Source organism: Nonomuraea sp. NPDC052265 (assembly GCF_044547985.1).
In the GTDB taxonomy this organism is placed as follows: Bacteria; Actinomycetota; Actinomycetes; order Streptosporangiales; family Streptosporangiaceae; genus Nonomuraea.
In genome coordinates this window covers 113,270-170,940 of record NZ_JBIUBJ010000009.1, presented here as the reverse complement: position 1 = coordinate 170,940, position 57,671 = coordinate 113,270, and the positions used below count along the sequence as shown (strand labels likewise).

Annotated in this window: 37 protein-coding genes (2 of these 37 running past the window's edge); 19 read left to right on the top strand and 18 right to left on the bottom strand. The window is 71.9% G+C overall.

Annotation, left to right across the window (positions count from 1 at the left end):
• On the top strand, window positions 1-42 hold the end of the coding sequence (locus ACIHAD_RS26380; protein WP_397357302.1) for an alpha-L-fucosidase. It extends 2,148 nt beyond the left edge of the window; 42 of the gene's 2,190 nt are visible here — the last part of the coding sequence; its start codon lies beyond the left edge, outside the window; it ends in the stop codon at window positions 40-42.
• A 28-nt stretch (window positions 43-70) separates the two neighbouring features.
• On the opposite strand, the gene ACIHAD_RS26375 is transcribed toward ACIHAD_RS26380, so the two are convergent.
• Together ACIHAD_RS26375 and ACIHAD_RS26370 are read right to left on the bottom strand one after the other, a co-directional pair.
• Complete coding sequence (locus ACIHAD_RS26375; RefSeq protein ID WP_397357301.1) at window positions 71-472, bottom strand: hypothetical protein; 402 nt, start codon at window positions 470-472, stop codon at window positions 71-73.
• Between the two features lie 54 nt (window positions 473-526).
• Window positions 527-1,234 (bottom strand): alpha/beta fold hydrolase, encoded by a 708-nt coding sequence (locus ACIHAD_RS26370; RefSeq protein ID WP_397357300.1) that lies wholly within the window; start codon window positions 1,232-1,234, stop codon window positions 527-529.
• Between the two features lie 84 nt (window positions 1,235-1,318).
• Between ACIHAD_RS26370 and ACIHAD_RS26365 the strand changes: the two genes are divergently transcribed.
• Window positions 1,319-2,266 carry a helix-turn-helix transcriptional regulator gene (locus tag ACIHAD_RS26365; protein ID WP_397357299.1) on the top strand — a complete coding sequence of 316 codons (948 nt, stop codon included), beginning with the start codon at window positions 1,319-1,321 and terminating at the stop codon, window positions 2,264-2,266.
• Window positions 2,267-2,551: 285 nt separating this feature from the next.
• On the opposite strand, the gene ACIHAD_RS26360 is transcribed toward ACIHAD_RS26365, so the two are convergent.
• From ACIHAD_RS26360 to ACIHAD_RS26340, 5 genes are all read right to left on the bottom strand, one after another.
• Window positions 2,552-3,523 (bottom strand): hypothetical protein, encoded by a 972-nt coding sequence (locus ACIHAD_RS26360; RefSeq protein WP_397357298.1) that lies wholly within the window; start codon window positions 3,521-3,523, stop codon window positions 2,552-2,554.
• A gap of 142 nt (window positions 3,524-3,665) precedes the next feature.
• Window positions 3,666-4,079, bottom strand: coding sequence for a pyridoxamine 5'-phosphate oxidase family protein (locus ACIHAD_RS26355; RefSeq protein WP_397357297.1), 414 nt, complete (start codon window positions 4,077-4,079; stop codon window positions 3,666-3,668).
• 107 nt (window positions 4,080-4,186) lie between these two features.
• Window positions 4,187-5,881, bottom strand: a complete 1,695-nt coding sequence (locus tag ACIHAD_RS26350; protein WP_397357296.1) for a SulP family inorganic anion transporter — start codon at window positions 5,879-5,881, stop codon at window positions 4,187-4,189.
• A complete protein-coding gene (locus ACIHAD_RS26345) occupies window positions 5,878-6,219 on the bottom strand; it encodes an ArsR/SmtB family transcription factor (protein WP_397357295.1) in 342 nt (113 codons plus the stop codon). The genes ACIHAD_RS26350 and ACIHAD_RS26345 overlap by 4 nt, the downstream gene beginning before the upstream one ends.
• Window positions 6,219-6,440: a hypothetical protein gene (locus ACIHAD_RS26340; protein WP_397357294.1), complete on the bottom strand. Its 222-nt coding sequence runs from the start codon at window positions 6,438-6,440 to the stop codon at window positions 6,219-6,221. Before ACIHAD_RS26340 ends, ACIHAD_RS26345 begins: the two co-directional genes overlap by 1 nt.
• Window positions 6,441-6,802: 362 nt before the next feature.
• Between ACIHAD_RS26340 and ACIHAD_RS26335 the strand changes: the two genes are divergently transcribed.
• The 3 genes from ACIHAD_RS26335 (at window position 6,803) to mgtA (ending at window position 9,914) form a co-directional block, all read left to right on the top strand.
• A complete protein-coding gene (locus ACIHAD_RS26335) occupies window positions 6,803-7,033 on the top strand; it encodes a twin-arginine translocase TatA/TatE family subunit (RefSeq protein WP_397357293.1) in 231 nt (76 codons plus the stop codon).
• Window positions 7,034-7,114: 81 nt separating this feature from the next.
• Window positions 7,115-7,462: a metalloregulator ArsR/SmtB family transcription factor gene (locus tag ACIHAD_RS26330; RefSeq protein WP_364335329.1), complete on the top strand. Its 348-nt coding sequence runs from the start codon at window positions 7,115-7,117 to the stop codon at window positions 7,460-7,462.
• Window positions 7,446-9,914 carry a magnesium-translocating P-type ATPase gene (gene mgtA, locus ACIHAD_RS26325; RefSeq protein ID WP_397357292.1) on the top strand — a complete coding sequence of 823 codons (2,469 nt, stop codon included), beginning with the start codon at window positions 7,446-7,448 and terminating at the stop codon, window positions 9,912-9,914. The genes ACIHAD_RS26330 and mgtA overlap by 17 nt, the downstream gene beginning before the upstream one ends.
• A gap of 141 nt (window positions 9,915-10,055) precedes the next feature.
• Here mgtA and ACIHAD_RS26320 read toward each other — a convergent pair whose 3' ends face one another.
• Window positions 10,056-11,471, bottom strand: coding sequence for an LCP family protein (locus tag ACIHAD_RS26320; RefSeq protein ID WP_397357291.1), 1,416 nt, complete (start codon window positions 11,469-11,471; stop codon window positions 10,056-10,058).
• Between the two features lie 177 nt (window positions 11,472-11,648).
• Window positions 11,649-11,879 carry a hypothetical protein gene (locus tag ACIHAD_RS26315; protein ID WP_397357290.1) on the bottom strand — a complete coding sequence of 77 codons (231 nt, stop codon included), beginning with the start codon at window positions 11,877-11,879 and terminating at the stop codon, window positions 11,649-11,651.
• A 452-nt stretch (window positions 11,880-12,331) separates the two neighbouring features.
• Between ACIHAD_RS26315 and ACIHAD_RS26310 the strand changes: the two genes are divergently transcribed.
• The 10 genes from ACIHAD_RS26310 (at window position 12,332) to ACIHAD_RS26265 (ending at window position 25,415) form a co-directional block, all read left to right on the top strand.
• The gene (locus tag ACIHAD_RS26310) at window positions 12,332-13,096 is read left to right on the top strand and encodes an ABC transporter ATP-binding protein (protein WP_397357289.1); all 765 of its coding nucleotides are present in this window, start codon (window positions 12,332-12,334) and stop codon (window positions 13,094-13,096) included.
• A gap of 11 nt (window positions 13,097-13,107) precedes the next feature.
• Window positions 13,108-13,869 (top strand): ABC transporter permease, encoded by a 762-nt coding sequence (locus ACIHAD_RS26305; RefSeq protein ID WP_397357288.1) that lies wholly within the window; start codon window positions 13,108-13,110, stop codon window positions 13,867-13,869.
• A gap of 17 nt (window positions 13,870-13,886) precedes the next feature.
• Window positions 13,887-15,095: a cytochrome P450 gene (locus tag ACIHAD_RS26300; protein WP_397357287.1), complete on the top strand. Its 1,209-nt coding sequence runs from the start codon at window positions 13,887-13,889 to the stop codon at window positions 15,093-15,095.
• Between the two features lie 271 nt (window positions 15,096-15,366).
• A complete protein-coding gene (locus tag ACIHAD_RS26295) occupies window positions 15,367-17,277 on the top strand; it encodes an amino acid transporter (protein WP_397357286.1) in 1,911 nt (636 codons plus the stop codon).
• Between the two features lie 242 nt (window positions 17,278-17,519).
• Window positions 17,520-17,609 (top strand): K(+)-transporting ATPase subunit F, encoded by a 90-nt coding sequence (kdpF, locus tag ACIHAD_RS26290; RefSeq protein WP_125636045.1) that lies wholly within the window; start codon window positions 17,520-17,522, stop codon window positions 17,607-17,609.
• Window positions 17,609-19,270, top strand: a complete 1,662-nt coding sequence (gene kdpA, locus ACIHAD_RS26285; RefSeq protein WP_397357285.1) for a potassium-transporting ATPase subunit KdpA — start codon at window positions 17,609-17,611, stop codon at window positions 19,268-19,270. The genes kdpF and kdpA overlap by 1 nt, the downstream gene beginning before the upstream one ends.
• Before the next feature lies 1 nt (window position 19,271).
• The gene (gene kdpB, locus ACIHAD_RS26280; RefSeq protein WP_397357284.1) at window positions 19,272-21,377 is read left to right on the top strand and encodes a potassium-transporting ATPase subunit KdpB; all 2,106 of its coding nucleotides are present in this window, start codon (window positions 19,272-19,274) and stop codon (window positions 21,375-21,377) included.
• The gene (locus ACIHAD_RS26275; protein ID WP_397357283.1) at window positions 21,378-22,205 is read left to right on the top strand and encodes a potassium-transporting ATPase subunit C; all 828 of its coding nucleotides are present in this window, start codon (window positions 21,378-21,380) and stop codon (window positions 22,203-22,205) included.
• Between the two features lies 1 nt (window position 22,206).
• Entirely contained in the window at window positions 22,207-24,750 is a 2,544-nt protein-coding gene (locus ACIHAD_RS26270) for an ATP-binding protein (protein ID WP_397357282.1), read from the top strand.
• A complete protein-coding gene (locus ACIHAD_RS26265; protein WP_397357281.1) occupies window positions 24,747-25,415 on the top strand; it encodes a response regulator in 669 nt (222 codons plus the stop codon). Before ACIHAD_RS26270 ends, ACIHAD_RS26265 begins: the two co-directional genes overlap by 4 nt.
• Window positions 25,416-25,436: 21 nt before the next feature.
• Here the strand turns inward: ACIHAD_RS26265 and ACIHAD_RS26260 are convergent, their stop codons facing one another.
• The 5 genes from ACIHAD_RS26260 to rox form a co-directional block, all read right to left on the bottom strand.
• Window positions 25,437-25,685, bottom strand: coding sequence for a hypothetical protein (locus tag ACIHAD_RS26260; RefSeq protein WP_397357280.1), 249 nt, complete (start codon window positions 25,683-25,685; stop codon window positions 25,437-25,439).
• Between the two features lie 2 nt (window positions 25,686-25,687).
• Window positions 25,688-26,185 (bottom strand): hypothetical protein, encoded by a 498-nt coding sequence (locus ACIHAD_RS26255; RefSeq protein ID WP_397357279.1) that lies wholly within the window; start codon window positions 26,183-26,185, stop codon window positions 25,688-25,690.
• Window positions 26,179-26,520, bottom strand: coding sequence for a hypothetical protein (locus ACIHAD_RS26250; protein ID WP_397357278.1), 342 nt, complete (start codon window positions 26,518-26,520; stop codon window positions 26,179-26,181). The genes ACIHAD_RS26255 and ACIHAD_RS26250 overlap by 7 nt, the downstream gene beginning before the upstream one ends.
• A gap of 220 nt (window positions 26,521-26,740) precedes the next feature.
• Window positions 26,741-28,207 carry a hypothetical protein gene (locus tag ACIHAD_RS26245; RefSeq protein WP_397357277.1) on the bottom strand — a complete coding sequence of 489 codons (1,467 nt, stop codon included), beginning with the start codon at window positions 28,205-28,207 and terminating at the stop codon, window positions 26,741-26,743.
• A 132-nt stretch (window positions 28,208-28,339) separates the two neighbouring features.
• On the bottom strand, window positions 28,340-29,815 hold the full coding sequence (gene rox, locus ACIHAD_RS26240) for a rifampin monooxygenase (protein ID WP_397357276.1): 1,476 nt from the start codon (window positions 29,813-29,815) through the stop codon (window positions 28,340-28,342).
• 625 nt (window positions 29,816-30,440) lie between these two features.
• On the opposite strand from rox, the gene ACIHAD_RS26235 reads away from it, so the two are divergent.
• Genes ACIHAD_RS26235 through ACIHAD_RS26225 form a run of 3 tightly spaced genes read left to right on the top strand, consistent with a single transcriptional unit; the run spans window position 30,441 to window position 44,409 of the window.
• Entirely contained in the window at window positions 30,441-35,249 is a 4,809-nt protein-coding gene (locus ACIHAD_RS26235) for an amino acid adenylation domain-containing protein (RefSeq protein WP_397357275.1), read from the top strand.
• On the top strand, window positions 35,246-43,426 hold the full coding sequence (locus ACIHAD_RS26230) for an amino acid adenylation domain-containing protein (RefSeq protein ID WP_397357274.1): 8,181 nt from the start codon (window positions 35,246-35,248) through the stop codon (window positions 43,424-43,426). The genes ACIHAD_RS26235 and ACIHAD_RS26230 overlap by 4 nt, the downstream gene beginning before the upstream one ends.
• Window positions 43,423-44,409 (top strand): threonine/serine dehydratase, encoded by a 987-nt coding sequence (locus ACIHAD_RS26225; protein WP_397357273.1) that lies wholly within the window; start codon window positions 43,423-43,425, stop codon window positions 44,407-44,409. The genes ACIHAD_RS26230 and ACIHAD_RS26225 overlap by 4 nt, the downstream gene beginning before the upstream one ends.
• A gap of 110 nt (window positions 44,410-44,519) precedes the next feature.
• Here the strand turns inward: ACIHAD_RS26225 and ACIHAD_RS26220 are convergent, their stop codons facing one another.
• Both ACIHAD_RS26220 and ACIHAD_RS26215 read right to left on the bottom strand, forming a co-directional pair.
• On the bottom strand, window positions 44,520-45,155 hold the full coding sequence (locus tag ACIHAD_RS26220) for a polyketide cyclase /reductase (protein ID WP_397357272.1): 636 nt from the start codon (window positions 45,153-45,155) through the stop codon (window positions 44,520-44,522).
• A gap of 158 nt (window positions 45,156-45,313) precedes the next feature.
• Window positions 45,314-46,399, bottom strand: a complete 1,086-nt coding sequence (locus ACIHAD_RS26215; protein WP_397357271.1) for a serine hydrolase domain-containing protein — start codon at window positions 46,397-46,399, stop codon at window positions 45,314-45,316.
• A 289-nt stretch (window positions 46,400-46,688) separates the two neighbouring features.
• On the opposite strand from ACIHAD_RS26215, the gene ACIHAD_RS26210 reads away from it, so the two are divergent.
• Entirely contained in the window at window positions 46,689-47,966 is a 1,278-nt protein-coding gene (locus ACIHAD_RS26210; RefSeq protein WP_397357270.1) for a serine hydrolase domain-containing protein, read from the top strand.
• Window positions 47,967-49,022: 1,056 nt separating this feature from the next.
• On the opposite strand, the gene ACIHAD_RS26205 is transcribed toward ACIHAD_RS26210, so the two are convergent.
• On the bottom strand, window positions 49,023-49,541 hold the full coding sequence (locus ACIHAD_RS26205; RefSeq protein WP_397357269.1) for a hypothetical protein: 519 nt from the start codon (window positions 49,539-49,541) through the stop codon (window positions 49,023-49,025).
• Between the two features lie 35 nt (window positions 49,542-49,576).
• A protein-coding gene (locus ACIHAD_RS26200) for an RHS repeat-associated core domain-containing protein (protein WP_397357268.1) crosses the window boundary here: on the bottom strand, window positions 49,577-57,671 show its 3' portion. The gene runs 3,767 nt beyond the window's last position; the window shows 8,095 of its 11,862 coding nt (coding positions 3,768-11,862); the start codon falls outside the window, past its right edge — the gene reads right to left on this strand; the stop codon is at window positions 49,577-49,579.

Here is a 57,671-nt window from a genome sequence, read left to right as displayed (position 1 = left end):
GACCCGCTGGCCCTGGCGGAGGTGCGGGTGAGAGGCCGCTAGCGGAGGGCGGCGAACCACAGGGCGCCGATCACCGTGCGTGCGCGCGGTGATCGGCGCCGACGCGTGTGAGGCGCTCGCGCGGCTGGGCCGGCCAGAAGGCGCAGGGCCAGATGTTGTTCTTGACCGGGCCGAAGAGGGGGTGGCGGGCGCGGCTGCGCTGGACGTCGTCCCAGTAGACGTCGGGGTCACGCGGCGCGGCGCGGTCGCCGCAGGTGATCGCGGCGGCCGGGCCGGCGAGTGGGGAGCCGGCGCTGGTCAGGATGAACGTGAGGAATCCGGCGAGTTCGGCGCCAAGCTCGGCCTGGCCCCGGACGACTCCGGCCACCGCCGCGTCCGCGCCGTGCTCACCTACCTGGACGGCACCTCCCGCCCGGCCGAGCCGGACCCCGTACGCGGGAAGCCGCGCTGATCCGCTCTCCCGGCGGGACACCCGCCGGTCCGGGCTGATCCGCTCTCCCGGCGGGACGCCCGCCGGTCCGGGGGGTCAGAGCAGCGCGGCGAGCTCGGCCGGCCGCGAGAACATCGGCCAGTGGCCGCTCGGCAGCTCGACGAAGGTCCATTCGGGGGTGCCGAGCGCCGCGAACGCCGGGTTCCCCGAGGCGATCAGCTCGCGGATCACCGCCACCGGCATCGTCGAGGCGACCATGGTCTTCGGCGTCGCCGGGATCTTCTCAGGTCGCTCGACCGGCTGGGTGACCGCGCCCCACGGGTGCGGCGTCGCCCTCGCGCGGATCCGCTCCCAATCGTCCTCGGTCAGTCCGGCGAACCTCCCCTCCTCCTGCTCGAAGGAGGGCACGTCGAGCGCGTAACCGTCCCCGACCTGGGCGCGCCAGGCTTTCTGGGTGTCCTCGTCGTTGAAGTCGATCACCGCGAGGCCGGAGGGCAGCGGCGCGGCGTCGACGTACACGACCCGGCCGATCCGCTCGGGATGCCGGTCGGCGACCGCGGTCACCAGGACGTTCGCCCCGCTGTGCCCGACCAGGACGACCTCGTCCCATCCGTCCATCGCGGCGAGGATGTCGGCGACATGCGTCTCCACGCCGACCTCCGGCGACAGCTCCGCGCCCCGTTCGGCCACCCCCGTCAGTGTGACCGCCCGCACCCGGTGCCCGGCGGCGCGCAGATTCGCCGCCACCTCGTCCCAGGCCCAGGCACCGAGCCAGAAGCCGGGCACCAGCACGTAATTCGCCATCTCGTCGTCCTTCCAGTGAGCGGATGATGTCGCTACGCTAAAGCCGAAAGCGGACAGAAACCGCCCGGATAAAGTGGGTGACCTGTGTCATATCCGGCGACCCGGATGCTGGCGATGCTCGAACTCCTCCAGGCCCACCACGGGCTGGGCGGCCGCGACCTGGCGCAGCGGCTCGGCGTGGACGAACGGACCGTCCGGCGGTACGCCGCCCGGCTCGCCGACCTGGGCATCCCGGTCGCCGCCGAGCGCGGCCGCTACGGCGGCTACCGGCTGATGCCCGGCTACAAGCTGCCACCGCTGATGCTCACCGACGACGAGGCCACCGCCGTGGTCCTCGGCCTGCTCGCCGGACGCCGCCTGGGCCTCGCCGCCGAGGCCACCGAAGCCGCCCTGGCCAAGATCCGGCGGGTGCTGCCCGCCACGCTGCGAGAACAGGTCGGCGCGCTGGAGGAGACCCTGGACTTCACGCTCGCCGAACGAGCGGCCTCGACGCCCGCGAGCCGGGCCGTGCTGACCCTGGCCGCCGCGATCCGCGACCGCCGCCGGGTCACACTGGACTACCGCTCCTGGAAGGGCTCGCGGACCGAACGCGAGCTGGACGGCCACGGCCTGGTCTTCCACTCCGGCCGCTGGTACGTGACCGGCCTCGACCACCTGTCCGGCGAGATCCGCACCTTCCGCCTCGACCGGATCTCCTCCGTCGTCCCGGGGACGGCGTCCTATGAGATCCCCGAGGAGTCCGACCCGGTGCGGCAGGTCACCGCGTCGCTGGCGCGGGTGCCCTACGCGCATGTCGTCGAGGTCGTGCTGCACGTCCCCTTGGCCGAGGCGGCCCGTCGCGTCCCGCCGTCGGTGGCCACGCTCACCGGGACCCCGGACGGGACCCTCCTGCGGATGCGTGCCGAGTCACTGGACGGCATGGCCGTCATGCTGGCCGGGCTGGGATTCCCGTTCACGATCCGGTCGCCGCGGGAGCTGCGCACCGCCGTCCGGCGACTGGCCCGGGGCCTGCTGGAACAGGCCCCGGAATGAGGCCGGGCGCTCAGCGCGGCGCCGGCGTCCCGGACGCCCTTCTCCCCCGTACGCCTGGCCGCTCCCAGCCACGGGCGGTGGGGGCAGACGAGTTCGTCCGGGTCCGTCCGACCTGCTGTTGGACACCCCGGCCTGACCGCTTCCGTGGTTCGCGAGGCAGCCGACCGGGCCGCCCGCACCGAAGGAGAACCATGGACGCATCCAGCGCACCGCGCGGCATGACCAGGACGATCACGGCGGCCCTCGCCACCACCGCGCTCACCGCCGGGCTCGGCCTCGCCGCTGCTACTGACCGGTTCCGCCCAACGCCGCCCCGCCTCGCGCCCCCAGGAAACCACCGGCGGCGCGGGCGGGTGCGCCACCGGGCCGCCGCAGGACCACGACCGCCACCGCCACCGCCACTGCCACCGCCGCGACGAGCCCACCGGCGACGAGCAGGGTCGTGCCGTCGGGGTGGACGAGCGCCTGGCCGCGCTGCGCCTGCCAGAGCAGCAGCCCGGTGAGCCCGGCGTAGCCGAACGCCGCCACGATCACCAGCGGGACCCGGCGTACCCACAACGCGATCAGCGGGAGCACCTGCAGCGCGTGCAGTCCGACGAAGTGCGCGACCCGCAGGTCGCCCGCGCCGCTCGACCAGCCGGTCAGCGGCATCCCGGCGCCGCCGTCGAGGGCGCCGACGGTGTGCGCGCCGATGGTGGCCAGCTTGATCCCGCTCGCCAGGGCGTGCGCCTGGTCGGGGGTCGGCGCGGTCATCAGGTAGCCGACCGACATGCCCGCCAGCGAGATCGCCACCCCCAGGGGGATCGCCCAGGCCATCGCCCGGTCCGTCCGCCGCTGGAAGACCAGGAAGACCCCCAGCGCGAGCGTCAGCGCCCAGCCCAGATAGGCGGCCCCGCCCATCACCATGAAGACGGACTTGTCCAGCGTGGTGGCGAGGTTGAAGTGGCTGCGCACGCCACGTACCGCCTGGAAGGTGATGGCCGAGATCTCCGGCAGGACGAACACGGCCACCGCCACCGTCCCCAGCCACCACAGCGTCCGCCGCCACCGCTCGACCGCGCTGATCATCCAGGCGAGGGTGATCGCGTACAGGGCGAAGGACGTGGCGAACTTGAGCGGCTTGAGCCACACCCCTTCGCCCAGCACGGTCCGTTCGTCGACCACCAGGCCGATCCCGCTCACCACCGCGAGAACCGCCATCGCCATCGCGCATGCGGTGAGCGGGCCGTGCCATGTCCTCCGAGGCGGGGCAACCATGATGTCTCCTTCAGTTCGACTGGAGACAACCCTGCTGGCCTGGCCTTCCGCGAACCAGAGACGTGATCATCGGCTCGGCGTGACTTCATCATGAATCGGACAGAAATGAACAATCAGGGCGGGCTTCCGCCGGGCCCGCCCGTCAGGCGGCGTAGCGGTTCACCACCTCCGGGTGGACGACGATGCGCACCACGCCGCCGCCGAGCCACTCGTCGACGAGCTTCCGTCGGCCCGGGTCGCTCATGTCCCAATAGCGTCCGGCGAGACGGGCGGCGAGCTCGGCGCCACCCTCATCGTGGAGCGTGACCGAGCCCTCCACCGCCACCCAGTGTTCGGGCTCACCTGGTGGAGCCGCGACGACGACGGAGGCGCGGGGCCGCTCCCGGAGACGGTCGAGCTTCGGCGCGCCGGGGAGGGAGAACATCTGCAGGTCGCCGTCGTCGGCCAGCTCGAACCACACCGGTCGCGGCGCGGGCCAGCGGTCACCGCGCGGCGCGACGGTGAGGAAGGCGTGGAGCGGCCGTGCGAGCAGGGCAAGATCCTCTTCGTGGAACACGAGAGCCACCCTACGTCCGGCCGATCGCCCGGGACGGGATCCCGCTCCGCGTGGCCGAGCTCCGGTTCTCCCTCGTTCCGTACGGCTGGTTCAGCCGTACGGCTGGTTCAGCCGACGGAGGAGGGGAGCACGCCGGTGCGGTGGAGGTGGCGGCGGGCTGCCGCGATGGCCTCCGGCGTCGAGGCGAACACCTGCCCCGCCTCGTCCAGCCGGGCGATCGCGCCCAGGGCGCGCAGCGGCCGGTGATGGCCGTCGCGGATGCCGGACACGTAGACGACGATGCCGCGTCGTTCCAGGCGGGCGATGGCGTCGCCGAGCACCAGGGCGCCGCTGGCGTCGATCGTGGTGATGCGGGACATGCGCAGGATGACCACCGAGACGTCGGCGACCTCGGACAGCTCCAGCAGGAAACGGTGGGCCGCGGCGAAGAACAGCGGCCCGTCCAGCCGGTAGGCGACGATGTGCTCGGCCAGCAGCTCGTGCTCTTCGGCGTCGTGGTCGTCCGGCAGGTCGGCCCGCAGGGGCACGGTGTCCAGGCGGACGTTCCCGGCGATGGCGCGCAGCGCGAGCGCTCCGGCGACGACCAGGCCGAGGATGACGGCGGTGACCAGGTCCAGGACGAGCGTGGCGATCGCGGTGGACGCCAGGACGACGGCGTCGCCGCGGGTGGACCGCAACATCGCCCTCACCGAGCCGACCTCGACCATGCGCGCCGCGGTGGCCAGCAGCACCCCCGCCAGGGCCGCCAGCGGGATGCGGGCCACCAGGTCGGCGGCGGTGAACACGATCACGCCCAGGATCGCGGCGTGCGCGAGCGCGGCCAGCCGGGAGGAGGCCCCCGCGCGCACGTTGACCGCGGTACGGGCGATCGCGCCGGTGGCCGGGACGCCGCCGAACAGCGGGGCGACCAGGTTGGCCACACCCTGGCCGAACAGTTCGCGGTCGGGGTCGTGCCGATGGTTGACGCTCATGCCGTCGGCGACCGCGGCCGACAACAACGATTCCAGCGCGGCCAGCGCGGCCACGGCGAACGCGGGGGCGACGAGGGAGCTCAGCGCGGCCACGTCCAGGAACTCCAGCGACGGGGCGGGCAGCCCCGCGGGCAGCGCGTCGATGCGCGCCACCGGCAACCTGGCCAGCTCCGCGACGACGGTGGCGGCGACGACGGCCAGCAGCGAGAACGGCACCGCGGGCCGCCGCCGCCCGCCGACCAGGATCAGCGCCGCCACCGCCGCGGCCATGGCGAAGGCGGCCCAGTTCGGACGGGCGGTGAAGTCGCGTACCGCCTGCCAGGCCACGGCCAGCACCCTGTCACCCGCAGGCGTGGGCACGCCGAGCGCGGCGGGCACCTGCTGCATGCCGATCACACAGGCGATGCCCAGGGTGAACCCCTCCACCACCGGCGCGGGCACCAGCATCATGAACCGCCCCGCCCGCGCCAGGGCCAGGCCGAGCAGCAGCAGCCCGGCCAGCACCCCCACGGTCAGCACGCCGGTGGCGCCGTGCGCGTGCATGATCGGCACCAGCACCACCGTCATCGCCCCGGTCGGCCCGGACACCTGGAGGGCGGAGCCGCCGAAGACTGCGGCCAGCGCGCCGGCCACCACCGCGGTGGCCAGCCCGGCCTGTGCGCCCAGCCCGCTGGAGATGCCGAAGCCGAGCGCCAGCGGCAGCGCCACGATCGCCACCGTCAGCCCGGCCAGCAGGTCGCGGCGCGGATGACGGCCGAGGGCGGCCAGATCGGCCCGGGCGGGCAGAACGGGGCGCAGACGGGCCCAGCCCGCGCGGAGCACCGAGGTCACCGGCCGCCGGCCTCCGACTCAAGCAGTTCGTTCAGCAGCGCGTGCCGGCCCGAGAGTTTGGCCTGGAGCAGGTGACGGGCGGCGCGCAGCAGCTCGGCCACGTCGCCGCCGGACAACGCGTACACGACGGTCGATCCGTTGCGGCGGGCGGTGACCAGCTCCGAGCGGCGCAGCACCGCCAGATGTTGCGACAGGCCGGCCGGTTCCACCTCGATCTCGGCCAGCAGGTCGCGCACCGGCATCGGACCGTCCTGCAGCAGCTCCAGCACGCGGATTCGCACCGGATGCCCCAGCAGGCGGAACAACTCGGCCTTGGCCTCGTACAAGGGCACCGACATCAGCGGGCCTCCGTTCCGTCCTGGGCCTGGCCGGGACCGGGGGCCGTTCCGTGGCTCCGGTTCGTGGTCACGCCGTGCGCGCGGGCCATCCGCAGCACCTCGTCCAGCCCTCCGGCCGCCGCCAGCGCCGCGTCGGCGTCGCCGTCCTGTTCGGCCGCGTGCAGCGCGCCGGCCGCCTCATCGACACGGCGCCGGATCGCCGCAGCGAACGCCTCGCTCACACCTGTCCCGCCTTCTTCCGACGCCCGACGTCACAGAAGCCACGCCGACCTTACGGGCATTAGTATTCAACAAGTTGCGAAACTGCGCAACTCCTATACACGCAGCCGCCATTGGCTCACCTCGGCGACCCAAACAGACGGAACGGTTCGTCGGCGCTGATGAGCTCGCGGGGCTTCCGTCGGAATCAGGTGCCGGCGGCCGGCGCGGCCTTCGCCCTGGCCGGCCGTCGGCAAGCCGCCCGCCGACCTCTGCAAGGGGCGACAGCCGCCGCACAGTCGCCCAACAGTGTCTGACTTGCGCATCTGAGCAACTTTGATGCAGTCTGAAGCCGACAAAACGCCTGCTCAGTAAGGACGACACCATGGCCGACCTCGGTTGGGCGGAGATCCTGATCATCGCCCTCGTCTTCATGTTCCTGTTCGGGGCCAAGCGGCTGCCCGACACGGCCCGCGCCGTCGGCCGGTCGTTGCGGATCTTCAAGGCCGAGACCACCAGGACGGACGAGCCGGCCCCCTCACTGGAGGAGCAGGCCCGGCGCCTGGAGGAAGAGGCGGCCAGGTTGCGGGCCGGCGCGCGGCAGGACGGCCGGTAGCGGGTGCGACGCTCCGGCCGCCGCCCGGGCACCGGCGCGCCGCACGCCTAGACTTGGCACCTGTCCGAAAAAGGAGTGAAGGTGGCCGGCGCAAAGACCCCTGACCCGCCCGCCGAGGTGCTGGCCGAGGCTGCGGCCGCCTTCGCGCTGCTGGCCTCGCCGCCCAGGCTGCACATCGTGTGGGCACTGGCGCAGGGCGAGTGCGACGTGTCCGGGCTGGCCGAGCGGGTGGGTGGCGCGCTGCCGGCGATCAGCCAGCACCTGGCCAAGCTGAAGCTGGCCGGCCTGGTCCGCTCCCGCCGCGAGGGCCGCAGGGTCGTCTACCTGATCGACGACGAGGACGTCGTGGCCACCGTGCGCGGGCTCGTCGGGCGGCTCTCGCAGCGGGCCGGCACCTCCGGAGGACGCGTCCATGGTCTGGGCGCCTGACGCGCCGACCACGGCCGGCGGCGGTCCGGCCCCGCTGAGCCAGCTCCAGACCCTGCGCCTGCTGGACACCGGGCCACGCGGCCTGACGGAGACGCAGGCCGAGGCCCGCCTGCTGGAACGCGGCGAGAACACGATCCCCGCCCAGCGGCCGGTGTCCTGGCCGCGCCGCCTGGCCCGCAGCCTGCGTGACCCGTTCACCGTGACGCTGCTCGCGCTGGGTCTCGTCTCCGCCGTGATCACCTCCTGGGGCACGGCGGGCGTCATCGTCCTGCTGGTCGTGGCGAGTTGCCTGCTGCGCTCCAACGGGGAGTTCCGCGCCGACCGCTCGACCGCGGCCCTGCGCAGGCTCGTGGCCACCACGGCCACCGTGAGACGGCGCTCCCGCGAGGGAGGCGAGCCGCGGGAGCGGGAGATCCCCGTCGACCAGCTCGTCCCCGGCGACGTGATCAAGCTGGGGCCCGGCGACCTGGTCCCCGCCGACGTACGGCTGCTGCGGGCCGCCGGCCTGACGGTTCACCAGGCGCCGCTGACCGGGGAGTCGGCGCCCGTGCCCAAGCGGGCGCGCGACCTGCCCGAGGACGACGACCATCTGTGCTGGCAGGGCAGCAGCGTGGCGTCCGGCAGCGCGCTCGCGGTGGTGACGGCCACGGGAGGCGGCACCCTGTTCGCCGGCGCCCACCACGCTCCGGCGCGCAGGCGTTCGGCCTTCGACCAGTCGGTGAACGGCATCTCCTGGATCCTGGTCCGGCTCATGCTGGTCATCCCGCCCGTGGCGCTGGTGGCCAACGCCGTCCTGCGCGACCGGGGGCTGGAGGCGCTGCCGTTCGCGGTGGCGGTGGCGGTGGGGCTGACGCCCGAGATGCTGCCGGTCGTGGTGACCACGGCGCTCGCTCGGGGAGCGGCGCTGCTGGCCCGGCAGGGCGTGATCGTCAAGCGGCTGCCCGCGCTGCACGACGTGGGGGCGATCGACGTGTTGTGCATGGACAAGACCGGCACCCTGACCCGGGACCGGCCCGTGCTCAGCGGGTCCGTCGGCCCCGACGGCACGCCGGATCCCGAGGTGCTGCGCTGGGCGGCCGTCAACAGCTTCTGGACGCTGCACCTGACCGATCCCCCGATCCCCGACCCCCTCGACGAGGCCATCCTGGAGCGTGCGCCGGACCTGGGCGACGCCGAAGGGCTGGAAGCCACCCCCTTCGATCCCGCCCAGCGCCTGTCCCGCGCGGTGGTCCGCGACGGCGGCGGGAACGTCGTCGTGGTCAAGGGCGCCGTGGAGGCGGTGCTCGACCGGTGCGCGATGAGCCCGGGCGACCGCCTGCGGGCCGGCGAGGTCGCCCGAGCCCTGGCCGAGGCCGGTGCGCGGGTGCTGGCGGTCGCCGTGGCCGAGCACTCCCCCGGCGATCCCGTCGTCGGGGACGGCCTGACGCTCACCGGGTTCCTCACCCTCGTCGACGAGCCGTCGCCGGACGCCGCCGCCGCGCTGGCGCTGCTGGTCCGCCGGGGCATCACGCTGAAGGTCCTGACCGGCGACCACCCGGCCACCGCCGCCCGGACGTGCCGGGAGCTGGGCCTTGACGTGGGAGCGGTGATCGAGGCGGCCGACCTCACCCCCGCCTCCGCCGAACGGGCCACGGTGATCGCCCGCTGCACCCCGGACGACAAGGCCCGCGTCGTCCGCGCGCTGCGCGAGGCCGGGCACACGGTCGGCTTCCTCGGCGACGGCGTCAACGACTCGCCCGCCATGCGCGCCGCCGACGTCGGCATCTGCCCGCGCGCCGCCGTGGACGTCACCCGCGAGACCGCCGACGTCGTGCTGGCCGGCAAAGACCTGTCGGCGATCGACCAGGCGATCGTCGCCGGACGGCGGAGCACCGGCAACATCGTCACCTATCTGCGCATCGCGCTGTCGTCCAACCTCGGGAACGTGATCGCGATGCTGGCGGCCGGGCTGGCGCTGCCGTTCCTGCCGATGCTGCCGGTCCAGGTGCTGCTGCAGAACGTCTGCTTCGACGTCGCCCAGCTCGCCTTCGCCTTCGACCGGGCCGCGCCGGCCGTCCTGCGGGGGCCGTTCGGGCTGCGTCCGCGCGGCATCCTCGGCTTCATCGCCGGGTTCGGGGCGCTCAACGCCGTCGTGGACCTGGCCACCTTCACCGTCCTGACCCAGGTCGTCGGCGCGGATGACGAGCGGTCCTTCCACACGGGCTGGTTCGTCGAGAACCTGCTCACCCAGGCCGTGATCATGCTGCTCCTGCGGCCCGTCGCCCCGGCCTCCCCGCCGTTGTGGCTGGCCACGGGCTCGCTCGCGGCGATCGGGTTACTGCTGCCGCTCTCGCCGCTGGCCGGTCCCGTCGGCCTGACCGCCCTGCCCGCCACGAGCTGTCTGTGGCTGGTGCTCGTGGCCGTCCTGTACGGCTGCGCTCTGGCCGTCCTCAACCGCCGGAGACGGTTGTAGAGTTGCGCAATGTGGCAACTGTCATGCCGGGCCGGACCGCTAGGGCGAACACATGCGTGCAGGGGAGCATCGGAGAATCGCCGCGCTCACCGTGTGGGCGCTGGTGTGCGTGCTCGACATCTGCCTGTGGGCCTGGATCGACTAGGCCGCGCAGGAGTCCGACAACTTCCCTGACGACGCCATCGCCGTCCTGGTGGGCGTGGCGGACGGCGTGGCGGACGGCGTGCCCTTGGCGACGGCGGCCGGGGCCCGGCGCGAACGGGCGATCGCCTTGCGGACGTCCGCACGGATGCGCGGGAAGTCTGGGTACGCCGGGTTGTAGCGCGGCGGGACGATGGACAGCGTCCCGACCCGCGCGCCCTTGACCTTGTCGGCCAGCGGCACCAGGTCCTGCAGCAGCCCGCGCGGGATGTCGGTCCTGAACGTCTGCCGGGCCGCCCCGGCCAGCTGCTTGAACTTCAGCAGCACGTTGGCCGGGTCGAGCTGGTCGAGCATGGCGGAGATGACGCAGTGCTGGCGGCGCATCCGGGTGTGGTTGTCGCCTCCGGCGCAGGTGGAGCCGTCATGGTCGCGCGCCCTGCCGTACCAGAGCGCGTCGTTGCCGTTCAGCCGGTGGGTGCCCGCCTTGATGACGCCGCCGTCGGCGCGGCCGACGCCGTAGCAGATGTCCTGTTCGACGTGGATGCGCACGCCGCCGAGTGCGTCGATCAGCCGGGCCACGCCCCACATGTTGACCAGCACGTAGTAGTCGATCTTGAGGCCGAGGATCTCGCCGACCGCGCCCTTGACGGCGTCCGGCGCCCGGGTGGGAGCGTTGCGGAACGGCTCGGGATGGGTGTCGGCGTAGGCCCAGACGCCGTTCAGCAGGTCCTCCGACTCCCGCCCCGCTCCCGCGATGTAGAAGCCCTTCGGCTGCGGGAACAGCCTGCCCATCACGCTTCCCTTGGGGAAGGGCGCGTTCTCCATCTCCCTGGGCAGCGCGAACATCACGGTGTCGCCGGTCCTGACGTCGATGCTGGCCACGTTGACGCTGTCGGTGCGGATGCTCGTCCCGGTCCGGCCGCGGGCGCCGTCGCCGCCGAGCAGCAGGATGTTCACCCTCGTACGTCCGGCCCAGGGGTCGGCGTGGTTGATGGGGGTGGGCTCCGGGGCGTTGAACACGTCGGTCAGCGTGGCGTCCACCTCCGACACCGTCTGCGAGGCCACCACGAACGGCGACACCACGGCCGCGACCAGCAGCAGCGCCACACCGTCCGACCAGATCAGCCGCCGCCGCGGCCGCAGCACGGTGTACGAGGCGACCACCAGCAGCCCCCACGCGACGCCGACGCCGATCGCGCCGCCGCTGATCGCCGTGACCCAGGTCTGCTGGGTCGCCATGGCCGCGCCGCCCGTCGAGGCCACCACGACGGCCACCGCCACGCCCGCGGCCAGGAACAGCCCCAGCAGCCCCAGCCCGAGCAGGCGGTACCCGGCCCGCAGATGGGCCGCACCCGGAATCACGATCGACAGCGCCGCCCAGCCGATGGCTGCCCCCGCGCCCCGTTTGGTCCCCATCTGCCCTCTTGATCTCTGTGTCGTCCGACCCCGAGATCATAGATTCGGGCCTGATTGCCCATGTGCGCAACTTTTGACTATCTATCCACCTGAATGCCCCAGCCCCCAGGGGGGCCGGGACGCACACCGGTTCGCCGACGTGGCCGCCGTCTCCCGCCGCGAGCCGGCGGGAGGGCGTCAGTTCACGTACGCCCACAGGTCGTAGGTGGAGTACCCCGGGTAGCTCTGCGGATAGTGCGTGCTGCACCACCAGGTCTGCCAGCGTCCGGTCTCCTGGCCCGACCGGCCGAAGGAGACGCAGACGTCATAGGGCAGGTTGGTGTAGACGACCTGGAGCGTGGATGTGGCGCGGGCCGGCGTACTCGCGGCCAGGACAGGCGCCAGGGCGGCGACCGCGGCAAGCGCCAAGGCGGTGATTCTGCGACGCACCAGCTCTCCCCTCATGTAGGCGTGAGAAGCGATCACCGTGAATTGCACGACAGGGCTCCTCCCCACCGCAAGATCGGCCCTCATCAGGACCCGCCGACCAGCGCGAACATCCCGAAAACGGTGAAAGGTTCATTTCGCCCTGACGGCGACCAGGTCCGCGGGCGGTGCCGTGTCAGGACGGCGACAGCCCCGTATCAGCGCCTCCGGCGATGCTGAACGCCATGAACAGCTCAGCGAGCACGGCACTCGGACATCGGCCCCAGCTATTCAGCATTGCCGAGTACCGCTAGTCTGTGCCACTATATAGCAGTACTCGGCACTGCTAGGTAGCTGGGCTTCCTCGCGCTGGGTCGGCCGGGAGCAGGAGCGATTCGTCAGCGCCGTCGGGCGCGCCGCCGGTGAGGGCACCGGAGAAGAAGGAGGACCGTCCGATGACGGCACAGCAGGGCCAGGCGATCCGCGTGCGGGGTCTGGAGAAGTCGTACAAGGAGCTGCGCGTGCTGCGCGGCGTGGACTTCGAGGTGGCGCGGGGCAGCATCTTCGCCCTCCTCGGCTCCAACGGAGCGGGCAAGACCACGGTGGTGAAGATCCTGTCCACGCTGCTCAAGGCCGACGCCGGCACGGCCGCCGTCAACGGCCTGGACGTCGCCGGGCAGGCCGCGGAGGTACGCGAGTCCATCAGCCTCACCGGCCAGTTCGCCGCCGTGGACGAGATCCTCAGCGGGCGGGAGAACCTGGTGCTGGTCGCCCGGCTGCGGCACCTCAAGAACCCGGGGAAGATCGCCGATGACCTGCTCGCCCGGTTCTCGCTGACCGAGGCGGGCGGGCGGAAGGTGGCGACGTACTCGGGCGGCATGCGCCGCCGCCTCGACATCGCGATGAGCCTCATCGGCGATCCGCCGGTCATCTTCCTCGACGAGCCCACGACGGGCCTCGACCCCCAGGCCCGCATCGAGGTGTGGCAGGCCGTCAAGGAGCTCGCCGAGCGCGGCACGACGGTGCTGCTCACCACCCAGTACCTGGACGAGGCCGAACACCTCGCGGACCGGATCGCGATCCTGCACGAGGGCCGGATCATCGTCAACGGCACCCTCGCCGAGCTCAAGCAGCTCCTCCCGCCCGCCAAGGTCGAGTACGTCGAGAAGCAGCCGACCCTGGAGGACGTCTTCCTCACCCTCGTCGGCACGAAGGCATAAGGACAACCACGATGAGCAAGCACTTCTTCGGTGACACCGCCGTCCTGCTGGGACGCTCACTGCGCCACATCTCCCGCAGCCCGGACACCATCGTCACGACCGCGATCATGCCGATCGCCATGATGCTGATGTTCGTCTACGTGTTCGGCGGCGCGATCAGAACGGGGTCGGACTCGTATGTGAACTACATGCTGCCCGGCATCCTGCTCATCACGGTCGCCTCCGGCATCGCCTACACCGCCTACCGGCTGTTCATGGACATGAAGGGCGGCATCTTCGAACGCTTCCAGTCCATGCCGACCGCGCGCTCGTCGGTGTTGTGGGCGCACGTGCTGACCTCGCTGGTCGCCAACCTGATCTCCCTCGTGGTCGTGATGCTCGTCGCCCTGCTCATGGGCTTCCGCTCGGGGGCCGGGGTGCTCGCGTGGCTGTCGGTCGCGGGCATCCTGATCCTGTTCACCCTGGCGCTGACCTGGATCGCGATCATCCCCGGCCTGACGGCCAAGACCATGGAGGGCGCGAGCGCGTTCTCCTACCCGCTCATCTTCCTGCCCTTCCTCAGCTCGGCGTTCGTGCCCACCGACACCATGCCCACCGTGGTGCGGGTCTTCGCCGAGAACCAGCCGGTGACCTCCATCGTGAACGCCGTCCGCGCCCTGTTCGGCGAGCAGCCGGTCGGCAACGACATCTGGATCGCCCTCGCCTGGTGCGTCGGCATCCTGATCGTCGCCTACGCCTTCGCCATGAACACCTACCGCCGCAAGATCTCCTAGGACGTGAAGGAACGACCATGACCGACTCCCTCCATACCGTCACCCCGATGCCGGCCGAGCGCCGGCCCGGATGCCCCTTCGACCCGCCCAAGGAGCTGGTCGAGGCCCGTGAGCACGGCCCGATCAGCCGCTTCCCCTTCCCCAGCGGCCACCAGGGCTGGCTGGTCACCGGCTACGACCTGGTCCGGTCCGTCCTGGCCGATCCGCGGTTCAGCTCCCGCAAGGAGCTCATGCGCCAGCACCCGCTGATCGACTACGGCGACATCGAGGTCCCCCCGGCGCCGCCCGGCGAGTTCCTGCTCATGGACGAGCCGCAGCACAGCCGGTACCGCAAGCCGCTGGTCGGCAAGTTCACCGTCCGCCGCATGCGTCTGCTCACCGAACGCGTCGAGCAGGTCACCGCCGAGCACCTGGACGCCATGGAGAAGGCCGGACCGGGCGCCGACCTGGTGACCGCGTTCGCCAAGCCCATCCCCGCCGTCATCATCTGCGAGCTGCTGGGGGTGCCGTACGAGGACCGGGGCCTGTTCCAGGAGAACATCGACAAGTTCCTCGGCGGCGAGGTCGGCGACGAGGAGCTGATCGCGGCCTACCTCGCGACCCAGCAGTACCTGGCCCAGCTCGTGGCCGCCAAGCGCGCCGACCCCACCGACGACGTGCTCAGCGACCTGCTCGACAGCGACCTCACCGACGAGGAGCTGCAGGGCATGGCCCTGATCCTGCTGTCGGCCGGGTTCGACACGACCGCGAACATGCTGGCGCTGGGCACGTTCGCGCTGCTGCAGAACCCGGACCAGCTCGCCGCGCTGCGCGCCGACCCCGAGCTCGTGGACGGAGCCGTGGAGGAGCTGCTGCGGTACCTGAGTGTCGCCAAGCAGTTCCACCGGGTCGCGCTGGAGGACGTCGAGCTGGGCGGCCAGACCGTCACCGCCGGCACGACCGTCATCCTGTCCCTCAACACCGCCAACCGCGACCCCGAACGCTTCCCCAACCCCCACGCCCTCGACCTGCGCCGGCAGGACGGCGGCCACCTGGCCTTCAGCCACGGCATCCACCAGTGCCTGGGGCAGCAGCTCGCCCGCGTCGAGATGCGGGTGGCCTTCCCCGCCCTGCTCGACCGCTTCCCCACGCTGCGGCTGGCCGTACCGGCCGAAGAGGTCGCCCTGCGCCCGGAGACCGCCGACATCTACGGGGTCAAGAGCCTCCCGGTCACCTGGGACGCCTGACCCCGGCACCGGCGACCCCGGCCGTCCCGGCGATCGACTCGCTCCGGCCCCGCAGCCCGGCTGCCGGGGCCATGAGCCGGTTCCTCGTCCCCAAGCCGGCCAGGGTTGCCGCGGACGCTCGTCCCCCACCCCCGAGGACGACACCGCCGAGCACCCCTGTCCCCCTACGGATCCATACGTTTTCTTGACGCCCTGACCCCGCCAAACCACCTCAAACCGTCAGTAGGGTGCGATGCGTATTTACGCGGCCTTGACGGGGGGATGACCGGAAATGGTGCTGGCGAAACGGCCGGCGGCTACGGAAGGAACGCTGCGTTCCTGGCTCCTCCAGGGCCTGCAGACCGACCGCGGGCAGATCGAGCACGGCCCCCACGTGAAGCATCCGTGGTGGCGGGTGATGTGCCTGACCGGTGTCGACTACTTCTCCACCCTGGGCTACCAGCCGGGCATCGCGGCCCTGGCGGCCGGCTTCCTGTCGCCCCTGGCCACCCTGTTCCTGGTCGCGCTCACCCTGCTGGGCGCGCTGCCGGTCTACCGCCGGGTCGCGGCCGAGAGCCCGTACGGCCAGGGCTCGATCGCGATGCTGGAGAAGCTCGCCCCGCAGTGGTGGGGCAAGATCTTCGTCCTGGCGCTGCTCGGGTTCGCGGCCACCGACTTCGTCATCACCATGACGCTGTCGGCGGCCGACGCCACGGCGCACATCCTGGAGAACCCCTTCGTGCCGGACTTCCTGGCCGGGCGGCGGGTGATCGTCACACTGGTGCTGCTGGCCGCGCTCGGCGGGGTGTTCCTGATGGGCTTCAGCGAGGCGATCGGCATCGCGGTGCTGCTCGTCTTCGTCTATCTCGGCCTGAACGCGGTCGTCGTCGCCACCGCCCTCGCGCGGGTCGTCCAGGCGCCTCAGGTGGTCGTGGACTGGCAGCGCGCCCTCAGCCTCGATTTCAGCAGCCCGCTCACCATGATCGGGCTGTCGTTGCTCGTGATGCCCAAGCTGGCGCTCGGCCTGTCGGGGTTCGAGACCGGCGTGGCGGTGATGCCGGTGGTCAAGGGGGAGGTCGGGCAGCGCGTCAAGGGCACCAAGCGGATGCTCACGGTCGCGGCGTTGATCATGAGCGTGTTCCTGATCCTCTCCAGCTTCGTCACCACCGTGCTCATCCCGCACGAGGAGTTCGAGGAGGGCGGCAGGGCCGGCGGCCGGGCCCTGGCCTATCTGGCGCACGGCTACCTGGGTGACTGGTTCGGCACCGTCTACGACGTCTCCACCATCACGATCCTGTGGTTCGCGGGGGCGTCGGCCATGGCGGGGCTGATCAACCTGGTGCCGCGCTATCTGCCCCGCTACGGCATGGCGCCGGAGTGGACCGGCGCGGTCCGGCCGCTGGTCCTGGTGTTCTCCGTGATCGCGTGCGCCATCACGATCATCTTCGACGCGGACGTGGAGGCCCAGGGAGGCGCGTACGCCACAGGCGTGCTGGTGCTCATGTTGTCGGCGGCGGTCGCGGTCACTCTGTCGGCGTACAAGAAGGGGCAGCGCGGGGCCACGGCCGGCTTCTCCGCGATCACGGCCGTGCTGGTCTACACGCTGGTCGACAACGTGATCGAGCGGCCGGACGGCGTGAAGATCGCCTCGTTCTTCATCGCGGCCATCGTCGTCACCTCGCTGATCTCCCGCGCCACCCGCTCCACCGAGTTGCGGGTGACCGAGGTGCGCCTGGATCCGCTGGCCGAGCAGTACGTCAACGACGCCTGCGGCGACCTCCACCTGATCGCGAACGAGCCCCACCAGCGCGACCAGGACGAGTACCACGACAAACTGCGCGAGACCTGGCTCAACCACCGGCTGCGCAGCTCGGAGCCGGTGCTGTTCGTGGAGGTCTCGGTGCCGGACGCGTCCGAGTTCGAGACCGAGCTGCACGTCAAGGGCGAGGAGCGGTACGGGCACAGGATCCTCACCATCGAGAGCTCGGCCGTGCCCAACTCGCTGGCGGCGCTCCTGCTCCACCTGCGCGACCGGACCGGCTCGGTGCCGCACATCTACTTCCACTGGACCGAGGGCAACCCCGTCGTGGCGATGCTGCGCTACCTGGTCTTCGGCGGCGGGGACGTCCCGCCGCTGACCCGGGAGGTGTTGCGCCAGGCGGAGCCGGACCTGGAACGCCGCCCGCACGTCCACGTGGGCTGACGCGCCTCGTGGAGGGGGCCGCGTATGGATGGCGTGAAGAATCGGGCCCCCGCCGTAGGGAAGTCGTCAAGAAAGGCTAAACGAGGCTTTTCTCGGGTTTTCCTTGGTCTGGAACCGCTCATTCCGGGCGGTAAGGAATTGTTCCAGAGCTGAGGAGTGGGGATGGCAGACGTCATCTTCGTCGCCCTGACGATCGCGGTCTTCGTGGTCTTCGGGCTCGTGGTGAAGGCGGTGGAGCGCCTGTGAGCGCGATCAACGCCACCGGTCTCGTGGTGGTCGCGGCCCTGGTGATCTTCATGGTCGCCGCCCTGCTGTTCCCGGAGCGGTTCTGATGAGCACGACCGTCGCAGGGATGATCTTCATAGCGTCGCTGATCGTCGCGCTCGCGCTGGTGCACAAGCCGCTCGGCGACCACATGTACCGCGTCTACTCCACGGCGAGGCACAACGCGGTCGAGCGCGGGATCTACCGGCTGCTCGGGGTGCGCGCCGACGCCGAGCAGAGCTGGCCGGTCTACGCGCGCAGCCTGCTCGCCTTCTCGGTCGTCTCCGTCCTGGTCGTGTACGGCCTCCAGCGCCTCCAGGACAAGCTGCCGCTCAGCCTGGGCATGGCACCGGTCACCGACCACATCGCCTGGAACACCGCGATCAGCTTCGTCACCAACACCAACTGGCAGGCGTACTCGGGCGAGTCCACGATGGGCCACCTGACCCAGATGGCCGCCCTGGCCGTGCAGAACTTCGTCTCGGCGGCCGTCGGCATGGCGGTCGCGGTCGCCCTCGTACGCGGCTTCGCCCGCCGCAAGGCCGGCACGATCGGCAACTTCTGGGTGGACCTGGTCCGCGGCACCCTGCGCATCCTGCTGCCGATCGCCTTCGTCGGCGCGCTGGTGCTGGTGGCGGGCGGCCTGGTGCAGAACTTCTCCGGCGTGCACGAGCTGACCACGCTGACCGGCGGCACCCAGGGCATCACCGGCGGCCCGGTCGCCTCCCAGGAGGTCATCAAGGAGCTGGGCACCAACGGCGGCGGCTTCTACAACGCCAACTCCTCCCACCCGTTCGAGAACGCCACGAGCTGGACGAACTGGTTCGAGATCCTCCTGATCCTGGTGATCCCGTTCTCGCTCACCCGTACCTTCGGCCGGCTGGTCGGCCAGGTCCGGCAGGGGTACGCCATCCTCGCCGTGATGGGCGTCCTGGCGCTGACCAGCGTGATCCTGACCAACGTCTTCGAGCTGTCCGGCGACGCCACCGTCCCGCAGGCCGTCGGCGCGGCGATGGAGGGCAAGGAGCTGCGCTTCGGGGTGTCCAACTCGGCCACCTTCGGCGCGGCGACCACGCTCACCTCGACCGGAGCGGTGAACTCCTTCCACGACTCCTACACGCCCTTCGGCGGCATGATGACGATGGTCAACATGATGCTCGGCGAGGTCGCGCCCGGCGGCGTCGGCGCGGGCCTGTACGGCATGCTCATCCTCGCCGTGATCACGGTCTTCGTGGCGGGCCTGATGGTCGGCCGCACCCCCGAGTACCTGGGCAAGCGCATCGGCGCCCGCGAGATCAAGCTCGCCTCCCTGTACTTCCTGGTCACCCCGGCCCTGGTACTGGTCGGCACGGCCTTCGCGATGGGCTCCCCGCAGCAGCGCGCGGGCATGCTGAACAGCGGCCCGCACGGCCTGTCGGAGGTCCTGTACGCCTTCACCAGCGCCTCCAACAACAACGGCTCGGCCTTCGGCGGCCTGACCGTCAACACCCCCTGGTACGACGTGGCGCTCGGCCTGTGCATGGCCTTCGGCCGGTTCCTGCCGATCATCCTGGTGCTGGCCCTGGCCGGATCGCTGGCGGCGCAGTCGCCCGTACCGGAGGGCGCCGGCACGCTGCCCACGCATCGGCCGCAGTTCGTCGGCATGGTCGTCGGCGTGACGGTCGTCCTCGTCGCCCTCACCTTCCTCCCGGCACTCGCGCTCGGCCCGATCGCAGAAGGACTGTCCTGACATGTCAACCCCCGTACTGGACAAACCCTCCCCCGCGCGGCGGGACGGCCGCGTGGGCGGCGGCCTGCTGGATCCCCGGCAGCTCCTCAGGTCCTTCCCCGACGCGGTCAGGAAGCTGAACCCGGCCACGCTGTGGCGCAACCCCGTCATGCTGATCGTCGAGGTCGGCGCGGTGTTCACCACGGTCCTGGCGATCGTCGAGCCGTCGTTCTTCGCCTGGGCGACCGTCGTGTGGCTGTGGCTGACCGTGATCTTCGCCAACCTGGCCGAGGCCGTCGCGGAAGGGCGCGGCAAGGCGCAGGCGGCGACGCTGCGCAAGGCCAAGACCGACGCCCAGGCCCGCCGCCTGCGCGGCGGCGCCGAGGGCGGGTGGGACCGGGTCGCCGCGCCCGACCTGCGGCAGGGCGACCTGGTGGTGGTCGAGGCCGGCGAGGTCATCCCCGGCGACGGCGACGTGGTCGAGGGCATCGCCTCGGTGGACGAGTCGGCCATCACCGGCGAGTCGGCGCCCGTCATCCGCGAGTCGGGCGGCGACCGCTCGGCGGTGACCGGCGGCACGAAGGTGCTCTCCGACCGGATCGTCGTCAGGATCACCCAGAAGCCCGGCGAGAGCTTCATCGACCGGATGATCGCCCTGGTCGAGGGCGCGAACCGGCAGAAGACGCCCAACGAGATCGCGCTCAACATCCTGCTGGCCGCCCTGACGATCGTCTTCCTGGTCGCCACCGTCACCATGCAGCCGCTGGCCATCTACTCCAAGCAGATCAACCCCGGCGTGCCGGACTCGCTCGCGCTCGACGCGAACGGCGTCACCGGCATCGTGCTGGTGTCGCTGCTGGTCTGCCTGATCCCGACCACGATCGGGGCGCTGCTGTCGGCCATCGGCATCGCCGGCATGGACCGCCTGGTGCAGCGCAACGTCCTGGCCATGTCGGGACGCGCGGTCGAGGCCGCGGGCGACGTGTCCACGCTGCTGCTGGACAAGACCGGCACGATCACGCTGGGCAACCGGCAGGCGGCCGAGTTCGTCCCCGTGGAGGGGATCGGCGAGCAGGAGCTCGCCGAGGCCGCCCAGCTCTCCAGCCTGGCCGACGAGACCCCCGAGGGCCGCTCGATCGTGGTGTTCGCCAAGGAGCGTTACGGCCTGCGCGAGCGCGAGATCCACGGCGCCGAATGGGTGCAGTTCACCGCGCAGACCCGCATGTCCGGCGTGAACCTGGACGGCCGCGAGGTCCGCAAGGGCGCGGCCACCGCGGTCATGAAGTGGGTGCGCGACAACGGCGGCCACCCCACCGACGACGTCGGCCACATCGTGGACGGCATCTCCGCCTCCGGCGGCACCCCGCTGGTCGTGGCCGAACGGGGCCGCGTGCTCGGCGTCATCCACCTCAAGGACGTCGTCAAGCAGGGCATGCGCGAACGCTTCGACGAGATGCGCCGCATGGGCATCCGCACGGTCATGATCACCGGCGACAACCCGCTCACCGCCAAGGCCATCGCCGACGAGGCCGGCGTGGACGACTTCCTGGCCGAGGCCACCCCCGAGGACAAGCTCGCCCTGATCAGGAAGGAGCAGGAGGGCGGCCGCCTGGTCGCGATGACCGGCGACGGCACCAACGACGCCCCCGCCCTGGCCCAGTCGGACGTCGGCGTCGCCATGAACACCGGCACCTCGGCCGCCAAGGAGGCCGGGAACATGGTGGACCTGGACTCCAACCCGACCAAGCTCATCGAGATCGTCGAGATCGGCAAGCAGTTGCTGATCACGCGGGGCGCGCTGACCACGTTCTCGATCGCCAACGACATCGCCAAGTACTTCGCGATCATCCCGGCCATGTTCGCCGCCGTCTATCCGGGCCTGGACGCGCTCAACGTGATGCGCCTGGCCAGCCCCCAGTCGGCGATCCTGGCGGCGGTGATCTTCAACGCGCTGGTCATCGTCGCGCTCATCCCGCTCGCGTTGCGCGGGGTGCGCTACCGGCCCTCCAGCGCCTCCAAACTGCTCTCCCGCAACCTGTACGTCTACGGCCTGGGCGGCATCGTCGCCCCCTTCGCCGGCATCAAGATCATCGACCTGCTGATCCAGTTCCTTCCGGGGATGTCATAAATGGAACGCCTGCCCAGCTGGGTCCGCCAGCACCTCGCCGCCCTGCGCGCCGTCGCCGTCCTGACCGCGCTGCTCGGCGTCGTCTACCCTCTGGTCACCACCGGCATCGCCCAGGCGCTGTTCAACGGCCGGGCCAACGGCTCGATCGTCGAAGGCGGCCACGGCAGCGCCCTGATCGGCCAGTCCTTCACCGACAAGGACGGCAATCCGGTCAGGACGTACTTCCAGTCCCGTCCCTCGGCCGCCGGCGACGGCTACGACCCGACCTCGTCCGGGGCCGGCAACCTCGGCCCGGAGGACGTCGTGGACACGCTGCCGGACGCGGGTGAGGAGGGCAGGCAGTCGCTGCTCACCCGGGTCTGCGCCCGCTCCAAGGCGGCCGGCGAGCTGGAGGGCGTCAGCGGCGCCCGCCCGTACTGCACGGCCGACGGGGTCGGCGCGGTGCTGAAGGTCTTCCCCGGCCGGGTCGTCAGCGTCAACCAGGCGTGCCCCGCCGTCCCGTTCGTCGCCTCCTACCAGGGCGTCCCGGTCGAGTGCGGCAGGCCGGGCGAGGACTACTCCGCCGGGCGCACCGTCCCCGTCAGGGGGAACACGGGCACTCCCCCGGTTCCCGCCGACGCGGTCACGGCCAGTGGCTCCGGCCTCGACCCGCACATCTCGGTCGCCTACGCCGAGCTCCAGGCGCCCCGCGTGGCCAGGGAGCGCGGACTGGCCCTCGCCCGGGTCAAGGGGCTGATCGGCGAGCACACCACCGGCCGCGTCCTCGGCTTCATGGGCGAACCGGCGGTCAACGTGCTCGAACTCAACCTCGCGCTCGACAGGGCGTGAGGTGAGGGGCCGGCTGCGGGTCTACCTCGGGGCGGCGCCCGGGGTCGGCAAGACGTACGCGATGCTCGGCGAGGGCCGCAGGGCCCGCGAGCGCGGCCGGGACGTGGTCGTGGGGTTCGTCGAGACCCACGGCCGGCCCCGGACCGCCGCCCTGCTGGAGGGCATGGAGACCATCCCCCGCCGGACGCTCGTCCACCGCGGCGCCACCTTCACCGAGCTGGACGCCGACGCCGTGATCGCCCGCCGGCCGAGGGTGGCGCTGATCGACGAGCTGGCCCACACCAACGTGCCCGGCTCGAAGAACGTCAAGCGCTGGCAGGACATCGACGACATCCTGGACGCCGGCATCGACGTGATCTCCACGGTGAACATCCAGCACCTGGAGTCGGTCAACGACGTCGTCCAGGAGATCACCGGCGTGCCGCAGCGCGAGACCGTGCCCGACGAGGTCGTGCGCCGGGCCGACCAGATCGAGCTGGTGGACATGTCGCCCGAGGCGCTGCGCAGGCGGATGGCCCACGGCAACGTGTACGCCCCCGAGAAGGTGAACGCGGCGCTGGCGAACTACTTCCGCGTCGGCAACCTCACCGCGCTGCGCGAACTGGCGCTGCTGTGGGTGGCCGGCAAGGTGGACGACCAGCTCGACCGCTACCGCGCCGACCACGGCATCGCCACCACGTGGGAGACCCGCGAACGCGTCGTCGTCGCCCTGACCGGCGGCCCCGAGGGCGACACGCTGGTCCGGCGGGCCGCCCGCATCGCCGCCCGCACCAAGGGCGCCGACCTGCTCGCGGTGCACGTCACCAGCGCCGACGGGCTGGCCGGGGCCGACCCGGGCAGCCTCGCCCGGCAGCGCACGCTGGTGGAGGACATGGGCGGCACCTACCACCAGGTCGTCGGCGACGACGTCCCGAGGGCGCTGCTCGACTTCGCCCGCGGCGTCAACGCCACCCAGCTCGTCCTCGGCGCCTCGCGCAGGGGGCGATTCGCGCAGATCTTCTCCCGCGGCGTCGGCGTGGAGACCACCGCCCGGTCCGGCTCGATCGACGTGCACATGATCACGCACGAGGAGGCCAAGCGGGGGCGGCGGCCGGGCCGCTCGCGCGCCGCGCTCACCCGCGCCCGCCGGACGACCGGCTGGGTGCTCGCGGTGGCCGGGATGCCGCTGCTGACGGCCGCGCTGTGGCCGTTCCGGGACCTGCTGTCGCTGCCCAGCGAGATCCTGTTCTTCCTCTGCCTGACCGTGGGCGTCGCGCTGGCCGGCGGCATGTGGCCGGCCATCACCGCGGCCGTCGGCGGGTCGCTGCTGCTCAACTGGTTCTTCACGCCGCCGGTCGGCGAGTTCACCATCGCCGCTCCGGAGAACCTGTTCGCGCTGGTCGTGTTCGTGCTGGTGGCGGCGGCGGTGAGCACGATCGTGGACATCGCCGCCCGCCGCACCCGCCAGGCCGCCCGCGCGAGCGCCGACGCCGAGTTGCTGTCCACGCTGGCCGGGCACGTGCTGCGCGGCGAGGCCGCTGTGCCGTCCCTGCTGGAACGGACGCGCGAGACGTTCGGCCTGGCCTCGGTCACCCTGCTGGAACGCCGGCCCGACGCCGCCCACACCCCCGACGACCAGTCCGACCCGGACGTCTGGCGGATCGTCGCCACCTCCGGCGGCGCCCCCTGCACCTGCCCCGGCCAGTCCGACACCGACGTGGTCATCGGCGAGGACCTGGTCCTGGCGGCCAAGGGCGGGCCGCTGGAGGCCGCCGACCGCGCGGTGCTGGAGGCGTTCGCCGCCGAGGCCGCCGTCGCGCTGCGCCAGGAACGCCTCCAGGAGGCGGCCGAGCGCGCCCGCCCGCTGGCCGAGGCCGACCGCATGCGCACCGCGCTGCTGGCCGCCGTCAGCCACGACCTGCGCACGCCGCTCGCCTCCGCCAAGGCCGCCGTCGAGAGCCTGGGCAGCACCGAGATCGCCTGGTCCGAACGGGACCGGTCCGAGCTGCTCGCCACCGCGGAGGAGTCGCTGGACAAGCTGGACCGGCTGGTGGCGAACCTGCTGGACATGAGCCGTCTGCAGGCGGGCGTGCTCGGGGTGAGCGCGCAGCCCCTGGCGCTCGAAGAGGTCGTGCCGCGCGCCATCGACGACCTCGGCCCGCTCCAGGACCGCATCGACGGCGACGTCTCCGTCGAGCTGCCCGACGTCCTGGCCGATCCCGCGCTGCTCGAACGCGTCCTGGTCAATCTCATGTCCAACGCCGTGCGCTACAGCCCGCCCGGCCGGCCCGTGCTGATCACCGCGAGCGGGCACGGCGACCACGTCGAGATCCGGGTGATGGACCGCGGTCCGGGCATCCCGCCGGAGGCGCACGACCGCGTCTTCCAGCCGTTCCAGCGGCTCGGCGACCGCGACAACCACTCCGGCGTCGGGCTCGGGCTGGCCCTGTCACGCGGGCTCGCCGAGGCCATGGGCGGCACGCTCGTACCCGAGGAGACGCCCGGGGGCGGTCTCACCATGATCCTCACCCTGCCCGTCGCGACCCCCCGGAGGGTGACCCGGTGACCCGCATCCTCGTCGTGGACGACGAGCCGCAGATCCTGCGCGCCCTGCGCATCAACCTGGCCGCCCGGCACTACGACGTCACCGTCGCGGCCGACGGCGCGTCCGCGCTCAGGGCCGCTGTCGACGCCGCCCCTGACCTGGTCATCCTCGACCTGGGCCTGCCGGACCTGGACGGCGTGGAGGTGATCCACGGCCTGCGCGGCTGGAGCGCCATCCCGATCATCGTGCTGTCCGGCCGGGCCGGGAACCAGGACAAGATCGAAGCCCTGGACGCCGGCGCCGACGACTACGTGACCAAACCGTTCGGCATCGACGAGCTGCTGGCCCGGGTGCGGGCCGTGACCCGGCGCACCGCCATCCAGGAGGCCGAGCTGGCGAGCATCCGGATCGGCGACCACGTCATCGACCTCACGAACAAGACGATCTCCAGCGACGTGCGGCTGACCCCGACGGAGTGGCACATCCTGGACCTGCTGCTGCGCCACCCCGGCAAGCTGATCAGCCAGCGCCAGGTCCTCACCGAGGTGTGGGGCGCGAGATTCGTCAAGGAGACCCACTACCTGCGCCAGTACATGGCGCAGATCCGCCGCAAGCTCGAACGGGATCCGTCCCGTCCCGTCCATCTGATCACCGAACCCGGGATGGGTTACCGCTTCAGACCGTGACCACGCACGCGCTGCCGCCGGTCAGGGGCGGAGCAGGGCGCGCACCCGGTCGATGGTCGCGCCGGCGCGCTCCAGGTTCTCCTGGAGCGCGCCGGTCGCGGCGCGAAGGTACTCGACGCTCACCCAGCCGTCCCCGGACTCGGCGCGTGCCGTCGCGGCCTCGCCGGGCAGCCGTCCCAACCGGCCGAAGAAGCGGTCGGCGTCGGCCACGAGCCGCTCGGGGTCGATCCCGAGCTCTTCCGTGAAGTTCATGGTCACTCCCACGTTCATGGTCACTCCCAGGGGAACGAGTACGAGCCGTCGGTGTGCTGCTCCGGCGCGAACCGGCCGGTCAGCGTCCGGCCGCCGGTCGTGAGGTCGTTGACCGCCTTGCCGCCCGCCGCCTGCGGCAGGCCGGGCGGCAGGGCCGAGCCCGCACGTGAGCTCGACCAGGGGCCGGAGGACGGGAATCGGCCGCTGAGACCGTGCGCGGTCAGATCGCGCTCGATCCGGTTGGCCGTGCCCCAGACCAGCATGGGCCCTTGGGCGAAGGTCGCCGCGGCGAGGTCGTGCAGGCCGCCGCCGTCACCGCGGACGGCCTGCGCGCCCACGTCGTCGTGGACCGACGACCAGGTGGTGGCCGCGTCGAAGAACGCCTGGGGATCGTACTGGTGGATGTACATCTTGCCGACGAACGGCCAGGCCGCCGGAACGCCCAGGGCCGACAGCGTCACCGCGGCGCCCGTACCCACCATGAGGCCGTGCCGTCCCAGGCCGGCGAGGTTCACCACCGGCTCACGGAACTGGCGCGCTCGGCGTTCTCCCAGGTCGTGATGGACGCGGTCAGGCCGTCCTGGAGGCGCACGACGTCCTCCACCCGGTGGCGCACCTCCACCATGGTGAACGCCTCGACCTCGCCGTAGGCCAGGGCGAGCGAGTAGGTGAAGGACGTGAAGGCGGACTCCGCCACCGTGAGCCCGGTCAGGCGCGGCAGCACGCCGCCCAGCGGCCGGACGGCCTCGGGGAGCCGGGATGCGATCTCCCTGAGCCGGGAGCGCTCGATCTCCACGTCGTACGGGGTGGGGGGCTCGTCAGGAGGTGCCCAAGGGGTGGGATTGGTAGGCATGGGTCGCTTTCGTCCGCATTGTTGATCTCCCCAGCCTCACCCCCTGAGGCCGTGACCGGGTGCGTTTTGACGCCATCCCTATACGAACTCAGCGCACCGCTGCACCATCTTGACGCCGCGCCGCGGCGGCCGTACGCCCTGGAGTCACCCGGTCACGACGCCTGTCTGGTGGGCAGCAGCGCGGTCAGCAGCCAGCCGCCGTCGCCGTCGGGGCCGGCGCTCAGCGTGCCGCCCAGGGTGTGGGTGCGTTCGCGCATGCCCCGCAGCCCCTGACCGGAGGAGGGCAGCCTGAGCAGGGCGGCCGGCGGGCGGCCGTTGCGCACCTCGATGGCCAGTCCTGGGCCACCGCGCGTTGCCGCGACTCCCGCAGGCGCAGCCGTTCCGCCTCGCTCGCGGCCTGCCTGGCCTGGAGGTAGCGGCCGATCGCCACGGGAGCCACGACCAGCGTCATCAGCACCAGGACGTACATCGGCTGCACCTCCGAGCCCGGCCCGGCCACGCGGACGGCGGCGGTGAAGGCGGCGACGGAGAGGACGGCGACGAGGTAGACGGCGAACGTCCAGCCCCAGGAGGCCACGCGCATGGCGAACACGCCGACGGTGACGAGGACGAGCATGACGCAGGTGGTCATCGCCTCCTGGAAGTACTGGTCGGCCAGCAGCATGAGGGCGACCTGCAGGACGAACACCAGCCCCGGCAGCCGCCGCGCGACGCCGAGCGACAACCCCGCGAGCGCCACCAGCGATCCGGCGACCCAGACGGGGCCGCCGGCGGCGTCCCAGGCCGTCCAGGTGTCCAGGACGGCCAGGGTGAGGCCGCCACCGGCCAGCAGCACGTCGACGGTGATGTCGCGCTCGGCGAGACGCCCGGCCGGGCCGCGCAGGTAGGCCCCGATCAGGACGGGCACGACGGCGGCTCCCGCGCAGTACAACCAGGCGTTGACGGTGAAGGGCTGGCCCGGATCGGCGAGGTTGACGCCGGTGGCCGCGCCCGCGACCACGGCCGAGCAGAGGACGGCGAGCGGACGCGCCCGGTGGGCGACGACCCCGAGGGCCGCCATGAGCAGGATCTGCACCGTGTTGACGGTGAACGCGCCGATCTGGTCGGTGAGCACGAGCAGCCCCGCCAGGTAGCCGACCACCGGCACGGGCCAGCGCCGTACGAATCCCAGGGGAGCCCCGGCGAGCACGGAGAACCCGGCGCAGATCACCACAGGCGCCGAGGAGGTGCCCCACGTGTGCCACGTGGTCAGGACGTCGAAGCCGACGGCGGCCGTCACCAGCAGGACATCCAGCGCCTTGCCACGCCATCGCATGCTGCGCACCGACCCGTCGATGGCGCGGACGGCGGAGGCCCCGAACAGGTCGGCCAGCGACCCGCCCACCAGACCGACCAGGACCGACCCGCCCAGCGCGGCCAGCGAAGGCGCCAGGTCCGCCGGACCGGCTCCCGCCTCCACTCCGGCGACCAGCGCGCCGGCGGCCAGCGCGGAGATCACGGGAGTGACGGTCATGACCGCGCCGGTCGCGACCAACCCGGCTCTGACGCCGGGGCCCGCCTCGCGCAGGAGGCGGAAGAGCCGGACCCGTTCGCGCACCGACGCCCGTACGGCCCGCGGGCCCAGGCGGTCGAGCGTCAATCGCGGATCTGACTCCGGTTCCTGCTCGGCGGAAGCACTTTCCTGCATGCACGGACCTCGATCTGATTCGCGTTGTTCCGCAGAAAACCGCACGACGACATCCAGGTCACATGATCTCCACATCCCCCCGGCCGGATCAATGGCCCGCGGGCGGCCTTGCCGGCCGGGGAGATGGCGCTGTCAGCCGAACCAGCGGGAGAGGTGGGCGTCCAGGTCCTGCTGATCGTCGCCGATCCAGGCGACGTGGCCGTCGGGGCGCAGCAGGACGCACGGAACGTCCAGTGCCGCGGTGGGATCCGCCAGGTGGTCGACCCGGTCCGACCAGCCGCCGACGGTCAGGCGTTCGGTGCGGTCCAGCAGCAGGCCGCGGCCGCGATGCAGCAGACCGTAGAGATTCCCCTGCTTCACGTCGACGTCGCGCAGGCGGCGGCCGAGCAGGTCGGGGCCTGGCCCGAAGTCGTAGCGCACGCCGATCGCGGTGATCTTCTCGATCAGATGGCGGTTCACCTCGTCGAGGTCCATCAGTTCGGTGAGCAGCCTGCGCACGGCCCGCGGGCCAGGTTCGGGGGACAGCAGTTCCTTCTGGGCGCGGGTGTTGTCCAGCACGTCCGCGGCGACCGGACGACGTTCGGCCTCGTAGGTGTCCAGCAGCGTTTCCGGCGCCCAGCCGCGGATCTGTGCGGCCAGTTTCCAGCCGAGGTTGAACGCGTCCTGGACGCCCAGGTTGAGGCCCTGCCCGCCGATGGGCGGATGGATGTGCGCCGCGTCGCCGGCCAGCAGCACCCGCCCGACCCGATAACGTTCGGCCAGCCGGGTGGCGTCTCCGAAGCGGGACAACCAGCGCGGGGAGTGCACGCCGAAATCGGTTCCGGCGACGGCCCGCAGCGCTCGCTGGAATTCCTCAAGCGTGGGTGCTTCCGCGCGGTCGCCGACCCCCGCGGCGGGGACGAGGACGCTGTAGACCCCCTTGTCGAACGGCCGGAGCCAGAACGGCTTGTGGGGCTCGTGGATCTCGGCCACCTTGGCGGTGATCTCCTCCTGCGGCACGCCCACTTCCAGCTCGCCCATCAGCGTCTCGGTCCGCGACGGCTCGCCGGGGAAGCCGACGCCGAGCAGTTTGCGCACCGTACTGCGGCTGCCGTCGCAGCCGACGAGGTAGCGCGAACGCAGCCGTTCCCCGTCGGCCAGCTCGACGGTCACACCCTCGTCGTCCTGTTCGAGGCCGGTCACCGTACAACCGCGCCGGACCTGCGCGCCCAGGCCGATCGCGTGCTCTTCGAGCAGGCGCTCGACGACCGGCTGCGGGATGCCCAGCAAGTAGGCGTACGCGGAATCCAGGCCCTTGGGTGCGGGTTTGTCGATGGCGGCGAAGAAACCGGCGGCCGGACGCCGTCTTCCTTGTTCGAGAACGCGATCCAGCAGGCCGCGCATCGCCATCAGCTCAAGACTGCGGATGTGCAGCCCGACTATCCGGACGTACGACTTGGGCTCGGTCTCCTTCTCCAGAACGAGGACCCGCACGTCGTGCAGCCGGAGTTCGGCGGCCAGCATCGCGCCGGTCGGCCCGCATCCGGCGATGATCACGTCGTACGTGAGGGGCGCGCGATCGGCCGTACCGTTCGACGACGGCTCGGCGTTGAACTGCGAAGAGTGCATGGTGTTGCCTTTCGGGAGTGCCTTGGTGGCGAGGCGCTCCCGGCGACACCTACGTCGATCGCCCGGCCGTGACGGCGAGGGGGAGCACCCACATCGATACAGCGTTCATGGGTCCCACCTCCTCGGGCGATGTCACGGTCGCCTGCAAGCTACAAGCCCGGACATGATCCCGTCCAACCCTTTCTCTGCCTGAGCGTCGAGAAGTCCGCTTCGAGTCCCTCTGATCCCGTTTGCGGGACGCCCCCGGCGAAGAGGATCATGGTGGCCTGGCGCTCCGAATCATGGCGAGGAGGCCGCACGCCTCGCCCGGGTCCGGAACCCACGGTTCGTCCGTCGCCGATGACTCCCCCTTCCTGCAAGCAAGATCACGGCAGCTTCCAAGTCAGCGGCAAGCCGGGTCACCGATGCTGCTGTGCGGGGGACCATGGCCTTCGGCGAAGGGAGCAGGTGACCGTAGAAGAAGACACGTTCCGCCGCCTCCCGCCGACCACGCGACAGTGAACCGCCCGCACGACCACGCGCGCCCAGCGACGACCTCGCTCGGGCCCGCGTGCCGTCCCCGAGGAGCGGGCCCGTTCGAGACCGCCCACTCGGGCACGTTTGACCTTTGTTGGAAAGAGGACACATGAATACGGATGTGACGGGCGCGAACCGCCCTCTCACAGACTCGCACGGCCGCCTCCACGAGGCCTTGGAGGCGCAGTGCCGGCGGACGCCCGATCGCCTCGCCGTCGTCGCGGGCACGAACAGGCTGACCTACGCCGAGCTCGACCGCCGGGCCAACGGGATCGCCCACGCCCTGGCCGCGCGGGGTGTCGGACGCGGCGACCTGGCGGGGATCTGCCTGGACCGCGACGAGTGGCTGGTGCCCGCGCTGATCGGGGTGCTGAAGGCGGGGGCGGCCTACGTGCCGCTGGACCCGGCCTACCCGGCGGAGCGGTTACGCTTCATGGCCGAGGACGCCGCCGTGAGCGCGGTGGTCACCTCGGCCGCGCGGCGCGACACCGCGTCGCTGACCGGCGCCGCCACGGTGCTCGTCGACGACGTGAGGCCCGCCGAGCGCGGGCCGGTGGTGCCCGGCGAGCCGGGCGACGCCGCGTACGTCATCTACACCTCCGGCTCCACCGGCCGCCCCAAGGGCGTGGTCGTGGAGCACCGCAACACCCTGAACCTGGTGCGCTGGGAGGCGTCCGCCTACACCGCCGAGGAACTGAGCGGCATGCTGGCCGGCTCCTCCATCTGCTTCGACGCCTCGATCACGCAGATCTTCACGCCGCTGTTCGCCGGCGGAACCGTGATCATGGCGGACAACGTGCTGGCGCTGCCGACGCTGCCGGCCCGCGACGAGGTGCGCACGGTCTTCGGCGTCCCGTCCGCGCTGTCGGTGCTGCTGCGCGAGCCGCTGCCGGACGGCGTGCGCATGGTGCTGTCCGGCGGCGAGCGGCTGACCGCGGCCCTGGTCGCGCGCATGTACGCCAACCCGGGCGTCCGCCGCGTGCTCAACATGTACGGCCCCACCGAGTGCACCACCGGCTCCACCATGTTCGAGGTGACCCGCGACCACCAGGGCGAACCGCCGCTGGGCGGGCCGATGGCGAACGCGCTGCTCAGCGTGCGCGACGACGCCGGCGGTCCGGTCCCGGACGGAGAGGTCGGCGAGTTGTGGATCGGCGGCCCCGGCGTGACCCGCGGGTACCTGGGCCACGAGTCGCGGGCCTTCCGCACCGAGCCGGACGGCACCCGCGTCTACCGCAGCGGCGACCTGGTCCGATGGGTGGACGGCGAGCTGCGTTACGTGGGCCGCGCCGACGACCAGGTCAAGATCCGCGGCTTCCGGGTGGAGCTGGGCGAGGTCGAGTCGGCGCTGGACCGCCACCCCGCGGTGCGCCGCGCCGTCGTGCTGGCGCACACCGACGACGACGGCATCGCCTACCTCGCCGCGCACGTGGCGGCCTCCGGCGTGACCGAGCCCGAGCTGCGCGACTGGCTGCGTGACCGCCTGCCCGACCACCTGGTCCCGGCCAGAATCCGCGTGACCGGCGACCTGCCGATCGGCCCCACCGGCAAGGTGGACCGCGCGGCCCTGCCCAAGCTGGGCGCCGCCCGGACGGGGAGCGCGGCGCCGGTCGCCCCGCGCACGGACGACGAGCGCCAGGTGGCCGAGGTGATCGCGGACGTGCTGGGCCTGCCGGAGGTGGGCGTGCACGACCGGTTCGCCGACCTGGGCGGGCACTCGCTGGCCGCCGCCCGGGTGGTGACCGAACTGTCCCGGCGGCTCGGGCACACCGTGCCCGTGGCGGCGTTCCTGACCGAGCCGACCGCGGCCGGGCTGGCGGCGCGCCTGCGCGAGCCGGGATCGGCGCCGGTGCGGCGGACCGGCCGGACCCGGCACCCGCTCACCGCCGCGCAACGCGAGTTCTGGACGTTGCGCCAGCTTCACCCGCACAGCCCGGTCACCACCGTGTCGGTCCGGCTGCGCGTGCGCGGCCCGAGCGGGAGCGCGCCGCTGCGCCCGGCGCTCGACGCGGTCCTGCGCCGGCACGAGGCCCTGCGCAGCACGGTCTCCGTCGGCGAGGACGGCGTCCCGTACGCGGTCGTGCACCCGCCCGTCGCCGTCCCCCTGGTCGAGCACCCGGCGGGCGCGGACCCGGTGAAGGTGGCCCAGGCCGCGGCGGAGCACGTGTTCGACGTGACGAACGAGGTGCCGCTGCTCCGCGCGAGCCTGTGCCGCGTCGGGGAGGACATGGCCGAGCTGGTGCTCGTGACGGACCACCTCGCCTTCGACGGCGGCTCGGTCGGCGTGCTGATGGAGGAGCTGGCCGCCGAGCTGGCGGGTGAGCCCGTTCCGGAGCCGGCGGTGCAGCTCGGCGACGTGGCGGTGCGCGAGCAGGAGGACCGGCCCGACCTCGCGCGGCTGCGGGAGTTCTGGCGTGACGAGCTGGCGGGGGCGCCGGTGTCGGGGCCGCCGCCCCGCGACCTGACGACGTGCCGGGTGACCATGCCGTTGCCCGAGGAGTTCACGGACGGCGTGGCCGCGCTGGCCCGCGCGTGCGGCGCGACCCCGTTCGCGGTGTACCTGGCCGCCGTCGCCCTGGCCGCCGGGGAGCCGGACACGCTGGTCGGCGTGGTCGCGGCGCGGCGCGCCCGGCCGGAGCTGGCCCGGGTCGTCGGGCCGCTGATCGACACGGTGCCGGTACGGCTGCGTCCGGACGCCGCGCCGACCTTCCGCGACCTGGTCAGGCAGGCCGGGGAGGCCACCACGCGGGCACTGGTGCACCAGGAGGTCCCGCCCGCCGACCTGCCCCGCGCCCCCGTGCTGCTGGCCATGCAGCACGCCGAGGTGCCGGTACGCGCCGGCTGCCTCGAACTGCTGACCGAGGTCGGCTCGGGCGCGGCGGTCCACGAGTTCAGCGTGCTCGTCAACCGCACGGCCGCCGGGGCCGAGCTGCACCTGGAGTACGCGGTCGCGCTGCTCGGCCGGGAGGCGGCCGGGGCGTACCTGGACCGGCTGCTGTGGTTGCTGCGGCGCGCGGTGGCCGATCCGGACCTGGTGATCGCGGCGTTCGACCCGGTCACCCCGGACGAACGCGCCGCGTTGCTGGCCCGCGCGGCCGGCCCGCGCCTGCCGGACGACCTGCCGCCGGTGCCCCTGACCCTCGCGGCCCACAGAACCGGCACAGCGGGCACGGCGGGCACGGCGGTGGTCGGCCCGGACGGCGACACGCTGAGCCACGCCGAGCTGAACGACCGCGCCGACCGGGTCGCGGCCGGGCTGCTGGAGCACGGGGTGTCGCAGGGTGACGTGGTAGGCGTCCACGTGCCGCGGGACCGGATGTTGCCGGCGGTGCTGCTGGGTGTGTGGCGGGCGGGGGCGGCCTACCTGCCGCTGGACCCCGAACACCCGGCCGAGCGGCTGCGCCTGCTGGCCGCGGACGCCGGCGCCCGCGTGGTGCTCACCCGCGGCGAGACACCCTTCGAAGCCGCACCACCCCCCGACCCGAACGAACCGGCGACGCTCGACGCCGGCGGGCCGGTGACACCCGAGGCGGGCGGGCCGGCGACGCTCGACGCGGACCGGCTCGCGGGAGGCCCGCACGCGGACCTGCCGGAGGTGCGCTCGGAGGACCTGGCGTACCTCACCTACACCTCCGGCTCCACCGGCGCCCCCAAGGGGGTCGAGGTCACCCACGGCGGCCTGGCCGCCCTCGTGGCCGGAATGATCTCGATGCTCCGCCTCGGCCCGGCAGACGTGCAACTCGCGGTCGCGCCGCTGAGCTTCGACGCCTCCGCCTCCGAGCTGTGGAGCGTCCTGGCCGCCGGCGGCACGTCGGTGGTGGTGGACCGGGCCACGGCGACCGACGGGCACGCGCTCGCGGAGCTGATCACCACGAGCGCGGCCACGGTGATCGACCTGGTGCCGACCTCGTACCGGATGCTGATCGCCGCCGGCTGGGCGGGCGGCCCGGCGCTGCGCGCCGTCGCGGGCGGGGAGGCGCTGGACCCGGCGCTGGCCGAGCAGATCCTGCGCCGCGTCGGCGAGCTGTGGAACGCCTACGGGCCCACCGAGACCACCGTCACCTCCACGCTGCACCGGGTGCGCGCGCACGAGGGCGACCGGGTGCCGATCGGGTCGCCGATGCCGGGCGAGCGGGCGTACGTGGTGGACGCGCGGCTGCGGCTGGTGCCGCCGGGCGCGGTCGGCGAGCTGCTGCTGGGCGGCGCCGGGGTGGCCCGCGGCTACCGCGGCCGGCCGGACCTGACCGCGGACGCCTTCATGGCCGACCCGTTCACGCCGGACGGCCGCTGCTACCGCACCGGTGACCTGGCCCGATGGCGGCCGGACGGGACGCTGGAGTTCCACGGCCGCCGCGACCACCAGGTGAAGGTCCGCGGGTACCGGATCGAGCTGGGCGAGATCGAGGCCGTGCTGCGCGAGTTCGCCGAGGCCGCGGTGACCGTGGCCGGGACGGACGCGCACGCCCACCTGGTCGGCTACGTCGCGCCGGAGACGGCGGACCTGGCCGCGCTCGAACGGCACGCCCGGTCCCGGCTGCCCGGCCACATGGTGCCGCGCCGCTGGGTCGCCCTGCCGGTCCTGCCCACCCTGCCCAGCGGCAAGGTCGACCGCGGCGCGCTGCCCGAGCCGGACACCGGCCCCGACCCGGCGCGGGTCGCACCGGCCACCGGCGCCGAGCGCCTGGTGGCCGCCGTCTGGACCGAGGTGCTCGAACGGCCCGAGGTGTGGGCCGGCGACGACTTCTTCGCCCTCGGCGGAGCCTCGTTCGCCGCGACCAGGGTGGCCGCCCGCCTGCGCGAGATGTTGCAGGTCGTCGTGCCCGTGCGGTTGTTGTTCGACCGCCCGGTGCTCGCCGACTTCGCCGCCGCGCTGGAGGAACTGCTGGCCGCCGACCTGATGGAGGGGAACGAGGGATGACCGAGGTACGTGAGGACCGGATCGCCGAACTCGTCCGGTCCAGGATCGACGCCGCGCTGAAGCAGAAGGAGAAGGCCGCCCCCGCCCCCGGCATCCCGGCGACGTCGGCCGCGGACATGCCGCTGTCGCCGGCGCAGGAGCGGCTGTGGTTCCTGGCCCAGCTCGAACCGGACACCCCCGCCTACAACGTGCCGCTGACGCTGCGGCTGCGCGGCCCGGTGGACGTCGCCGCCCTCACCGGCGCGGTGGCGGACCTGGCGGAGCGGCACTGGATCCTGCGGGGCGTCATCGAGGAGGGACGCGTGCGGCCCGTCGCCGCCGTTGCGGTGCCCGTGGTGGACGTGGCGGCGCCGGCGGAGCCGGAGCGGGAGCTGGCCGGGCACGCCTGGCGGCCGTTCCGGCTGGACGCCGAGCCGCCCCTGCGGGCCACGGTGTTCCGGCTCGGCGACGACGAGTGCGTGCTCGCGCTCACCCTGCACCACATCGCCACCGACGCCTGGTCGGAACGCGTACTGCTGGACGATCTCACCCGCCTGTACGCCGCCCGCCTCGGCCTGGAACCGCCCCCCGCTCCCCCGGCCCTGCAGTACGCGGACGTGGCCGCATGGGAGGCCGGGCGGCCGGACGCCGACCTCGACTGGTGGGCCGGGCACCTGGCGGGCCTGCCGCCGGTGCTCGACCTGCCGCTCGCCCGCCCGCGCCCGCCCGTGCCCACGTGGGAGGGGGCGGCGGTCGAGGTCGAGGTGCCCGAGTCGCTGTCGGCGAAGGTGCGCGCGGTGGCGGGGACGTCGCCGTTCATGGTGTTCCTGGCCGGGCTGCAGGCGTTGCTGAGCCGCCTGTCCGGCGTCGACGACATCGCCGTCGGGGTGCCGCACGCGGGCCGCCACCACCCCGACGCCGAGCGGGTCGTCGGCTGTTTCATCAACACGCTGGTCATCCGCGGCGACACCTCGGGCGACCCGACCGGCGCGGAGCTGCTGGCGCGGGCGCGGGCGGCGGCGCTGGACGCGTTCGCGCACGCCGGCACGCCGTTCGAGCGGGTCGTGGAGCGCCTTCAGCCGGAGCGGAACCTCGCGGTCACGCCGCTGTTCCAGGTGATGCTCAACGTCTACAACACCGGCGCGCCGGTGTCGCTGCCCGGCCTGGAGGTGGTGGCCGGGTCGCCGCCCGCGCCGACCGCCAAGTTCGACCTGAACCTGGAGCTCGGCGACGACGGCACCCGGTTCTCGGGCGAGTTACGTTACCGGACGGACCTGTTCGACGAGGCCACCGTGCGGCGGCTGGCCGGCTGGTACCTGGAGCTGCTGGACGGCCTGCTCACCGACCCGGCCGCGCCGGTGCGGCTGCCGGCCGGCGACGACCTGCGCGGCCCGGACGCCGGCCTGCCCGTGGACGTGCCGCTGCACACGCTGGTCGAGCGGGTGGCCGACGCCCGCCCGGACGCGGTCGCGGTCGGCTCGCTGAGCTACGCGGAGCTGGACCGCCGCGCCAACCAGGTGGCCCATTGGCTGCTGGAGAGCGGGGTGCGGCCGCAGGAGCCGGTCGGCGTGCTGCTGGAGCGGCGTCCCGAGCTGGTGGTCGCCATGCTCGGCGTGCTCAAGGCGGGCGCGGCCTACCTGCCGCTCGACCCGGTCTACCCCGAGCGGCGCAACCAGGCGGTGGTGGCCGACGCCGGGGCGCGGATCGTGCTCACGGACGCCGAGCTCGCCGCCGCGGCGGAGGCGTGCGGCGAGCGTCCCGGCGTGGCCGTGCGGCCGGAGCACCTGGCGTACGTGATCTACACGTCGGGCTCGACCGGGCGGCCGAAGGGCGTCGCGGTCGAGCACCGGCAGATCACGCACTACCTCGGCGCGGTGGCCGAGGTCGTCCCCGCGGGGATGACCTCGTTCGCGCTGGTCTCCACCGCCGCCGCCGACCTGGGCATGACGAACGTGTGGTGCGCGCTGACCACGGGCGCCACCCTCCACCTGATCGACCACGAGACGGCCACCGACCCGGCCGCGTTCGCCGCCCGCCTGTCGGCGCACCCGGTGGACGCGATCAAGATGGTGCCCAGCCAGCTCGAACTCCTCGGCACGGCCGCGTTGCCCGGCAAGCTGCTGATCCTGGCCGGTGAGGCGGTGCCGGCGGACCTGGTGGCACGGGTCCGGGAGGCGCGGCCTGACCTGGAGGTGCAGATCCACTACGGCCCCACCGAGACGACGGTGTCGGTGCTGGCCTGCGCGGCGGACGAGGCCCTGGCCGGGCTGGGCCCGGGCCGGGCGCCGCTGGGCCGGCCGCTGGCCGACGTGGTGTGCCGGGTGGCCGACCCGTCCGGACGGGCGCTGCCGCCCGGCGTCCCCGGGGAGCTGTGGATCGGCGGGCCCAGCGTGGCCCGCGGCTACCTGGGCCGCCCCGACCTCACCGCGGAACGTTTCACCGGCGGCTGGTACCGCACCGGCGACCGGGTCCGGGTGACCGGGGACGGGCTGATCGAGTTCCTGGGACGGATCGACGACCAGGTGAAGGTGCGCGGCTTCCGCGTCGAGCTGGGCGAGGTCGCCGCGGCGTTGCGGGCCCTGCCGCAGGTCGCGGAGGCGTACGTGCAGCCGGTCGGCGCCGGCCTGGAGCGGCGCCTGGCCGCCTGGCTGACGCCGGCCACGGTGGACGTGACCCAGGTACGGGCGGCGCTGCGCGAGCGGCTGCCCGACTACATGGTGCCGGCCGCGATCGGCGTGCTGGAGGCGTTGCCGCTCACCCCGAACGGCAAGGTGGACCGGGCGGCGCTGCCCGTGCCCGAGGCGGGGCCCGCGGTGCGGGTGCCGCTGGGGACTCCCGGGGAGCGCCTGGTGGGCGAGGTCTGGGCCGACGTGCTCGATCTCGCCGAGGTGTGGGCGGACGACGACTTCTTCGCTCTCGGCGGGCACTCGTTCGCGGCGACCCGGGTGGCCGGGCGGCTGCGCGAGCGGCTGGGCTCGGCGGTGCCGGTGCGGCTGCTGTTCGAGCACCCGGTGCTGGCCGACCTGGCCGCCGCGCTCCCCCGCCCGGCCGATGCCGCGCGCGTGCGGCGCGCGCCGGCGGACGGGCCGGTGCCGCTGTCCGGGGTGCAGGCCAGGCTGTGGTTCCTGGCGCAGCTCGAACCGGACAGCAGCGCCTACAACGTGCCGGTGGCACTGCGGCTGCGCGGCCCGCTGCGGACGGACGCGCTGCTGGACGCGGTACGTGACCTGGCCGGACGGCACCACGTGCTGCGCGGCGTGGTCGACGACTCCGGCCCCGAGCCGGTGATGGCGGTGCGGGACACCGGCGAGGTGCCCGTCTCCACCACGCGCGTGGACCGGTCCGAGGTCGAGGACGTGCTGGCCGCGCACCTGGCGACGCCGTTCGCGCTGGACCGGGAGCCGCCGATGCGCGCGGTGCTGCTCACGGTGGACGACGACGAGCACGTGCTCTCGCTCACCTTCCACCACATCGCCACCGACGCGTGGACGCGCGGGCTGCTGCTGTCGGAGCTGTCCGCCCTGTACGCCGCCCGCCTCGGCCTGCGCCCCCCGCTCGACCCACCCCCGGCGCAGTACGCCGAGGTGTCGCCGGTCCCCGACCCGGCCGACCTGGACTGGTGGGCCGGGCACCTGGACGGCCTGCCGCCGGTGCTCGACCTGCCCACCGACCGGCCGCGCCCCGCGGTGCCCGCCCCGGGCGGGGCCGCGCTCGACCTGGAGCTCCCGGCGGAGCTGAGCGAGCGGGTCAGGGCGGTGGCCGCCGCCTACCGGTCCACGCCGTTCATCGTGCTGCTGGCCGGGTTGCAGGCCCTGCTGGCCCGGCTGTCGGCGAGCGCGGACATCGCGGTCGGCGTGCCGGTCTCCGGCCGCGACCACCCGGACACCGAAGGCGTGGTGGGCTGCTTCCTCAACACCGTGGTCGTCCGGACCGACGTGGGCGGCGACCCGACCGGGCGCGACCTGCTGGCCCGCGCGCGGGAGTCCGCGCTGGGCGCGCTCGCGCACGCGGGCACGCCGTTCGACCGGGTGGTGGACCGGCTGCGGCCGGAGCGGAACCTGGCGGCCACGCCGCTGTTCCAGGTGATGCTCAACTACATCCCCGGCGCGGCCCGGCCGGAGCTGCCCGGCCTGGAGGCGTCCGAGGTCCACCTGCCGGAGCTGACCACCAAGTTCGACCTGAGCTGGCACGTCGTCGACGAGGGGCCGGGCGCGCCGCTGCGCGGCGGGCTCGCCTACCGGACCGACCTGTTCGAGCCGGGCACCGCGGCCAGGCTGACCCGCTGGTACACGGCCCTGCTCGACGGGCTGCTCGCCGACCTGGACGCGCCGGTGGGCGCGGTGCCGCTGGAGCCGGTGACCGGCCCGGCCGTTGCCGGTGGGCCGCCGCCCGAGCCGCCCGCCGGGGCGGTGCACCACCTGATCGAGCGCTGGGTGGACGAGACGCCCGGCGCCCCGGCCGTGGTGGGCGCCGACCGCGCCCTGACGTACGCGGAGCTGGAGGCGTCGGCGAACCGGATCGCGCACTGGCTGCTGGAGGCCGGGGTGGGCGCCGACGAGCCGGTCGGCGTGCTGCTGGAGCCGGGCGCGGACCTGGCGTGCGCGTTGTTCGGCATCCAGAAGTCGGGCGGCGGGTACCTGCCGATGGACCCGGCGTACCCGGCGGCGCGGATCGCCGCGATGCTGGAGGCCGCCGGGGTGCGGGCCGTGGTGACGGTGAACGAGTTCGCACCGCTGATCGGGGACGGCAGGCGGGTGCTGGCGCTCGACCGGCCGCCGTCCCTGCCCGACACCCGGCCCGAGGTCGACGTACGGCCCGGGCACCTGCACCACGTGATCTTCACGTCGGGCTCCACCGGCACGCCCAAGGCGGTGGCCGCCGAGCACGGCGGCGTCCTGAACTATCTGGGCGGCATGCTGCCGCGCATCGGCGTGCCCGGCGGGTCGTTCGCGGTGGTCTCCACGCCCGCCGCCGACTTCGGGCTGACCTGCGTGTTCGGCGCGCTGACCACCGGCGGGACCGTGCACCTGGTGCCGCGCGAGACCGCGATGGACCCGGCCGCGTTCGCCGGTTACCTGGCCGAGCACCAGGTGGACGTCGTCAAGTGCGTGCCGAGCCACCTGGAGCTGCTGGCCTCGGGCGGCGACCTGGCCGCCGTGCTGCCGCGCGAGCTGCTGATCCTGGCGGGCGAGGCGTGCCCGTGGGACCTGGTGGAGCGGGCCGGGGCCGCCCGGCCCGGACTCAGGATCCAGAGCCACTACGGCCACACCGAGTCCACGATGATCTGCCTGGTGTGCGACACCGAGGAGATCCCCGCCGACCGGCGGACCGGCATCGTGCCGCTCGGCCGTCCGCTGCCCGGCGTGTACGGGCACCTGGTGGACGCCGCCCTGCGGCCGGTGCCGCCCGGCGTGCCCGGCGAGCTGGTTGTCGGCGGCCCCGGGGTCACCCGCGGCTACATCGGACGGCCCGAGCTGACCGCCGAACGGTTCGTCCAGGACCCGCTGACCGGCGAGGGACGCTGCTACCGCAGCGGCGACCTGCTGCGCGTCACCTCCGACGGGCGCATCGAGTTCCGCGGCCGGGTGGACGACCAGGTCAAGGTCCGCGGATACCGCGTGGAGCTGGGCGAGGTCACCACCGCGCTGCGGGCGCTGCCACAGGTCGCCGAGGCCGTGGTGCTGCCCGTCGGCGAGGGGAAGGCCAGGCAGCTCGCCGCCTGGGTGACGCCCGCGACCGTGGAGGCCGCGGCCGTGCGCTCGGCGCTGCGCGAGCGGCTGCCCGACTACATGGTGCCGGCGCACGTCGTGGCCCTCGACCGGCTCCCGCTCAACCCGAACGGGAAGATCGACCGGGCCGCCCTGCCCGAGCCGGTGGCCGAGCAGGCCGCGTACACGCCGCCCGCGACGCCGAACGAGGAGCTGGTCGCCGGGGCCTTCGCCCGGGTGCTCGGCGTGGAACGGGTCGGCGCGGGCGACGACTTCTTCGCCCTCGGCGGCGACTCGTTCGCCGCGGTGCGCGCGGTCAAGGAGATCGGCCGCGGGCTGCGGGTGATCGACCTGTTCACCCGGCCCGCCGTGGCCGACCTGGCCGCGTTCCTGGGCCGCGAGGACGGCGGCGGGCTGCTGCACCGCCTGGGCGGCGGCCGGACCGGCGAGTTCACGCTGGTGTGCGTGCCGTACGGCGGCGGGTCGGCGGCGGTGTACCAGCCGCTGGCCCAGGCGCTGGGCGACCGGGTGGAGGTGCTCTCGGCCGAGCTGCCCGGCCACGACCCCGCCCGTCCGGACGAGCTGCCGCTGCCGCTGGAGGAACTGGTGGACGTGCTGGCCGCCGAGGTGGCGGCGACCGCGTCGGGCCCGGTCGCGATCTACGGTCACTGCGTGGGCTCGGCGCCCGCCGTCGCGCTGGCGCGCCGGCTGGAGGCCGACGGCGTGCCCGTGCTGGGCGTGATCGCCGCCGCGAGCTTCCCGGCGGCACGGCTGCCCGGCCTGGTCAGGCGACTGTTCGGCGGCGACCGCTGGGTGTCCGACCGGATGTTCCGCGACGCGTTGCGCGCCTCCGGCGGGCTGCTCGACGACATGGACGAGGCCGCCAAGCGCACCGCCGTACGCGCCATGCGGCACGACGCCGACCAGGCGCAGGAGTGGTTCAGCCACGAGCTGGCCGGTGAGGGGGCGCCGCTGCGCGCCCCGATCCTGAGCCTGGTCGGCGAACGCGACCGCGCCACCGAGCTGCACGAGGAGCGCTACACCGAGTGGGCGGCGTTCGCGCCGCGGGTGGAGCGGGCCGTGCTGCCCAGGGCCGGTCACTACTTCCTGCGCCACCAGGCCGAGCCGCTGGCTGCCCTGGTGCTGGCGCACCTGACCCGCTGGGCGGCCGGAACGCTGCCCGACCCGGTGAGTCCACCCGAACGCACCAGGCTGCGGCCCTTCTACACGGTCGCGGGCGGGCAGATCGTCTCGGCGCTGGGCACGGCGCTGAGCTCGTTCGCGCTCGGCGTGTGGGCCTACCAGCGCAGCGGGGAGATCCTGGATCTGGCGCTGGTCACGATGCTGGCGCAGATCCCGGCCGTGCTGCTCACCCCGCTGGGCGGCGCGCTGGCCGACCGGGTGGACCGGCGCAGGATCATGCTGGCCTGCGACGCGCTGTCCGGACTGTCCATGGTGGCGCTGGTGCTGCTGCTGACCACCGGGCGGCTGGAGTTCTGGAACGTCTGCCTCATCGTGGGCGTGACCTCGGTCGTGTCGGCGTTCCAGCAGCCCGCGTGGCTGGCGGCGATCGCCCAACTGGTGCCGAAACCGTACCTGCCGCAGGCCAACGCGCTGGCGAACGTGGGCTTCGGCGCGGGCAACGTGGTGGCGCCGCTGGCGGGCGGCGCGCTGATCGGCCTGTTCGGGTTGTCGGCGGTGGTGGCCGTGGACGTGGCCACGTTCGCGGTCGGCGTGCTGACGCTGCTGCTGGTGCGCTTCCCCGACCGGCTGTTCCACCGGCGCGAGGAGACGTTCACGGCGGCGCTCACCGGCGGGTGGCGGTTCCTGCGCAGGCGGCGCCCGCTGCTGGTGATGGCGCTCTACTTCGCGGTGGTGAACTTCTGCACCGCGCTGATGTGGGTGCTCGTCACCCCGGTCGTCCTGGCCATCGGCACCTCGGCGGACCTCGGCCTGGTGACCGCCGTCGGCGGCGTCGGCGCGGCCGTGGGCACCGGCGTGGTGCTGGTGTGGGGCGGCACCCGGCGGCGGGCCACCGGGATGATCGGCTTCGTGGTCGGGTCCGGGATCGGCGTGGTGCTGATGGGCGTGTGGCCGGTCGTGTGGCTGGTCGCGGCCGGGTTGTTCGTCCGGCTGGCGTGCATGAGCATCGGCAACGCGCACTGGCTGTCCATCATCCAGGTCAAGGTCGGACCCGAGTTGCAGGGACGGGTGCTCGCGGTGAACATCATGATCGCCACGGCTATGCAGCCGCTCGGCTTCCTCGCCGCCGGACCGCTGGCGGAGTGGGCCGGAGGGTTCGCCGGCGGGCCCGGCGGTGGCGCGGGGGCGGTGCTGCTCGGCAGCGGCGTGTTCCTGGTCGTGTGGGGGCTGGTGGGGCTGCGGCACCGGCCGCTGCATCACCTGGAGGACCTCGTCCCCGACGCCGCGCCCCCGTCGGAGGCCGCGGCCGACCTGGACGCCATCCAGGAGAGGGTGCTGAGCGCGTGAACACGGAAGCCACCGAAGGCGCTGGGCTCGACACCGGGCTCGTCAGCGCGGCCGACGTCCGGGCCGCCGGTGACCGCATCGCGCCGTACGTGCGGCGCACGCCGCTGCTGCGGCTGCCCGGCGAACGGCTCTGGGTCAAGCCGGAGAACCGGCAACCCACCCGCTCGTTCAAGGTGCGCGGCGCGGTCAACGCCGTGGGCCGGCTGGCCGGACGCGGCGTCCGGCACGTGATCGTCCAGTCGTCGGGCAACCACGCCCAGGCCATCGCGTACGCCGCCGCCGAACACGGGGTGCGCGCGACCGTCGTCCTGCCGGACACGGCCCCGGAGCTGAAGGTGCGCGCCGCACGCGGGCTCGGCGCCGAAGTGGTGATCGTGCCGCCCGCCCTGCGGGAGGAGGCGTGCCTCGCTCTGGCCGACCGGTTCGGCGCGACGGTGATCGGCTCCGACGCGTACGACGTCATCGCCGGGCACGGCACCGCCGGGACCGAGCTCTGCCTGGACCTGCCGGACGCGGGGACCGTCCTGGTGCCCGTCTGCAACGGCGGCCTGCTGGCCGGGATCGCGGTGGCGGTCAAGGCCGCCGACCCGGCGATCCGGGTGATCGGCGTCGAGCCCGAGCTGGCCGCCGACGGCGCGGCCAGCTTCCGCTCGGGCAGCCGGACCGCATGGCCGGTGGAGCTGACCTACCGCACCCGGGCCGACGGCCTGCGCGCCCCCGTACTGGGCGCGCTGGCCTGGGAACACATCCACCGGTACGTGGACGACATGGTCACCGTGACCGAGGACGCCATCGACGCCGCCGCCATCCTGCTCTGGCAGAAGCTGGAAGAACGCGCCGAACCCAGCGGCGCGGTGGCCACCGCCGCCTACCTCACCCATCAGGCGCACCTGCCGCCGGGGCCCGTGGTCGCGGTCCTGTCCGGCGGCAACGTCGCTATCGGCACGGAGACCAGTGAGGAGCCGCTGGTGCGGAGCACGTGATCCCCTCTTGCGGTCGCGCGCGCGCCCGCCCGGTGCGCGCGACTACTGGGAGCTACCGGTGGATGCGGTACCCGGCCGACGACCAGACGGGCCACTCTGTCGAACCTTGATCACGACCGCGCGGCCTCAGCGGCGGTTCTCAGGTCTTTGAGCCAGGTTTCAAGGCCCATATCCGAGTGGGGATCGGCCTGGGGGCCGGTGTGGCTCTCCTCGGTCCGTACGACGACGCCGCCACGGACCTTGACGAAGTTCCAGACGTGGACGCCGTCGATGTGGAAGCCGGGGCCGTCGGCCGGTCCGGTCCAGCGGATGCACGTGCCGTACCGGAGTTGCCGGACCGCGGAGGTGATGACCACCGTGCCGGGCGGGGCCGGCGGGTCGGCGGGCAGGTGGATGGTCGCCTGGAACCGGGAGCGCTTGCGCAACGGCCCCGGGTCCAGGCGTTTCACCGTCATGGGGGCGGCGGGCTTCTGCCAGGAGGGCCAGGCTTCCACGTCGGTCTGCAGGTTCCAGATCGTGCGCAGCGGCGCCTGGATGAAGATCTCACTTCGATGGCGGGCCTCGGCGGCCGGGTCGACGCCTTTCCCTTGACAGGTCAGCGAGGCCGCAGGGGTGCCGCGATCAGGGGTTGCGGCCTGGGCGGGTAAGGCGGTGGCGGCGAGGACGCCGGCGACGGCCAGCGGGACCGCGAGCCGGGCCGCACACGCGCCGGTCCGGCGACGGGGGGCCGAGCGAGAACCGAACATGATCCCTCCACAGGTGAGTTATAGCTACTTTTGATAGTTAGAAGCTATAACGCAACTGCGTGGACGTCAACGGACGACCGCCTCTGGCCTCGTCGACGAACCCGACCGGCCCGTACAGCTCCGAAGATCGTCGCGATGCCGGTACCAGGCCAGGTGGGCTACTTGCCGCAGAGGGCGGTGCCGAAGGCTTCGAAGATGTGCGCGTCGTTCTTCGGGGTGCCGGTCACGTAGAGGGTGACCGCGCGGCCCGAACGGTCTCGGCCGCTGAGGACGCGGGTGCCGGGCAGGCCGCCGTCGTGCATCCAGGCCGGGCCGCAGGCGAACGGGTAGGAGTAGACGCCCAGGCCGTAGGCGGCCTTCGGCGGGTCGTTGGCGGGGACGGTCCGGGCGAGCATGGTCTTGATCGCGGAGGTGGGGAGGGACTGCCAGAAGCGGTTCAGGTCGTCGGGGGTGGAGATCAGGCCGCCCGAGGCGCCGAAGAGGTGGCCGGGTTCCAGGGTCGTGTCGACCACCTTGCCCTGGCCCTTCGGGTCGAACGGGTTCACGCCGTAGGTGTGGGCGTGCTTGCCGCGGATGTCCAGCTCGTTCGGACGCGGCCAGTAGGTGTGCCGCAGGTTCTTCAGGACGCCCTGGCGGGTGACCGTCCGGAAGTCCTTGCCGGTGACCTTCTGGATGAGCATGCCGGCCACCAGGTAGTTCGTGTTGGAGTAGGCCCACTTCTCGCCGGGCTTGCCGGTGGGCTCGGCGTTCAGGGCCAGGCGCAGGAAGTCGGCGTCGGTGCCGATGTGGGCCGGATCGATCAGCGGCCAGTATTCGGGCAGGCCGCTGGTGTGGGTCAGCAGGTGCCGCACGGTGATCGGCCTGCCGTCGAGCAGACCGGGCGCGTACTGCTCCACATGGGCGTCCAGATCGATCTGGCCCTGGTCCGCCAGGCGCGTCACGGTGGCCGCGACCAATGACTTGGTCACGCTGGCGATGCGGAAGTGTGCGTCCGCGCCGACCATCGGCCGGTCGGAGCCGCGTTCGGCGACGCCGGACGTCCACGTCCCGACCCGCCCGTCGGGCTCACGCACCGACACCAGCGCACCCGCCAACCCGTCCTGCCGGGTCAACCGGTCAACCTGCTGTTGCAGCGTGGGCGACGACGACTTGGCGGCGGCCAGGGCCGGGGACGCGGCGCCCAGCAGGACGACGGCGGCTGCGGCTGCGGCTGCGGCTGCGGCTGCGGCAAGATACCTACGCATGTTTTCGGCAACTCCCTTAGATGAGGTGATGTGCCAATCTTGTGGCGGGCGAACGCCGGAATCGATCAGGCCGCCCGGTCTCCGGATGGTGGGGACCGCCCTACCGCGCCCGAAACTTCCCGACCGCGGCGCGAAGCCTGTCACGCGCGTCCTGAGCTGCGATCAAGCAGCGTTGACCGGCTCGCTGATCAGGCGTTGCAAGCGCGCGGGCTCGGGCGGTCTGCGCCGCCGGCAACGAAGTTTCAGATAGTTTGCCCGTGGCGTGTTGTTCGATCTAGGAGGAAGACACATGTCTGACGGGCTGACCCGACGCGATTTCGGCCGGAAGATGGGCCTGACCGGGCTCGGACTGGCCGGCGCTGGACTCCTTGCCGGTCAGCCGGGCAGGGCGCACGCCGCCGCCGCGACGTGGAGGACGACCGGAACCCTGGGAGCCGGTCTGGGCAGCTTCGACAGCACGATGAAGGCCTTCATGCAGGCCCGGAACCTCTCCTGCGGATCGCTCGCCGTCGCCCGCAAGGGCAAGCTCGTGCTGGCCCGCGGATACACGTGGACGACCAGCACCACCTTGAAGACCCAGCCGACCTCGTTGTTCCGGATCGCCAGCCTGAGCAAGCCCATCACCGGGGCGGCGATCCTCAGGCTGGTGCAGGACGGCAAGCTCAAGCTCACCGACCGGCTGCCCGACCTGCTCCCCCTGACGCCGCCGTCCGGCAAGACGGTGGATCCGCGGCTGAAGGACGTGACCGTCCTCAGGTTGCTGCAGCACCTGGGCGGCTGGGACTCGTCCATCACCGCCGATCCGATGTTCAGCGACCTGACGATCTCCAGGGCGCTCGGCTCGGCGCTGCCCGTCCGCCAGGCCGACATCATGCGGTACGCCGCCGGCCTCGCCCTGGACCACGACCCCGGCAGCACCTACGCCTACGCCAACTACGACTACCTGCTGCTCGGCCGGATCATCGAGAAGGTCAGCGGCATGCCGTACGGCACGTATGTGCAGCAGAAGATCCTCGGGCCGCGCGGAATCACCCGGATGAGGCTCGGCCGCACGCTCAAGGCCGACGCCGTCACCGGCGAGGTGCCTTACGTTTCGAAGTACACGGGAAAGACGGTGTTCGACGCTTCTGGCGCCTCCGTACCGGCTCCGTACGGTTCGTTCAGCCTGGAGAACATGGACGCGCACGGCGGCTGGCTGGGAACGGCGGTCGACCTGGTGCGCTTCGCCGGGATCTTCGACGCTGCCGGCTCAGTGCTCACCTCGACGTCGATCTCCCGGGCCTTCGCCCAACCCGAGACCGGCGTCAACGGCGACGGCTGGTGGTACGGCTGCGGCTGGTCGGTCCGCAACGTCACCGGCGGCCGCAACACCTGGCACACCGGCAGCCTCCCCGGCACGTACACCATCCTTGTGCGGCGGTACGACGGGCTGACCTGGGCCGCGCTCTTCAACCAGCGCGACGACGCCTCCGGTCTGAGCTACGGCGACATCGACCCGGCCCTCCACAAGGCCGCCAACGCGGTGACGACCTGGCCCACCACAGACCTGTACGGCACCTACCTCTGACGGGCCGCCAAGCCCCGGACGCTGCCCCCTCTCAGCGCCGTACCCACCCTGGCGAGCGCGCTGGCCGGGCGCGTTACGGTGGGCGCCGCACCGCTGGCCCAGGCGGTGAGCCAGATCCAGAGTCACGTCGTACGGCTGCGCCGACCACTTTGCGGCGACGCACAGGTGAAAGCGCCTGGGCCACCGGCTCGACGCCGGCAATCTCGCGACTCAGCTTTCCAGCGTCTGATCATCGCAGGCAGACGGGCGCTCGGTGAAGAAAGGCAGCCCCTCAGCGCCACGACCATGCCACCCGGCGCACGCCCTGAGCATGGCCATGCGCCAGGACCGGCTCACCGCCCTCAATCCCGCCGCCGTCCTGGAGATGCCCGCCCAGACCCGGCCCGGCCACTGGTGTGGACCAAGACCGGGTCCGGGCCTGGCAGGCCGCCTCCGCCCAGCACCAGCAGGCAGAATGGCAGCGGCGGGGCGCACAGCGGGTCAATCCGATCGACACCTACATCAGCTCCCCCTCTCCCACGTCATGGCCTGGATACCCGCCTGATCCTTCAAGGGGCGCGGCAGCACCGCCTGTTCGCCCTGCATCAATCACTCGCGCTGCGCGGGCTGCGCCGAGGCGAGATGTGCGGTGGAAGGGGGTCGGCCTCGACGGCCGCACCCTGACGGTGAACGGGCGACCGGTACAGCCGGCCTGGCAGGTCCACGGCGAAACCCGAAGAGCGACGCCTCGGTACGTACCACCGTCCTGGACACCGGCTTCGTCTTCGTCCGGCCGCTGTTCTTCGGCCCATCGGCGCGCCGACCTGTGGATGATCACTCGGCATCTTCACCGCAGGAAGGTCATTCCGAGCATGTTCTGGGATCTCGTTCTCCTCGGCGGGCCACGCTGATGAACGTGGGGCTCCGTCCGCCGTTGCACGATCCCAGCGAGGGAATCGACGGATCTGCCGGGCCCACCACCGAAGGACCGGCATAGGACTGATCAGTGAGTACCGTAGAGCCGCCTGCTCGCCCCGCGAACGCCCACCACAGCAACGGCACGCGTACCCGCGGGGTTCATGCGGGCGCGCCCGGTCCTCCAAGCTCCTCACCTGGGCGAACACGCCAAGGTCTGGGATTTCCGGTAACCGGGCAAAGCTCGGGGTCGAGGCCGCGCTCTTTACATTCGACCAGTTCTCGCCAGTCCGCCCGGCACCCCTTCTCCGTCATCCCCAGCTGCTGCATGCATTCGAGAAAGACCGTGCCCAGCTCTTGACATGACAGAGGAGAGAGATCCTGCTCGACGCAACTCAGATAATCCAAGGTGAGAGCTGCACAGGTGGACGATCCCGCACCCTTCACATCCAGGCGCATACACCGGTCGACGACGCGGCGTGCACCTTTACAGACGGACGCTTCCCGTTGTTCAGGCCTCTGCTGACATTCGGACACCGTGACACCTGCCTGCGCGCATTCGGGGGACGCGGAATGCACGCCACGGCATCTCTCGAACATCGGCCGCTCGGCGGCCGCTGATCCGGCCAGCACCACCGTCAGCACGCTGGCGAGGCACAGCATCACCAGGAGCGGCCGCACGCCGCTCCTGGATCCCCTCTCCGATCGAATCTCCATCAATGACAATCAGGCTTGAACTTCGGGTTCAACAGGCCAGTACCGCTTGACCGAGCAGAGTCGGTGTAGGTGACCCAGGCGCCACAGCCCGGGTACTTGTCGCGGAAATCGGAAAATTTACTGTTGATCCACTCTATGCCCTTCTGCACGATGGCGTCCCCGACCAGCCCGACGAGGCCACAGATCGCTTCGGCTTTCTCATTCTGAGTGACGAGGCCACTGAACTCGCAAGGAGTGCCCAGTCCGCCCTCCCAATCACCCAGCACATTCTCCATCAGCCACAGTTCTGGCGCGTAGTAGTAGTCGGTGCACTCGATCACGCGGCCACCACCATACGTCTCACAACGCTTGCTGTCCGGCTTCCCGTCGCAGTACTTGTGCTTCGGGTTCGACAGGCACCAGGCGAACTTCTCGGCCAGGCCCTCGCACTGCTTTTCTGTTCCCTTTTCTTTGGCCAGGCACTCGGACTGGATCAGGCCAAGGTAGGCACAGTCGGAGGCCGCGTGGCCCCCCTCCACGCAGTCCATGTACTGGTCGGCGACGCCGGCGCACTCACCGGCGGACTGCTCGAACCGCTTCTCCTTCTTCTTCGCGTTCCCGATCGAGCCGGTCGACCTGCAGCGCACATAGGTGTCACGGAGTTTGCGGCAGACGGGGTCGGCGTCCATGCCCTGCTGCCGGCAGTCCTCGTACTCCCGGGTGGCCTCGGTGCAGACCCCCTTGTTCGGACCGGTGTCGTCAGTCGTCCCTCGGCAGACTCCGTACTCGTGCGTGCCTTCGATGCAGATCGACCGATCGATGTCCCCCTTCCGGCATGCCTTGTAACCGGGCATCGCGTCATGACAGTAATCCGTGCCCTTGCCCGGGCGATCACTGCAGGCCTTCTCGACCGCCTTGTTCTCACACGTCTGGTATTTCCCGCTCTTGAAGTAGCACTGGCTGAGCTGGCCGTAGGCGCCCTTGCAGGCGTCTGCCGCGTCACCGTATCCGCTGTACCCCTTCTTGCAGTCCTTGTAGAAGGTGGCGAGGCTCTCCTCGTCGTCGCAGTTGATCCCGTTCTTGTTCTTGAACTTCTGCTTCTTGCAGGCGGCGTACTCCTGCTTGGGCGTCAGATTCTTCTTGGTGTCCTTCTTGGCGTTGGTCTTCTTGTTCTGCTTCTTGTTCGCGTGCCCCGTCGGGTCCGTGTTGGTGAGGGGGTTGTCGTTGGTGTAGCTGTAGCGGTTGAGCTGGACGCTGGGGTCGGGGCTCTGGGTGAGCGTGTCGCGGCTGACGAAGCTGCCCGTGTTGGGCTGGTACCACCGGGCCGCCATGTTGATCTTTCCGCTGTTCGGGTCGGTGTAGCCGCCCTGGTAGCCGAGGGTGTGGGCGGCTCCGGTGCGCGTGATGACCTCGCCGAACGGGTTGTAGGCAACGGAGTCGATCAGTGCCGTGCCGGTGGCGGTGAACGCCCCGATGAGGTCGCCCCGCAGGTCGCAGAAGGCGAGCTGGGCGCCGGCGCCGTCCGACAGACCGAGAGTGCGGCCGAGGGCGTCGCGGCCGAACATCGCGGTCTTGTTGCCGGTGGCGGTGTCGGTGACGGTGACGAGGTTGTTGCTGACGCCGTCGTAGGTCATGCGCTGGGTCTTGCCGCTGTAGCCGCGGGTCTCGACCCGGTCGAGGGCGTCGTAGTCGTAGGTCACGCCGTCGTCGCTGACCATGCGGTCGAAGGCGTCGAACTTGGTGATGCGGACCATGCCGCCGCCCTCCTCGGCCAGGGTGCCGCGGGCGGTGTAGGTGTAGGTCCGCCCGTCGCCGGAGGTGAGGCGGTTGCGCTCGTCGTAGGTGTAGGTCTTGTCGTCGGCCTTGACGCGGTTGCCTGCGGCGTCCCAGCCGTAGTCGGTCTTCGTGCCGTCCGGGCCGGTCCAGGAGGTGAGCCGGTTGGCCCAGTCGTAGGTGTAGGTGTTGTTACCGGCCCCGGCGGTGCCGGTGGTGGTCTTGGACGTCATGTTGTCGTCCACGTCGTAGCCGTACTCGATGGAGGCGATCGGCGCCGCGGCCGAGGTGGTCAGCGTGTCCTTGGTGAGGCGGTTCAACCCGTCGTAGTCATAACTGCGGCGCGCACCGTTGGCGCCGTACGACATCCCGACCAGGCGGTTCGCCTTGTCGTAGCTGTAGCCGATGGTCGTGGCCGAGACCGGGTCCACCGACTGGGTGAGCCGGTCGGCCTCGTCCCAGGTGAAGGTGGAGGTACCGGTGCCGTCGACGCGCTCGACGAGCCGCTTGTCGGCATCGTAGCCGTAGACGCTCAGGTCACCGGCGACCGTGCTGCTGGTCTTCAACAGCATGCCGCGATCGTTCAGCGTGAAGGTCAGGTCGTTGGCGCTGGTCAGGCGGCCGACCAGGTCGTAGCCGAACGTCTTGGCCTCGGTCTCCGCCTCTGCGCCTGAGCCGGTCTGCTTGATGAGCCTGTTCAGCTCGTCGAAGGTCCGCTCCACCTTCACCCCGCCGGGGGCGAGGCTGGCCGTGGGGTTTCCGCTGGCGTCGTAGGCCATCGTCCAGCTCCGGTCCTTGAGCTCCGGGTGCTGGGCGGTGGCCGGTTCGACCATCGACTCCACCAGGCCCAGGGTGTTGTAGCTGGTGTAGGTGGAGTGCCCGCGGCCGTTGGTGGCGCGGGTCTGCGCCCCCGCGGCGTCGTAGCCGAACGAGCTGGTGATCGTCTCAGTCGCCGAGACGGGTTCCACCAGCGACGTGAGCCGGTTGGCCGCGTCGAAGGTCCGGGCCACGGTGTGCCCGGACGCCGAGGTCGAGCTGACCGGGTTCCCGGCCTGGTCGTAACCGGTCTTGCGAACGCGGAGCAGCGCTCCGTTGGCGTCCAGTTCCCGTGTCTCGGTGTTCCGCCCGGCCAGGTCATAGACGGCCTGCGAGGTCAGCCCGAGAGCGTTGGTGGTCGACACCGGCCGGCCGGCCAGGTCGAAACCGAACGTGGTCGCGTTCCCGAGCGCGTCGGTGTGCTTGACCATCGCACCGGTCGCGTCGTATGCGCGAGTCGAGGCGTCCCCGGTGGGGCGGGTGGTCTTCACCAGGCGCCCCGCGTCGTCGTACTCCTGTTTGGTGACGTAGATGGCAGGTGTGGGCTTGCGCTCGATCGTGGTCAGCGTGATCTGCCGCCCCAGCTCGTCGTAGGTCGACTCCGAGCGCGCCCCGGTCGGGTCGGTCGACCACAACGGCTCGCCGAGCAGGTCGAAGCCGTAACTCCAGGAGGCGCTCGCCTGGGGCTGGTTCATCTGCACCTTACGGCCCAGTCCGTCATAGACGGCCGTGGTGACCTGTCCGCGCGGGTCCGTCGCCTTGACCAGGTGTCCGGCGGCGTCGTACTCGCTCGTCGAGGTCGGGGTGATCGGCTGCCCGCCCGGCGGCGTGTACGCCGGGGCGGTCTGCGTGATCGCCCGTCCTGCCCGGTCATAGGCCGTCGTCATGACGCGGCCCTCCGGGTCCTGCTGGTGGGTCCGTTCACCGAAGGCGTTGTAGCCCAGCTTCGAGACCGGCCGCTGGGTGGCCGCCGCCCCGCCGTTCCGCTCCACCTGTACGGCGGGCATCTGCAGGAGCGTCGGCAGGCCGAGCTCGTTGTAGGTCAGCAACGAGGCGAAGTCCGCCGGCGTGGCGCCCGCGGCGTTACCCCGGGGGTCGGTCATTTCGGTGACCAGGCCCCGGTCGTCCACGGTCAACGTGGTGACCAGGTCAGCGCCCTCGTTACGGACGGTCTGCCGGACCGGCAGATTGAGCACGTCGTAGGCGAACTCCGTGGTCTCCGCCCGATCGGTGCCGGCCGCGGTCCGCGTCACCTTCACCACGTTGTTGTTCGCGTCGTAGGTGAAAGCCGTCTTACGCGCCAGCTTCTCCGGATCCACCACCAGCGAGGTGTTCCGCCCGGCCTCGTCGAACGTCGCGTCGATCCGGAGAGTGCCGCCCCCGGTGGTCTGCCGTACCAGTTGCCCGGCCGCGTCGTACGCCCTCGAGTCCAGAACGACGTCCCGGCCCGTGGTTGAGCCGTTCAGCTTCACGCCCTTGGCGGTCGCCTCCAACGGCAGGTTGTCCGTGTAATAGGTGTAGGTAGTGGTGCGGCCCATCGCATCCGTCTGCGAGGCCACCCGGCCCGCCGGGTCGTAGGCGATGGACTCCATCACCACGTCCGTGGCCGGCTTCGGGTCCAGCGGGCTGCTCGTCCACCCCCTCAGCACCGTCGTGGCCGGCTCGCCACGAGGGGTGTAGCTGTAGGCCAGCGTGGTGCCCCGCGCATCGGTGAAGGAGGTCTTCTGCCCTCTGCGGTCGTGGACGTACTTCTGCACGCCGCCCTCGGGCCCGGTGATCGTCTCCTGCCTGCCGTACGCGTCGTAGGTGTAGACCGTCCTGCGCGGCGCGTCCCCTCCGGTCAAGTCCTCGCTGGTCTCGGTAACCGGCAGCCCGTCCTCGTTGTAGACGGTCGACAGGCGCAACGTGTGCGTCTTGCCGTCGACGTCGTTCTTGACGCCGGGACCGGTCTTTGTCAGCACCCGTCCCAGCCCGTCGTAGGCGACCGTGCTGGTGACCCCCTCGGGGAACGCCTTGGAGATCTCCGCCGTGACAGTCATCCGGCCCAGCGCGTCGTAGGTGTACTTCTTCACCAGCCCGGACGGCAACGTCTCACTGGCCAGGTCACCGGCGGCCGTGTAGGCGTACGTGGTCTCGTTGCCCTTGAAGTCCTTGGCCGACTTCACCAGGCCCGCCGGCGTCGTACCGCCGCCGACCGCCGGCTCGGTACCGTCGGTGTAGGCGTGGTTCGCGCTGCGACCGGCCGGGAAACCGTCCGTCGCCGGCGTCGTGGCTTTGAGCTCCTCACCGAAAGCGCTGTACGTCCACGAGGTCTTGTACGTCTCGTCCGTGGCCGAGCCCGACCGGGCGTCGCGCTGGCCGACCTTCGCGTCGTTGCGCGGATCGAACGGCTTGTCCACATCCACGAAGTAGTCGTAGTACTCCGTGTGGCACTTGTCCGCGGTACGGCACGTCTTCTTCGACAGCAGGTTCCCGCGTTCGTTGAACGCCGCCTCGATCGCGTTGCCGTTGGCGTCGATCACCTTGGCCGGGAACCCGCCCACGTCGTATGCCCACTTGGTGGTCGCGCCGACCTGGTCGGTCTCTGAGACCGGCCGATACCCACGCTGGGCGTCCGCCACGTAGGTGACCACCCCGTCGTGAGGGTCGGTCACCTTCACCGTCATGAACGTCGACAGCGTCGTCTGCTTCTCGTAGGCCGGCTCCGCGAGGGTCCACTTGCCGCCGTTGGCGTCGATCTGCGTGGCCAGCCGGCCTCCATCCGGGTTGTAGGTGTTGACCACCCAGGCCCGGCCGGACGGCATCGTCACCTGCGTCAACTGCGGCTGCAGCTTGCCGGCCGCGAAGTGCCGGGCGACCGCAGCCGCGCCGAGCGGCTTGCCGTAGATCGCCACCTCGTCGATGTCGCCGTTGAACGGGAAGACCGCGACCGCACTGGTCGTGAACGGCCAGGCCGACGAGCCCTGACCGGCCCCGATCCGAGCCTCGGCCATGTCGCCGTGCTGGATCTCCCCTGCCAGCGTGCCGACGGCGACGCCGTCCAGGTAGAGCGTCTGGGTGTGCTCCGCTTGCGTCGAGCTCGTGGCGGGCTTGGCCTCCGTCGCCGACAGCACCACGTAGTGCCAGGCCCCGTCGTTGACCGCGCCGGTGGAGGTGATCGGGACCTGCGCGATCGTGGACGGGCCAGTGAAGAACTGGCCACGCAGCTTGCCGTCCGTGCCCACGTACACCACCGGAGCGGAGGCCGACGAGGTCTTGTCAGCGGTGTTCTGCATGCCGATGATCGTGCCGGAGGCGGTGGTCTTGAACCATGCTTCGACCGTCAGCTCTCCGCCCTGACCGCTGATCGCGTTCCGCGGCAACTGCACGAAGGTCGAAGTCGTCGCGCCCTTGAAACGCATCGCCGTGTCCGGCGACCCGGCCAGCGCGCCCGGAACCTGGGTCCCGAGGTCGGCCGGGGTGTTCCCGTTCAGCTTGGCCTGCTCCTCAGTGATGTTCCAGCCTGCCGCACTCGCGACGGTCGTCTCGGTACGGGTATCGGCCTCGTTGAGCCGGTAGTAATACTCCGGCCGGGAGTCCGTGATCACGCTCTTGTAGCGCGAACCCGTTCCGTAGGAGTAGCTGTTGCAGGCGGTCGCCGAGGTCGGCGGGCACACCTTGACCAGCAAGTCGCCCTCGTAGGTGTAGGTCCAGGTCAGCGGGTGGCCGTCCACCGGGTCGGTGGACACGCTCGCCACGTGGTTCCCCGCCCAAGTGAACGTCAGCGACCGGCCCCCGGCGGCGGTCACCTTGGTCAGCCTGCCGTCGGTGCCCCGGGTCAACTCCTGCGCCCGGCTCCTGTGATCAGTGATCTTGGTGAGGCGGCCAAACGCGTCGAACCAGTAGGAGGTGGCCGACTTGTCCATTAATCGCCAGCCGCCAGCCTGCTCGGCGGCCAGCGTCGCGAATGTCCCTTGCGGAGGGGCGTAGTTGCCGTTACCCGAAGGCGCGAACCGCATCTGCTCGCCACCCGGGTAGGTCACCAGTAGGCTGCCCGTCGGTTCGGTCTCGATCCGCATATCCCAGCGGGTGGTCCAACCTGCACCGAAGATGCCGTCGGTGCGCGGGTCCAGACTGTTGTAGGTACGGCTCACCGACAGCGGCGGCCCCACCACCGCGACCGAGGCGTCGGTCGCGGTATGCGCGAAGTTGCCCGAGGTGTGGTTGAACTCGCGGCCCTGCGTGCCGGCCGACAGCAGCCCGTTGATGTTGCCCTGCTCGGGCATCGGGGTGAAGGTCCGCCATGAGGACGTCACCGTGGTGTAAGTGGTGGCGGCCTTGGCCATCCACGAATACGTCTCGCCCCACTTCAGCCGGGCGTCGTTGACCTGCCAGGTGCCTTCCTTGGTCCAGTCCTCGGTCTTCTCCGCCGAGTCCTTGCACCAGCGCCAGTTCGGCGCGCTGCCGGCGCAGATCTGGAACCAGTACTTGACCTCACCCTTGTTGAAGGGCCGCGCGTTGGCGGACAGCACCGGCGTCAAGGTGCCTACCTGGCTGTTGTTTGCCGGGGAGAACGACTCGAACGGCAGTGCCGCCACGGTCGCGTAGACCCAGGTCGACCACGGCCCGGACACGCCGGAGGTGGTGGTGGCCCGCGCTCGCCAGCGGATCTGCCAGCCGTCGGTCAGCTTGTCGGCGGGAACGACCGCCCAGGCGTTGGTCCCGGAGGCGTACTCCTTGTCGGAGGCGCCCGACCAGATCAGGCCCGTGCCCTGGTCGGTCTTGGCCGGGTCGTGCTCGACTTCGACGTTGAGCTTGCCGGCACGGTTCTCCGGATCGGTCACCTTGGCGTACATCCACGGCGTCAGCGACTCGGCCGTCCATGAGGTGGTGCCGCGAATCGCCGGGTTCATGCCCAGGCCGTCCACGCTGGGCTTGCGCAGGTCGACCGTGCCGGCCTGCCAGGGCGACCATTCGCCTTCCACACCCGCGGTGGTGACACCGCGTACCCGCCAGCGGACCTTCATGCCGTCGGTGAGCTTGTCAGCCGGTACTTGCACCCAGGCGTTTCCGCCGGAGTTGTAGGCGGTGGTGCCCTTGCCGGCCCAGATCACCCCCGTGCCCTGCTCCGGGACGGCCGGGTCGTGCTCGATCTCCGCGCCCAGCGTCAGCTTCGACCCGCCGGCGTCGGTCACCTTCGCGTACAACCACGGCGTGGCCGAGGCCAGCGTCCAGGTGTCGGTACCGCGGGTTGCGGGGACGGCGCCCAGGCCGTTGCCGGCGGTGCCGCTCACCGCGACGGTGGCCGGCTGCCACTCCGACCACGCACCCGCCACGCCGGAGGAGGTCGACGCCCTGACGCGCCAGCGGACCAGCCAGCCGTCCTTCAGCTTGCCGGACGCGACCGCAGGCGTCTGCAACCAGCACTTGGTCGAGGTGTAACAACCACTCGACGAAACCTCACCCGTACCGGACCAGATCAGCCCAGCACCCTGATCGGTCTTACCCGGATCATGCTCGACCTGCGCCTCCAGACGCAGCGGCCGG

Coding starts and splice junctions, on each gene's coding strand:
- ACIHAD_RS26260 (WP_397357280.1), bottom strand. CDS start 25,685: ATGAACGTGGGAGTGACCATGAACTTCACGGAAGAGCTCGGGATCGAC.
- ACIHAD_RS26370 (WP_397357300.1), bottom strand. CDS start 1,234: ATGGCGAATTACGTGCTGGTGCCCGGCTTCTGGCTCGGTGCCTGGGCC.
- ACIHAD_RS26345 (WP_397357295.1), bottom strand. CDS start 6,219: ATGTCGGTGCCCTTGTACGAGGCCAAGGCCGAGTTGTTCCGCCTGCTG.
- ACIHAD_RS26215 (WP_397357271.1), bottom strand. CDS start 46,399: ATGCGTAGGTATCTTGCCGCAGCCGCAGCCGCAGCCGCAGCCGCAGCC.
- kdpA (WP_397357285.1), top strand. CDS start 17,609: ATGAGCACGACCGTCGCAGGGATGATCTTCATAGCGTCGCTGATCGTC.
- ACIHAD_RS26275 (WP_397357283.1), top strand. CDS start 21,378: ATGGAACGCCTGCCCAGCTGGGTCCGCCAGCACCTCGCCGCCCTGCGC.
- mgtA (WP_397357292.1), top strand. CDS start 7,446: ATGGTCTGGGCGCCTGACGCGCCGACCACGGCCGGCGGCGGTCCGGCC.
- rox (WP_397357276.1), bottom strand. CDS start 29,815: ATGCACTCTTCGCAGTTCAACGCCGAGCCGTCGTCGAACGGTACGGCC.
- ACIHAD_RS26300 (WP_397357287.1), top strand. CDS start 13,887: ATGACCGACTCCCTCCATACCGTCACCCCGATGCCGGCCGAGCGCCGG.
- ACIHAD_RS26235 (WP_397357275.1), top strand. CDS start 30,441: ATGAATACGGATGTGACGGGCGCGAACCGCCCTCTCACAGACTCGCAC.
- ACIHAD_RS26305 (WP_397357288.1), top strand. CDS start 13,108: ATGAGCAAGCACTTCTTCGGTGACACCGCCGTCCTGCTGGGACGCTCA.
- ACIHAD_RS26250 (WP_397357278.1), bottom strand. CDS start 26,520: ATGCCTACCAATCCCACCCCTTGGGCACCTCCTGACGAGCCCCCCACC.
- ACIHAD_RS26230 (WP_397357274.1), top strand. CDS start 35,246: ATGACCGAGGTACGTGAGGACCGGATCGCCGAACTCGTCCGGTCCAGG.
- ACIHAD_RS26320 (WP_397357291.1), bottom strand. CDS start 11,471: ATGGGGACCAAACGGGGCGCGGGGGCAGCCATCGGCTGGGCGGCGCTG.
- ACIHAD_RS26210 (WP_397357270.1), top strand. CDS start 46,689: ATGTCTGACGGGCTGACCCGACGCGATTTCGGCCGGAAGATGGGCCTG.
- ACIHAD_RS26245 (WP_397357277.1), bottom strand. CDS start 28,207: ATGCAGGAAAGTGCTTCCGCCGAGCAGGAACCGGAGTCAGATCCGCGA.
- ACIHAD_RS26220 (WP_397357272.1), bottom strand. CDS start 45,155: ATGTTCGGTTCTCGCTCGGCCCCCCGTCGCCGGACCGGCGCGTGTGCG.
- ACIHAD_RS26335 (WP_397357293.1), top strand. CDS start 6,803: ATGGCCGACCTCGGTTGGGCGGAGATCCTGATCATCGCCCTCGTCTTC.
- ACIHAD_RS26310 (WP_397357289.1), top strand. CDS start 12,332: ATGACGGCACAGCAGGGCCAGGCGATCCGCGTGCGGGGTCTGGAGAAG.
- ACIHAD_RS26360 (WP_397357298.1), bottom strand. CDS start 3,523: ATGGTTGCCCCGCCTCGGAGGACATGGCACGGCCCGCTCACCGCATGC.
- ACIHAD_RS26295 (WP_397357286.1), top strand. CDS start 15,367: ATGGTGCTGGCGAAACGGCCGGCGGCTACGGAAGGAACGCTGCGTTCC.
- kdpB (WP_397357284.1), top strand. CDS start 19,272: ATGTCAACCCCCGTACTGGACAAACCCTCCCCCGCGCGGCGGGACGGC.